This window comes from Helicobacter sp. T3_23-1059 (genome assembly GCF_053654515.1).
In genome coordinates this window covers 1-42692 of the sequence record NZ_JBSIUV010000023.1, presented here as the reverse complement: position 1 = coordinate 42692, position 42692 = coordinate 1, and the positions used below count along the sequence as shown (strand labels likewise).

Annotated in this window: 36 protein-coding genes, 4 tRNA genes and 3 pseudogenes; 25 read left to right on the top strand and 18 right to left on the bottom strand. The window is 38.8% G+C overall.

The window, feature by feature from the left end; translation table 11 throughout:
* Window positions 1-80: 80 nt before the first annotated feature.
* The 5 genes and pseudogenes from ACWIX0_RS07870 to ACWIX0_RS07850 all read right to left on the bottom strand — a co-directional run.
* Window positions 81-1064: a hypothetical protein gene (locus ACWIX0_RS07870; RefSeq protein WP_454173412.1), complete on the bottom strand. Its 984-nt coding sequence runs from the start codon at window positions 1062-1064 to the stop codon at window positions 81-83.
* A gap of 63 nt (window positions 1065-1127) precedes the next feature.
* Window positions 1128-2045 carry a lysophospholipid acyltransferase family protein gene (locus ACWIX0_RS07865; protein WP_454173410.1) on the bottom strand — a complete coding sequence of 306 codons (918 nt, stop codon included), beginning with the start codon at window positions 2043-2045 and terminating at the stop codon, window positions 1128-1130.
* A 220-nt stretch (window positions 2046-2265) separates the two neighbouring features.
* Window positions 2266-2682 (bottom strand): hypothetical protein, encoded by a 417-nt coding sequence (locus ACWIX0_RS07860; RefSeq protein ID WP_454173408.1) that lies wholly within the window; start codon window positions 2680-2682, stop codon window positions 2266-2268.
* A gap of 29 nt (window positions 2683-2711) precedes the next feature.
* On the bottom strand, window positions 2712-4196 hold the full coding sequence (gene murC, locus ACWIX0_RS07855) for a UDP-N-acetylmuramate--L-alanine ligase (protein ID WP_454173416.1): 1485 nt from the start codon (window positions 4194-4196) through the stop codon (window positions 2712-2714).
* Window positions 4197-4292: 96 nt separating this feature from the next.
* Window positions 4293-5402, bottom strand: a pseudogene (locus tag ACWIX0_RS07850) (succinyldiaminopimelate transaminase); the annotation flags it as partial.
* A 309-nt stretch (window positions 5403-5711) separates the two neighbouring features.
* Between ACWIX0_RS07850 and ACWIX0_RS07845 the strand changes: the two are divergent.
* The 4 genes from ACWIX0_RS07845 (at window position 5712) to ACWIX0_RS07830 (ending at window position 6217) form a co-directional block, all read left to right on the top strand.
* A tRNA-Gly gene (locus ACWIX0_RS07845) sits at window positions 5712-5786 on the top strand.
* Window positions 5787-5850: 64 nt separating this feature from the next.
* Window positions 5851-5937 (top strand) — tRNA-Leu (locus ACWIX0_RS07840).
* A 65-nt stretch (window positions 5938-6002) separates the two neighbouring features.
* A tRNA-Cys gene (locus ACWIX0_RS07835) sits at window positions 6003-6077 on the top strand.
* A gap of 52 nt (window positions 6078-6129) precedes the next feature.
* Window positions 6130-6217, top strand: a tRNA-Ser gene (locus tag ACWIX0_RS07830).
* A gap of 109 nt (window positions 6218-6326) precedes the next feature.
* Here ACWIX0_RS07830 and pyrH read toward each other — a convergent pair.
* Entirely contained in the window at window positions 6327-7070 is a 744-nt protein-coding gene (gene pyrH, locus ACWIX0_RS07825; protein WP_454173407.1) for a UMP kinase, read from the bottom strand.
* Between the two features lie 135 nt (window positions 7071-7205).
* Between pyrH and ACWIX0_RS07820 the strand changes: the two are divergent.
* Both ACWIX0_RS07820 and ACWIX0_RS07815 read left to right on the top strand, forming a co-directional pair.
* Window positions 7206-8093: pseudogene (locus ACWIX0_RS07820) on the top strand (nitrate- and nitrite sensing domain-containing protein); the annotation flags it as partial.
* Window positions 8094-8711: 618 nt separating this feature from the next.
* Window positions 8712-9221: pseudogene (locus tag ACWIX0_RS07815) on the top strand (methyl-accepting chemotaxis protein); the annotation flags it as partial.
* A gap of 199 nt (window positions 9222-9420) precedes the next feature.
* Here the strand turns inward: ACWIX0_RS07815 and ACWIX0_RS07810 are convergent.
* From ACWIX0_RS07810 to ACWIX0_RS07795, 4 genes are all read right to left on the bottom strand, one after another.
* Entirely contained in the window at window positions 9421-9840 is a 420-nt protein-coding gene (locus tag ACWIX0_RS07810; protein WP_454173405.1) for a hypothetical protein, read from the bottom strand.
* A 68-nt stretch (window positions 9841-9908) separates the two neighbouring features.
* Window positions 9909-11270 (bottom strand): conjugal transfer protein TraF, encoded by a 1362-nt coding sequence (traF, locus tag ACWIX0_RS07805; protein WP_454173403.1) that lies wholly within the window; start codon window positions 11268-11270, stop codon window positions 9909-9911.
* A gap of 63 nt (window positions 11271-11333) precedes the next feature.
* Entirely contained in the window at window positions 11334-11750 is a 417-nt protein-coding gene (locus ACWIX0_RS07800; RefSeq protein WP_454173401.1) for a universal stress protein, read from the bottom strand.
* Between the two features lie 116 nt (window positions 11751-11866).
* A complete protein-coding gene (locus tag ACWIX0_RS07795; protein ID WP_454173399.1) occupies window positions 11867-12277 on the bottom strand; it encodes a branched-chain amino acid transporter permease in 411 nt (136 codons plus the stop codon).
* A gap of 212 nt (window positions 12278-12489) precedes the next feature.
* On the opposite strand from ACWIX0_RS07795, the gene ACWIX0_RS07790 reads away from it, so the two are divergent.
* The 4 genes from ACWIX0_RS07790 (at window position 12490) to ACWIX0_RS07775 (ending at window position 17505) form a co-directional block, all read left to right on the top strand.
* Window positions 12490-12954 carry a Dps family protein gene (locus ACWIX0_RS07790; RefSeq protein WP_454173397.1) on the top strand — a complete coding sequence of 155 codons (465 nt, stop codon included), beginning with the start codon at window positions 12490-12492 and terminating at the stop codon, window positions 12952-12954.
* 412 nt (window positions 12955-13366) lie between these two features.
* Window positions 13367-15124 carry an L-lactate permease gene (locus ACWIX0_RS07785; protein WP_454173395.1) on the top strand — a complete coding sequence of 586 codons (1758 nt, stop codon included), beginning with the start codon at window positions 13367-13369 and terminating at the stop codon, window positions 15122-15124.
* 287 nt (window positions 15125-15411) lie between these two features.
* Window positions 15412-16371, top strand: coding sequence for a CNNM domain-containing protein (locus tag ACWIX0_RS07780; RefSeq protein ID WP_454173393.1), 960 nt, complete (start codon window positions 15412-15414; stop codon window positions 16369-16371).
* A 30-nt stretch (window positions 16372-16401) separates the two neighbouring features.
* Entirely contained in the window at window positions 16402-17505 is a 1104-nt protein-coding gene (locus ACWIX0_RS07775) for a CNNM domain-containing protein (protein WP_454173391.1), read from the top strand.
* A gap of 122 nt (window positions 17506-17627) precedes the next feature.
* On the opposite strand, the gene ACWIX0_RS07770 is transcribed toward ACWIX0_RS07775, so the two are convergent.
* Window positions 17628-17972: a c-type cytochrome gene (locus ACWIX0_RS07770; RefSeq protein WP_454173414.1), complete on the bottom strand. Its 345-nt coding sequence runs from the start codon at window positions 17970-17972 to the stop codon at window positions 17628-17630.
* A 418-nt stretch (window positions 17973-18390) separates the two neighbouring features.
* Between ACWIX0_RS07770 and ACWIX0_RS07765 the strand changes: the two genes are divergently transcribed.
* Window positions 18391-19449: a bifunctional 5,10-methylenetetrahydrofolate dehydrogenase/5,10-methenyltetrahydrofolate cyclohydrolase gene (locus ACWIX0_RS07765; protein ID WP_454173389.1), complete on the top strand. Its 1059-nt coding sequence runs from the start codon at window positions 18391-18393 to the stop codon at window positions 19447-19449.
* 21 nt (window positions 19450-19470) lie between these two features.
* On the top strand, window positions 19471-20484 hold the full coding sequence (lepB, locus tag ACWIX0_RS07760; RefSeq protein WP_454173388.1) for a signal peptidase I: 1014 nt from the start codon (window positions 19471-19473) through the stop codon (window positions 20482-20484).
* A 585-nt stretch (window positions 20485-21069) separates the two neighbouring features.
* Here the strand turns inward: lepB and rsmH are convergent.
* From rsmH to ACWIX0_RS07745, 3 genes are read right to left on the bottom strand one after another with little or no spacing between them, the layout of a single operon-like run.
* Window positions 21070-22059, bottom strand: a complete 990-nt coding sequence (rsmH, locus tag ACWIX0_RS07755) for a 16S rRNA (cytosine(1402)-N(4))-methyltransferase RsmH (RefSeq protein ID WP_454173386.1) — start codon at window positions 22057-22059, stop codon at window positions 21070-21072.
* Between the two features lie 14 nt (window positions 22060-22073).
* Complete coding sequence (locus ACWIX0_RS07750) at window positions 22074-24254, bottom strand: dynamin family protein (RefSeq protein ID WP_454173384.1); 2181 nt, start codon at window positions 24252-24254, stop codon at window positions 22074-22076.
* A complete protein-coding gene (locus ACWIX0_RS07745) occupies window positions 24251-26929 on the bottom strand; it encodes a dynamin family protein (RefSeq protein WP_454173382.1) in 2679 nt (892 codons plus the stop codon). Before ACWIX0_RS07745 ends, ACWIX0_RS07750 begins: the two co-directional genes overlap by 4 nt.
* A 282-nt stretch (window positions 26930-27211) precedes the next feature.
* Here ACWIX0_RS07745 and purC point away from each other — a divergent pair, with 282 nt between their 5' ends.
* The 7 genes from purC to ACWIX0_RS07710 all read left to right on the top strand — a co-directional run bounded on the left by purC (window position 27212) and on the right by ACWIX0_RS07710 (window position 32733).
* A complete protein-coding gene (gene purC / locus ACWIX0_RS07740) occupies window positions 27212-27997 on the top strand; it encodes a phosphoribosylaminoimidazolesuccinocarboxamide synthase (protein ID WP_454173380.1) in 786 nt (261 codons plus the stop codon).
* A gap of 39 nt (window positions 27998-28036) precedes the next feature.
* Window positions 28037-28279 (top strand): phosphoribosylformylglycinamidine synthase subunit PurS, encoded by a 243-nt coding sequence (gene purS, locus ACWIX0_RS07735; RefSeq protein ID WP_454173378.1) that lies wholly within the window; start codon window positions 28037-28039, stop codon window positions 28277-28279.
* Window positions 28280-28316: 37 nt separating this feature from the next.
* Window positions 28317-28973: a phosphoribosylformylglycinamidine synthase subunit PurQ gene (gene purQ / locus ACWIX0_RS07730; protein ID WP_454173376.1), complete on the top strand. Its 657-nt coding sequence runs from the start codon at window positions 28317-28319 to the stop codon at window positions 28971-28973.
* An 18-nt stretch (window positions 28974-28991) separates the two neighbouring features.
* Complete coding sequence (locus ACWIX0_RS07725) at window positions 28992-30368, top strand: SH3 domain-containing protein (RefSeq protein ID WP_454173375.1); 1377 nt, start codon at window positions 28992-28994, stop codon at window positions 30366-30368.
* Between the two features lie 58 nt (window positions 30369-30426).
* Window positions 30427-31224, top strand: a complete 798-nt coding sequence (locus ACWIX0_RS07720; RefSeq protein ID WP_454173373.1) for a 1-acylglycerol-3-phosphate O-acyltransferase — start codon at window positions 30427-30429, stop codon at window positions 31222-31224.
* Window positions 31225-31540: 316 nt separating this feature from the next.
* On the top strand, window positions 31541-32287 hold the full coding sequence (locus ACWIX0_RS07715) for an AAA family ATPase (protein ID WP_454173372.1): 747 nt from the start codon (window positions 31541-31543) through the stop codon (window positions 32285-32287).
* Between the two features lie 53 nt (window positions 32288-32340).
* Window positions 32341-32733, top strand: coding sequence for a hypothetical protein (locus ACWIX0_RS07710; RefSeq protein ID WP_454173371.1), 393 nt, complete (start codon window positions 32341-32343; stop codon window positions 32731-32733).
* Between the two features lie 349 nt (window positions 32734-33082).
* On the opposite strand, the gene dcd is transcribed toward ACWIX0_RS07710, so the two are convergent.
* A complete protein-coding gene (gene dcd / locus ACWIX0_RS07705) occupies window positions 33083-33652 on the bottom strand; it encodes a dCTP deaminase (RefSeq protein ID WP_454173369.1) in 570 nt (189 codons plus the stop codon).
* Between the two features lie 143 nt (window positions 33653-33795).
* On the opposite strand from dcd, the gene accB reads away from it, so the two are divergent.
* The 6 genes from accB to kdsB all read left to right on the top strand — a co-directional run bounded on the left by accB (window position 33796) and on the right by kdsB (window position 38739).
* Window positions 33796-34284, top strand: coding sequence for an acetyl-CoA carboxylase biotin carboxyl carrier protein (accB, locus tag ACWIX0_RS07700; protein WP_454173367.1), 489 nt, complete (start codon window positions 33796-33798; stop codon window positions 34282-34284).
* Complete coding sequence (locus ACWIX0_RS07695; RefSeq protein ID WP_454173365.1) at window positions 34285-35799, top strand: acetyl-CoA carboxylase biotin carboxylase subunit; 1515 nt, start codon at window positions 34285-34287, stop codon at window positions 35797-35799.
* Window positions 35800-35904: 105 nt separating this feature from the next.
* The gene (locus ACWIX0_RS07690) at window positions 35905-36648 is read left to right on the top strand and encodes a hypothetical protein (protein ID WP_454173363.1); all 744 of its coding nucleotides are present in this window, start codon (window positions 35905-35907) and stop codon (window positions 36646-36648) included.
* A 250-nt stretch (window positions 36649-36898) separates the two neighbouring features.
* Entirely contained in the window at window positions 36899-37021 is a 123-nt protein-coding gene (locus tag ACWIX0_RS07685) for a hypothetical protein (RefSeq protein ID WP_454173361.1), read from the top strand.
* A 130-nt stretch (window positions 37022-37151) separates the two neighbouring features.
* Complete coding sequence (locus tag ACWIX0_RS07680; protein WP_454173359.1) at window positions 37152-37898, top strand: di-trans,poly-cis-decaprenylcistransferase; 747 nt, start codon at window positions 37152-37154, stop codon at window positions 37896-37898.
* Window positions 37899-37971: 73 nt separating this feature from the next.
* Window positions 37972-38739: a 3-deoxy-manno-octulosonate cytidylyltransferase gene (kdsB, locus tag ACWIX0_RS07675; protein ID WP_454173357.1), complete on the top strand. Its 768-nt coding sequence runs from the start codon at window positions 37972-37974 to the stop codon at window positions 38737-38739.
* Between the two features lie 111 nt (window positions 38740-38850).
* Here kdsB and ACWIX0_RS07670 read toward each other — a convergent pair whose 3' ends face one another.
* The 3 genes from ACWIX0_RS07670 to ACWIX0_RS07660 form a co-directional block, all read right to left on the bottom strand.
* Window positions 38851-38973 (bottom strand): hypothetical protein, encoded by a 123-nt coding sequence (locus ACWIX0_RS07670; RefSeq protein ID WP_454173356.1) that lies wholly within the window; start codon window positions 38971-38973, stop codon window positions 38851-38853.
* A 45-nt stretch (window positions 38974-39018) separates the two neighbouring features.
* Window positions 39019-40266 (bottom strand): outer membrane beta-barrel protein, encoded by a 1248-nt coding sequence (locus ACWIX0_RS07665; RefSeq protein ID WP_454173355.1) that lies wholly within the window; start codon window positions 40264-40266, stop codon window positions 39019-39021.
* An 11-nt stretch (window positions 40267-40277) separates the two neighbouring features.
* Window positions 40278-42692: TonB-dependent receptor (locus ACWIX0_RS07660; RefSeq protein ID WP_454173353.1), on the bottom strand; the 2415-nt coding region annotated here is incomplete at its 5' end.

Below are 42692 nucleotides of genomic sequence, written 5' to 3'. Positions count from 1 at the left end.
ATATATTTTATTTTTGGGCGGACAAAGCTAATCCTCATTGTTTTTCTCCTTATGCTTGCCTGTTTTGGCTTCTTGCCTTGCTATTCTTCTCGGCTAAGCTCTCGAATGGCAAAATTTACCAGCAAAGTTGGCAAGTCAAAATCCCTTTTTACCGATTCTATCATCACTTCTTTGCAGATAAAATCATACGCTTCATCGCTTAGCTTGCAAGCGTCCAAAAATATGATTCTGTCGATAAATTCGCCATTATAAAATGGATTTTGGTAATACTCTTTTATCCCATCAAGCAACACTTTGCTAATCACAATCGCACGGGGCATATCATCATAGTTGATTTTTTTCTCTTCTAAATTGGGGATAAACATATCGGTTTGTAGATTTTCCATAGAGGTTTCGCCCTCCATTTTTTGAAAATTATCAAAATCATCATCAAGCGAAAAATCCTCAAAATTACGCAGATGCAAAGTGGGGCGTTGATTTTCCTCTCGATTTAGCGCGCTGATTTCGCTTTGTGCGAGGAAAAAGCCCGAAAATAAAATCTGCTGACGATTGATAACCATTAGAGCGATATTGCTACGCTGAAGTAGGACATAAAGATTATTTCCAAGTGTGGGATAGCTTAGCGAGTTTGCAGCGATAAGCAAAAATGGCGAAAACACAAAATCCACCCCATTTACAATGTCATATTTACGCAAATAATCCCTAAGCAACGCTTTTTTGGCAAATACGCGACAAGTGCCAACGGTGATTATTTCGCACTCTTGTGGGCGAACATTTGCTAGGAAAAAATCCTTGCCATTTTTTTGGATTACTACACCTTGTGCGAGAGATTTTAAAAGCACGCTTATGTAGGTAAATGGGTATTTTCTACGGTATTTGCGCACGATTTTTACCGCGTCCATTGGGATTTTGTTTTCTCCTGTTTTAAACTCTTTGACAAAAGATTCTATGGTGCGCTCTTTTTTGATGCGCACGACTTTTATCGCGCAAGATAGCGCATCGACATTGATAGAGATAAACACCTTGCTAAAAAAAGGCGAGAGAAGCGAATGTATGATTCCCATTTGGTATCCTTTTGCTTGTATTTTGAGCTTAGATTTTACGCGCTTTACGCGATAGCCTAAGCCCTAAGATAGATTTGGGCGAAATCCTTTCTTTCGTGGATTTTGGCGTGGATTTTGACAATTTTTGTTTGCTTGATTTTTGTTTGTGCTAGCCTCTAAATCGTTATTTTTAGCTGTTTTATTTTGGGCAGGGTTTGTTAATATTTCATCAATTTGTGCGACTTTTTGTTTTAGCACTTGCCTTGCTTCCTCTATGCTTAGGCTAGAATCTATCTTAAAACCCTCAAATCCATAATAGCATATCTCTCCAAAAGGAAGAGGCAAGCAAAATCTGTCCCAAGTTTTAAACTCATAAAATCGGCTAGGCACTATGCGACATAAACTGATTTTTTTGCCACTTTTTTGAGCCATCATTATTAGCCCATCGGCGATATGATGATATGGTCCGCGTGGTCCATCCATCGCTATGCCTATGTCTGCGCCACTTTTTAATGCCTTTATGGATTGCATTAAAGCTAGGACTCCTCCTTTTTTGCCACCCAAATCCGTGCTACCACGAATGGTTTTCATACCAAAAAGCTCGCACATAGACGCGATAAGCCCGCCATCAAAATGGCTAGAGCTAATAATATGGACATTATGTGTGTTTGGCTTTGAGCGCAGTTTGCGATACAAAAATGGCATCATTAGCATTTCACCGTGCCAAAAGCAAATGAGGATATTTTCATTTTCTAAATTTTCGTGCAAAAAAAAGCGATTTTTATTAAAAGCACACAAAATCCAAGTCAGCACAAACCCAAAACGCGGGACAATATATGCAATAAGCCGTTTTTTTATATCCATTTTTAGATTTTCCTTTTTTGTTTTGTTTGTTTTGTTTGCTGTTTTGTCGTATTTTGCGTGGATTTTGACTATTTTGGTTGATTTTGCGCTAGATTTTGTATTAGATTTTGCTTTTTTTGCATTTGATAAAAATGACAAAAATCTTTGCTTCAAAAAAACCTTATTTACAAAATTTTGTCTTAGATTTTTGCGCAAACTAGATTTTGAGCGCAAAATCTAAAAAACACCAAAAATGCCTTAATATTTTTGGTTTATGTGCTGATATTTTATCGCTTTTTATTTAGGATTTGGGGTATAGATTTTCTCAAATGTCTAAAATCACAAAAAATGCAAATCAAAAAATATGCAAAATAAAACCCTAATCCCTTTGTATGTCTTCGATTTTTTGCCCGTCTATGTTTTCTTCGTCATCGTTGGTTTCTGTGGGAATGATGATGTGGCATTTTTCTAGTGAGATTATGATATTGCTAGTAGGAGAGCCATTTTTGCCAATTAGCATAGAGGTTTGCCCGATTAGATTAAAATCACTTTTATTTACCAAAAATCCCTCACAATTTAGCGTCTTGCCCCCTCTAAACGCCCCTTCAAGCTCCAAAAAGAAACTATCTGGCGAGATTTGCTGGTAGTTATACACCGCTGATAGTCCTAGTGCTAAAACCCAAACAAGCCCTATGAAAAATTTTTTCACAAGAGAAATAGTTGCATTATGCAAAATGCTAATGCCAAGCGCGACTAGCAGGACATAAAGCACGCATATTGAGATGATTTCTATCATTATAAATACCTCTTTTTTGCTATTTTTAGCTACTTTACACCGCGAAGTTGGTAGGTAATATCGCCCGCACCAAAGCCTATGACTATGCCTTTTTTGATTTTATCGATAGGATTTGTGCCTTCAAAAATTTCAATCGCGTCATTTGTGCGAGCTATGCGCGTAGCAAGGGTAGGCTTTGCGTGTGCAAAAAGTGATGCAAAATCCACTTCGCGCACTTCCTCGCCCGCCGCCCATACAGGCAAAATCACAAGGCGATATTTTGTGCTAAAGCATTGTTGAAACGCGCTTAGATTGTCAAAAAGGCGCGAATATTTATGCGGCTGCCAAATGATACAAATCTCTTTTATGTTGCGCAATTTTGCATAAATCTCTAGCGAATTTAGCGTGGCTAAAATCTCGGTGGGGTGGTGTGCGTAGTCATCGATAATGGTTAGATTTTCTTTTGTCAAAATGTCAAATCGTTTTTTGATTCCACAAAAATTACTTAGATTTGTTCGTATTTCTTGCAGGATTTTTTCTTTGCACGCAGAATCTAGCATTGTAGAATATTGTATAAAATCCTTATGGCTAGAATCTTTTTGAGTAGATTCTAGTAAATCTCTAGCTTTTGATTCTAGGGCGGTAAGTATGGCTAGAGAGGCATTTAGCGCGATATGCTCCCCAAACCCCCACACTTCAAAACTCCCAAAATCTTTTAGGCAAAATCTCGTATATGGTTCGTCATTTTTAAGCGTGTATGAAATATCGCTAATATCTTTTGATGGATAAAGCGCGATATGGGGCAAGTAGTCTTTGTTGTCGCGTGTTTTGTCGCGCAGATTTTTGCTTGATTTATGGCTAGTATTTTTACTAGAATTTTGGCTAGATTTTGCCTCATTAGAAAACCTAGATAAAAATTCATCTTCTTTATTGATAACGCGCACTTTTGCTTTGCAAAGAAACTCCCTATACGCACTATGAAGCTCATCTACATTGTGGTTGTAAGTCTCTAAATGCTCTGGTTCAGCATTTGGCACGATGGCAAAATATGGATTTGAATTTAGAAAACTTTTGTCTGACTCATCAGCTTCAAAGACGATGCTTTGGCTTGAGACTTCGCGCACATTTGAGTGAAACTCTTTGCTCTCCGCCCCAATAATTGCTCCATATTCATTAAAAATCGCGCTTAGCATAGCACTTGTGGTGGATTTGCCGTGCGCTCCACACACGCTATACACGCGCTTAGAATCTAGTATTAGGCTTAATGCCTGCTTGCGCGATAGCACGGGGATATGTTTTCTTTGTGCGAGCAAAATCTCTGGGTTATCCTGCTTAATGATGGCGGAGTGGATAATAATATTTTGGTCTTTGATGGCTTTTTTGTCGTGCGGGATAGTGATATTTGCACCTAAAGAGCGCAAATAATGCGTGGTGGGCGAGTGTGCTATATCGCTACCGCTTATGGTTGCACCTTGAGCTTTTAGGTATTTGGCAAGCCCTGAAATGCCTATGCCACCGATACCGATAAAATGCACTTTTGCATTTGATAGCGGAGGGAGGGAGGCTAGATTGGCACTTAGCGCGCTTTTTAGGTTGTGTGCGCGGGAATTTGTATATGTCTCATAAAACGCAAGCAAGGATTCTAGCATTTCGCGCATAATGCTAGGCTCATAAACTAATGCCACTCGCACAAATCCCCTGCCTGCCCCCTCTCTGCCTAAAAAACTCCCCGGCAAGACGACAAGCCCGCTTTGTGCATAAAGCTGTTTAGCAAACGCTAAATCATCTCCCACAAAAAGCCACATATAAAAGCTAAAAGACGGGACATTTGCGCTCGGAAAAAGGCTTTGGGCTAGACTTAGATTTTGTGCGTAAGTTTTGCGGATAGATTCTGCTTCTTTCGCGCTTTTTTCGCTCCACGCTATGCTTGCAGCCCTCTGCAAAGGCAGTGGGATAGCTAGCCCCGCATAAGTGCGATAAAGCGCGTAAGGCTCTAAAATCTTTTTATCCCCCGCGATAAATCCGCTACGCAAGCCCGGGGATGAGCAACGCTTAGAAATCGAATTGATTGCTAAGATATTTTTAAAATCGTTGTTGCCGATTTCTAGTGAGGCTTGCAAAATCGAAGCGGGAGGCGTGTGCTGATAGATTTCGCTATAACATTCATCATTTAAAAGCACAAAATCATATTCTAGGGCGTTTTGTGCCCATATTTTTAGCTCTTCTAGGCTTAGGGCTACGCCTGTGGGGTTATTTGGAGAATTTAAAATCACAAGGTTTGCAAGCTGCATTTGCTCCTTGCTAAGAGTGGGTTTAAAGCCATTTTCTGGGGTTAGATTCATATAAATGCTTTTTGCACCGCTTGCTTTAGCCGCTCCCTCATAGATTTGATAGAATGGATTTGGGTGGGCTAGCACAGGGGCTTTTATGTTTGCAAAAAACCATTGAGGGAAATTAAATAGCACTTCGCGTGTGCCAAATGTGGGTAGCATTTGACTAAAATCTAGCTTTGTGCCAAACCTACGCTCCAAAAAACCTAAAATGCTTTTTTTTAGGTAATCCTCGCCCTTTGAAGCAGGATAGTAGCGCAATTCATCGGCAGAATCTATGAGGGCTTTTTGGATAGATTTTGGGGTGGGGAATTGTGGCTCGCCAATGGTTAGCTTTCTTGCAGGTTGTGCGGGGGTTATGCCTTCTAGCAGTTTGTTTAGTTTCTCAAAAGGATAAGGTTCAAATTGCATAACGCGCTCTCCACAATGCTGTTTATCAATGCTTTTATAATGTCATAATGCTTTCTTATAAAATGCTTAAATATCTAGCGGTTTTAATGCTTGCCAAATATATATTTAAGTCGCTAAGAAGCCCAAAAACAAGACACAAATACGGCGTGTAAATGCCATAAAAAATCATCATAAAATCAAAGCGATATTGTAGTCAAAAATCGTAAAAATATGCTTTTAGTCTTGATTTTTTCATAAAGCATTGCTAAAATTACAGCTTTATTTTTGCGATTTTGCAAGTTTTTTAGTTTTTGTGAGGTTTGACATAGTGCGGGAATAGCTCAGTGGTAGAGCACAACCTTGCCAAGGTTGGGGTCGCGGGTTCGATCCCCGTTTCCCGCTCCATTTTTTTATGAAATTTGCAAATTTTTGCATAAAAGTCTTAGCCTTACGCTATTTGATAATAAATGCCCGGGTGGTGGAATGGTAGACACAAGGGACTTAAAATCCCTCGGATATTGCTTCCGTGTCGGTTCAAGTCCGACTCCGGGCACCACCACCCCAAATAAAATCTAAAAATTGTTTTTGACATTTTGGATTTTGCAAAAGATTTCAAAAAATGGCGACATAGCCAAGTGGTAAGGCAGAAGCCTGCAAAGCTTCCATTCCTCGGTTCGACTCCGAGTGTCGCCTCCAAATCTTTATTTGACTTTTTCAATAGATTTTATATTTCGCTTAAATGACACTGCGGGAGATGGCTGAGTGGTTGAAAGCGGCGGTCTTGAAAACCGTTGAGGGTAACACCTCCGGGGGTTCGAATCCCTCTCTCCCGGCCACTCCTTAAAATCACAAAAACTTCAAAAACCCCTTTACAAAATCCCATCACAAAATCCACACATAAAACCTAGCAAAAACTACATTTTTAATCAAAACTTAACCAAAAAACTACCCAACCACCGAGCAGATTCCAGCATTATCACGCACGATAGCAGCTAGATTTCCTTTTTTAAACATATTACACACTACGATTGGCAACTTATTGTCCTTAGCAAGTGCGATAGCCGTATCGTCCATTACTTTGATATTTTCTGCCAACGCCTCATCATAGCTCATTTTATCTAGCTTTTTTGCGTCTTTGTATTTTTTGGGGTCTTTGTCATAGACACCATCGACTTTTGTGGCTTTGATGACATATTCCGCGCCGATTTCTACCGCCCGCAGAGTCGCTGTCGTATCAGTGGTAAAAAATGGATTCCCCGTCCCTGCGGCAAATATCACAACTCGCCCTTTTTCTAAATGCCTAATTGCTCTGCGATAAATGTAAGTCTCGCATACTTCTTGGATTTCTATCGCGCTTTGCACGCGCACATCTAGCCCGCTATGCTCTAGTGCTTCTTGCATCGCCACAGCATTTATCACAGTGGCTAGCATACCCATATAATCCCCGCTTGTGCGCCGTATGATTCCACCTTGTGCGGCGGTAACTCCGCGTATAATATTTCCCCCGCCAATGACTATCCCCACTTCGATACTTGCTTCTAGCAGTTCTTTGATTTCGCCTGCTATGTAGTTTAGGATACTAGGCTCTATGCCAAAGCCACTCTCCCCAGCCAACGCTTCCCCTGAAAACTTTATCAACACTCGCTTTTTTTGCCCACTTTTTGGACAATCGTTTTTTTCTGTCTGCATTGGAGTATCCTTACAATCCTAAAGTTATTGGGCGTAATTGTAGCAAATCTTAAGCAATCAATCAAACAAAAACAAGAATTACAAAAAAAAAAAAAACGCCAAATTATGATATGATTTTACCACTTCGTAATTCAAATGCTAAAGAGGTTAAATATGAACATTCTAAATCGCTTTTCTTTGACAAGCAAAATCTTAAGTCTAGCCCTGCTCCCACTTCTTGCGTGTGTTGTTTTGGTATTTATGTCGCTAAAATCAACCAAAGATTCCTTAAACGCTCATCAATCACTTTTTATGCAAATCAACATTTCTGCCAAAGTTTCAAACCTTATCCACGAGTTGCAAAAAGAGCGCGGGCTTAGTGCGGGGTTTCTCTCAAGCAAAGGAAGCAAATTTTCTAGCGAGCTAAAATCCCAAAGAAAAAGCACGGATTTGGTGCTAGATGAGCTAAAACAAGCATTTGCAAACAATAAAGATTCTCTAAAAGGCTTTGATTTGCAAAGCGGATTTGACACGCTAAATAATCTAGCGACTATTAGGAGCAATGCTGATAATTCGCTAAAAGGCGATTCCCCACTTATTGCGCCAACTATTGGGTATTATACAAAGAGCATAGCCACGCTACTAGAGAGCATCACAAAATCTACAAATTTACTAAAAGATTCTCATATTTTGCGACTAATGTTTAGCTATACAAATTTTTTGTATGCCAAAGAATATGCAGGGCTAGAGAGAGCCACAGGCAATGCTATGCTTAGCGCAAACTCCCCTGCTACACAGGCGCAATTTAATACCTTTATAAGCCTGCTAACCAAGCAAGAAGTGTATGAAAAGTCGTTTTTAGATTTTGGAGATGGCAATGATAGAATGATTTATGATAATGCAACAAAACAAGATAGCTTTAAAAAAGTAGATTCTATGCGAGAAGTGATAAAACAACACCACGCAAGCGGAGACTACGGCATAGAAGCAAAAATATGGTGGGATACTATCACAGCAAAAATCGATAGCTTAAAAGAAGTGGAGGATAAAATCACGCTCAATATAACCAATATCTTGCAATCAAAAATCTCTGCTGGGCAGAGGGGATTTTGGGCGGTATTGTGGATAGATGCGCTTGTTGTCGTTGCAACCGTGCTACTTTGCGTGTTTGTAACCAAAAATATTTTAAACAACCTTGATGCAGTCAATCATAAATTAGTATTTATCACCAATAATAAAGCTCTAAATGAAACTGTGGAGGCAAAAAGTCAAGATTGCATAGGGCAAATGGCAAAATCTGTAAATGTATTTTTGGGCTTTATCCACAAGGTTTTTGTAGGGATACAATCCGCGATAAAATCCAACAAAAATGCCGTGCAGATTTTAGAGGGCGTATCTAATTGCTTAGATTCTAACTCTAAAAGGATAGAATCCATAAGCCAAGAAAATACACAGCTAGGGCAAAAATCTAGCCAAACGCTAGATGAAAATATCAAAGTCTTGCAAGCTACCAAAAAAGAGCTAGAGCTTGCCATAGCAAATGCAAAATCTACCAAAGAAATAATCCACAAAGTATCCACTCAAATCCAAGAATCTATGGAGCAAGAGCGCAACAATGCAAGCAAAATCGAGCAACTAGCCAAAGAAGCCCAAAATATCCAACGAGTGCTATCAATGATAACTGAAATCGCCGAGCAAACAAATTTACTAGCCCTAAATGCTGCGATTGAAGCAGCAAGGGCAGGCGAGCACGGCAGGGGTTTTGCCGTAGTCGCAGATGAGGTGCGAAAGCTAGCAGAGCGCACGCAAACAAGTATCAATGAAACAAGCATATTTACCAAAAGCATACTTCAACAAGTCGATGAGGTAAATACCCAAATAGATGAGAGCTTAGAATCTATGCAAGAGCTAGTGGAGGGTTCGCACAATATGCAAAGCGACATAGATACGCTACAAAAAGCGATAAATACGACTTTAGAAAAATCGCTAGAATCCTCTGCGATGGCAAATCTTGTCAATGAAAATGTATCCGCCCTAATCGGCAATAGTGGCAAAATCGATATGTATGTCAAAGAGCTAGCAAATATCAATACACAAATGCAAAAAGCCTCAAAAGAAATCTCTTTTAAAACAAACGAATTGCACGATGCGATTTTGGATTTTAAAATCTAGTCCGTATAAAATCTAGTTTGTTTTTTAAAATGTAGCTATTTGATTTTGCCATATTTGACTTGCCTTAAGCTTGCTTAGCGTGCCTTTTTGCTTGCAAAATCTAGCAAAATCTTACATTGCTTATAAGATTTAGGCAAAACACAAATGCAAAAAAACACAAATGCAAAGAATGTGAAAACGCATAAGCAAAAAATGCAGATTAAGGCTTTTGTGGCGTTGCTTTTTGTTTAGGATTTTGGTTGTTTTGGTTATTTTGTGCGTTTGCGGGGTTTGGCAAGCCTAGCTCTTTGTAGATTTTATCAATCCTGTTTGCTTCTTCTTTTTTTATCACTTCTTTTTCGGCGCGTTTGCTAGCCGTGATAGCGATTTCATTATCGCGGAGTTTTAGCAATAAGATTTTGCGCTCTATCTCTAGCTCCGAGCGAAAATCACGGATTTTTTGGACTTTGTTTGCTAGCTCTTGTCGCAAATATTTGTTTAATTGAAGTGCGCTTATTTGCTGCTCTAGCCTTGCTTGTGCAAATACTTCTGGAGGGATTCCTTTGATTTGTGCTTCTTTTTGCGCACAAATCCCGCTTGATACAAACCCAAAAAATACCAAACATACCACGCGCTTCATTTATAACTCCTTAAGCCAATTTTCATCATAATCTTTGCAATCTTTTCACGCCACGAACGCCACAGAATCTAAAAAGAAAAATTCCCACCCACTTTTAAGCTAAGATAGCGGGGGAAAGAACCCCATCTTTGCGTCTGTGCTAGCTCTGTGCCACATTGCAAGGCGACATCTAAAAAGCCCAAAATATTTACCCCTGTGGTGATGATAATCCCATCATCTTGACGAATATCTTTCATAAGCCCTGCGCGAATGTCAAACGCACGCAAATCAATCTTTATCCCACCGCCTACCATTTGACTAAAAGGCTTTTGATTGCTATGGCTTATTATTTCATTTTGATTCAAATCCGCATCAATGGCTAGGACTAGATTTTTTTGATTATAGGCTGCACCTAGTCGAAATTGTGGTTTTATCTGCACTTCGCCACCATTTGAGTAGGTAAATTTAGGGCTATTTATGTTTTTTGCCACAAAGCCAAAAGTAAGGTATCGAAAATCTGGCAAATCAATCTCTAGCATAGCCCCCGCGTCAATAGCAAAATTTGCCTTTGTTTCAAAGTTGCCTTTATTAGCAAAGTTTTTTGCTTCGTTGCCTAGATTTGTCGTGCTTGATAAAAATGTAGTTTGCTTATTTAGGCTAGCACTTATTAGCCTACCACTAACGCCTAGATTGATATTTACATACTTGGTATAAAAAGTGTAAGCATAGCCTATGGGAATCTCATTTAGCAAAAATCCTTGTGCGACTATGCTATGAGCATCGCCTTGCTCTAGGGAGTTTTGAAGTGATGAGCTATCATAAGTTGCCTTATCGCTAGGGGTGCAACCACCATTAAAATCCACTTTACAATACGCTTCTTGTCCGCCATTAGAATACTTCAAAATCAGCTCCATTCTATTGGTATCGGCTTTGATAGATGAGCCACCATAAAATGAAGCAAAATACCCTACGCCAAATGTGCCGATACTCCCTCGCAAAAGCGCAGGTGCAAACTGAAAAGTAACGCCATTTTGACTAATGAGATTAAACGCATTTTGACTAAGCGCGCTTTTTAGCGTTTCTAAATTATGTTGGATAGACTTAAAATCCGCTCCTGTGGTGGAGGTAAGATTGCTAGAATTTAATCCAGCTAGATTTATATCTACGATTTTATCTAGGTTTTTTTCACGCACTTCAAGCCCTAGCGAGTATCCAAATCTAACCCGTTTTGTTTCAGCACTTAATAACGCGGGATTATAATAAAGCGCGAAAGGCGAGTTTTTCACCGCCACGCCTGCGCCTCCCATACCCGCAGAGACATTGCCCATCGTGCCAAACTCTAGCCCAAATGCTTGCGTGCTAACAACTCCGCAGACAAACGCGTAAGCAAGCAGATTTCTAACACCAAGTAGATTTCCAAACAATGCTTTAAGTGAAAAAAATGTGTTCATTGCTTTGTTACCATATTTTTATGTTTGCAAAATCTTTTTGCGTTATGGCTACTAAATCATTGCTTATTTTGCCACTAGCACAGGGATAGGCGAAGAATTTACAATGCTATTTTGATGAGAATTAAAGATTCTATGAAGCAGGGAGGACTCGCTAGCACCGATGACTAACAAGTCATATTTATCCGCGATTTCCATCACCACATCGACAGGATTTCCCGTGCGCAAGATTTTGTTGCACGAGATTCCCTCACTTTTAAATGTCAGCTCAAATTCCTCTAAAATCTCATTAGATTTTTCTTTTTCGATATTTTCTATCGTGCCATAATCCACAATCCCGCTCTCCGCATATACAAGCACTTCAGGGGTTACATGAAGCAGTGTTAGCTCCACTTCTTGCCTATGCCCAAACAATCGAATAATCGTCTTTATCGCTCGCCTACATTCCTCTGTATCGCTTACTCCAAATAACAGCTTTGACATTTTGTATCCTTAATTTTTGGTTAGATTTTGGTTAAAAAGTAAAATCTTTTTATTGTAGCAAATCTAGTGTTATTCTTTGTTTGCTTATATCAAAATCGCTAATCTAGCGTAAAAATTTAGCCAAAGATTCTGCTTAGCACATCACTTTGGACTAATGCCATATACCCAGCTGTCCCGCCGATCACGCACAACACACCTAATCTACTAACAATATAAAGTAGCACAACTAAGGCTATGCCAGCTAGCTCATTTGCCCCAAAAGGCGAAGTGCGAAAATCTATGTCTTTAAAGCAATACACAAGTAGCATTCCTATCATTGCAGGAGGCAGGGCATTGCCTAAGCTAAGCAGTTTTTTAGGGACATTTGCTTTAGCAAAAATCACAAAAGGTGCAAACCGACTTGCAATCGTGGCTACAAACACCACAAATAAAATCGCCAAACTATCTAGCACAACGCGCAAATCTTTAGACAACGCAACATCTAAAACCCCAAAAAACGCTAAAAAAGATTCTATAAAATTTGCCATAAAAATCCTTAAAATAAGCTAACTAAGTCAAACTTAAAATACCTAAAAAATATCTTAGAAATGATTTTGCAAAACCACTTTGCTACCACTTTGCAAAAGCGCAAAATTTAAAAAACAAAAGCGGTATTTTATCATAACATTACCTTTTAGGGCTACAATAACCTTGCTTTAAGATTTTCTCTTAACCCAAAATCAACGCAAAAGGAGATACAATGAAAGAAAATACAAGAAGCAAAAAGACTTCAAAAGTCATCGAGCAGCTTAGGATAATGCAAGCAGATAGCATTGTGCTATATATGAAAGTGCATAATTATCATTGGAATGTGCGCGGAAGTGATTTTCCACAAGCGCATAAGGCGTTAGAAGAAATTTATGATGAGTTTGCTGATATGTTTGATGATTTGGCAGAGAGAGTAGCCCAGCTTGGTGGCACACCTGTGGTAACGCTTAGCGAAGCCTTAAAGGTTACTAAAATCAAAGAAGAAACAAAGACTTCTTTCACTTCAAAAGAAACGCTAAAAGAAGTGCTAAAGATTTATGAGCAACTTGAAAAAGATTTTGAAACGCTAGCTAGCCTAGCAGAAAAAGAGGGCGATAGAGTAACCACCGCGTATTGCGATGATAAAATATCAGGGCTACAAAAAGCGATTTGGATGGTAAATGCTCAGCTTTCTTAAAAATGCTTTTTTAGAGAATACAACTTCTTGCGTGGTTATTTTATAATCACGCAATGGCTTAAAATCTTTAGCCACACAAAATCTATTTTGATTTTACCTGCTTTGCGTTATTTAGCATTATTTGACGCTAGATTTTAGGATTTTGTTGTGTCGTTGTTTTTATGACTTTCTTAAATGACTTTCTTAAAAAAAAATCTACTTTTTTATTTTGATTTTTTACAAATGATGCTCTTAACATTTTTTGCGTCTATTGTTGCATTTTAGCGACTTGCACTATTTTTGTGCATTTTTATGACACTTGCTACGATTTTACACATTTGACATATTTTTATACACGAAGTTAATGAGTTATTGACACAAAACAATATACAATAAAAAGGCTTTTTATTTTATCCAACAAAAAGGAGATTTTATGGAGTGGATACAACACTACGACCCTCTAAACAACCTTTGGCTTAGCGCGTTGTTTGCATTTGTGCCAATCGCGTGCTTTTTGCTGTGCTTGCTTGCTTTTAAGCTAAAGGGCTATCAAGCAGGATTTATCACCGTGATTGTGGCGACTTTGGTGGCGTTTTTTGCTTATGATATGCCTTTTTCGCTCATCGGAGCTAGCTTTGTGCAGGGCTTTGCGCAAGGTATGTGGCCTATCGCGTGGATTATCATTGCGGCGATTTTCCTCTATAAGCTCTCCGTAAAATCAGGTAGCTTTGAAGTCATCAAACAAAGTGTGATGAGTATCACGCCAGACCATAGAATCCAAGTGATTTTGATAGGATTTTGCTTTGGCTCATTTTTGGAGGGGGCAATCGGTTTTGGGGGACCTGTGGCGATTACGGCGGCATTGCTTGTGGGGCTAGGGCTAAAGCCACTTTATGCAGCGGGGCTTTGTCTCATTGCAAATACCGCGCCTGTGGCATTTGGTGCGGTTGGGATTCCTATCATTGCGATGACAAACTTAGTAGGCATAGAGCAGCACGCCGTAGCAGCGATGGTGGGGCGAATGCTTGTGCCTCTAAGCCTAACCGTGCCGTTTTTTATCGTCTTTTTGATGGACGGATTTAAGGGGGTAAAAGAGACTTTTCCTGCGATTTTAGTCGCAGCTGTTAGCTTTACAGCGACACAATTTTTAAGCTCAAATTATTTAGGTGCAGAGTTGCCAGACATTGCCTCTGCTATCGTCTCTCTTGCTTGCACCACGCTATTTCTCAAAATGTGGAAACCTAGCAATATTTTCCGCCTTGATGATGAAAAAGATTTCAAAGTCGCAAGCCTAGATTTTAGCAAAGTGTTTAAGGCGTGGTTGCCTTTTATTTTGCTGATTATTTGTATCGTGCTTTGGACACAGCCGTGGTTTCAAGGGCTATTTAAGGTTGGAAATCCCGTGATGTTTGCGGAGGCTGGCGAAGCGTTGCCAAAACCTGATTTTTGGCACAATGTCTTGCCTATCTTTAACGAAGCAAAAGAAATCATCGGTTATAAGCTAGTCGGCGTGCTAAGCTACACGCAAATTACGATTAACTTTAATTCTCTTGGTTGGAGTTTGATTGGCACAAATGGCAAGCCTGTGGGGCTTAGCCTACCTATCAATCTTATCGCTTTGCAAGCAGGGAGTGCGATTTTGCTTGCAGCATTTCTTACTATTTGGTTTCTTAAAATCAAAGCGCAAGATGCTGCAGAGTGCTTTTGGGATACGCTTAAAGAAATGGCGATTCCTTGCATTACCATAGGGCTTGTTGTATCTTTTGCCTTTATTTCTAAAAATTCCGCGATGAGTGAGACGCTAGGCAGGGCTTTTGCCGAGACGGGCGATGCGTTTAATTTCTTTAGCCCTGTGATTGGGTGGATTGGCGTATTTATCACAGGCTCTGATACAAGCTCAAATCTGCTATTTGGGACATTGCAGCAAGCAAGTGCGAGCGTGCTAGGCGTGGGCGAAGCGTTATTTTTAGCGGCAAATTCCGTAGGTGGCGTTGTCGGCAAAATGATAAGCCCACAAAGCATTGCTATTGCGTGTGCGGCGGTAGGATTAGTCGGCAAAGAAGCGGAGTTATTTAAATTCACATTTAAATATTCGCTAGGATTTATTGTTTTGATTGGCATTTGGACACTCATCATTTCGTTATTTTTGAGTAACATTATCCCTGAAGTCGTGCCATTGCCAAAAATATAGCATTTTTAAGGGGGTGGATTTAGGAGGGGGATTTGGATTTTTAAAATGCGTCTTTTAAGGCAATTTTTAAGAATCCAACATTTATTTTAGATTTTGCGCTTTAGTTTTTGTTAAAAGCATATTTGATTTTGGTATAACTTTTCTCCAAATAGTCGATACTTAAAGAGTTGCCAACATAAATTTAACACTTTTTTATCAAACTTCCATTTATCTTAAAATGTATTTTTTTAGATTTTGCAAAAAACCTACACAAAACCTACCAAACACCTAAAAGAAGGCTTTTTATTATGACTTTGCTAGTGATTTATTTTCTTGCTACTGTGTCTATATCTGGTGCTTGCTCGGTGTTTGAAGCGACATTATTTAGCGCGACTACGCCCTTTGTAGAGGCAAGTGCTAAGCTAACCCAAGCAGGCAAAATCCTAAAACACTTAAAAGCAAATATTGACAACTCCGTAGGCGCAGTGCTTGTCATCAATATGTTTGCAAACACCATCGGTGCGGCAGCAGTGGGAGCGCAGTCTGTGGAGGTTTTTGGCGAGGAGTGGGCGGGGGTTGTGGCGATTATTATGACGCTTAGCATTTTGTATGTCGCAGAGATTATCCCAAAAACTCTTGCCGCGCTGTATTGGAAAAAGCTCATTTTACCCTGTTGTTATCCCTTAATAGTAATGTATTATATCGCCTTCCCATTTGTGTATATTTCGCGTGGGATTACATTTTTTTTCCGCAAAAATGGTGTAGAAAAAATCAGCCGAGATGAGATTTTGTCCCTTATGGAGCTTGGCGAAAAAAGTGGCTCATTAGACGCGCTAGAAATGGATATTTTAGAGCATATCATCGGGCAAAAATCTATCCGCGTAAAAAATATAATGACACCAAAAAATCTAGTCTTTACCCTTGATGAAAATCTAACCCTAACACAAGCCCTAGCCCAATCCCAAAAGCGCAAATACTCGCGCATACCGCTAATAGATTCTGCAAAGCAAATCACTTCTATTGCGTATCGCAAGGATATATTGCGCTCAAATCTAAAAAATAAAGATAAAGAGATTCTAAAAAACATTGCAAAGCCTTTTAACACCGTGCAAGAAAACAAACAAGTGCTAATGCTTTTGCGGCTTTTTATCCTGCGACACGCACATTTATTTATCGTGCTAGATAAAAAAGGGGATTACATAGGTATCGTTACGCTAGAAGATGCGCTAAATGCAGTGCTAGGCGTAGGCAATCTATCAAGGCATTAAAATCTAACGAAAATCTAAAAAGGAATAACGATGACGCTACTTATCATTTATTGTTGTGTTGCCATTATTTTTAGTTTTATTTGCTCGATTTTAGAATCTGTATTTCTTAGCACCACGCCATCATTTGTAGATAGTTATGAAAAAACCCACCCAAAAGTAGGTGGCTATATGCGCTATCTAAAATCTAATATCGAGGAGGCGGAGGGCGCGATTTTGGTGCTAAATACCTTTGCGGTAACGGCTTGCTCTACGGGATTTGGGATAGAGGTTACAGAGATTTATGGCGAGGAGTGGCAGTTTATCGCTTCTACGATTTTTGCCATAGCGATGATTTATATCACAGAGATTTTCCCAAAAACTTTAGGCAACACTTATTGGCGTGCGTTTGCGCCAAGCGTGGCTATTTGTGTGCGATATTTGCTAAAAATCACATTTCCTTTTGTCGTGCTAGCAAAGGGAATCACACATTTTCTCACTCACGGAGCAAAAATCCCAACCACAAGAGCCGAAATCCTAGCAGCTAGCGAAATGGGCAACAAAGGTGGCTCACTGGGCGCAAAAGAAACGCATATTGTCAAAAATCTTTTAACACTCAAAAATTATCAAGCTATTGATATACTAACCCCTAGAAGTGTGGTTTTTACGCTAAAAAGCGATGAAACAATCAAAGACGCAGCCAATCACAAGCGTATCACTCATCATTCGTGTGTGCCTGTGGTGCAGGGCGATAGTATAGATGCGATTTTGGGGGTGGTGGATTCTAAAGAGATTTTAGCCCTTAGTTTGCAAGGTGATGGGGATAAAATGGTGGAGGAATTTACAAAGCCTGTGGATATTGTGCCATATAATATTTCGGTGCTAAAGTTATTGCATTTGTTTGTAAGTCAAAATGATGACAAAAAGCCAAAAGATTCTTACAAACAAGAACAGATTTCAAGGCTTTTTATCGTGCTAGATAGGTATGAGCAATTTATGGGGATTGTAACCTTTGAAGATGTGCTTGAGACATTGATAGGCGATGAGATTGTAGATGAGTTTGATGAAGCAAAAGATATGCAAGAGTTTGCTAAAAAACAAAATCTAATCAAAGAGCGCGCTAAAAAGCACAAAAAACATGCACAAGACAAAATCTAAAAAACAAGAATCCAAAAAAAAAATAGCCACGCAAAATCCACCCACCATAACCAAATCTACAAAATCTAATCCAAAATGGTGGCAAATATGGGGGTAGATTTTGTTATCTACTTAAACAAAATCTACTTGATTCGTGTGGGATTTTTGGAGCTAATGTATAAAAAAATCGCTTGGATTTCCTCATCTGTTAAGTTGTATTTTGGCATTATGCCTTTATCTTGGCTTAGAGCGGTTTTAAAATCCAACAATTCTAAATTATTGATACGAGGGACTAGGAGGGTTTTTTGTTTGCCTTTGTGTTTGTAGGTGGCTAGGAGCGTTTCCTCACCTATGCTTCCGTGGCATTTGATACAGCCGATTCCGCGAGGGTATTGATATAGGCTTGCGCCGTATTCTTGCGGGGTTATGAAGCTTTCATCATTGCGAAGTTCATTTGCTAGGCTATGATTTTCTTTGGCAGAATCTATGTTTGATTTGGTTTCGCCTTGATTAGACTCTTTAGAATCTTTAGTAGAAGTTTTTGCAGATTTTGTGTCTTTTTGGGGTTGGGCTAGCTTAGGTTCTTTAGTGTTTTTTTTGTCTGCTTTTTCGCTAGATTCTTTATTAGATTCTTGCGTGGGATTGTTATTAGTGTCATTAGATTGTTTTGTGGCGTCTTGCTCTTTTTGTGGCTCTTGTGTGTTTATAACCAAATCTAGTGTGCTAGATTCCTGTGTGCTAGATTCTAGCGCGGATTGTGGGATATATTCTAGCGTGGTGTTAGGCTGTGTTGTTGGTTCTGCGCTAGCTATTTGCCACATACCAAAAACGGCACAAAAAGCACCAAAAATCGCTATTTTTTTAGATACTTTTTTGGCTAGTTTGCCAAAAGTTTTGTCAAAAGATATGCACTTCATAGTCAAAGCCTTAATATTTTTTTATTATAATAGCACCTTTTATCTAACCCCACAAAGATTCACAAAATCTACTAAACACCTAAAAAGGCATTTGATGACTATCTTAGATGGCAAATCTCTCTCTTTAAAAATCCAAGATTCCCTCAAACTCCAAGTATCAACCCTTAGCCAAAAACCAAAGCTAGTGGTTATCCTAGTAGGAGCGGACGCCCCAAGTCTAGCCTATGTCAATATGAAAGCAAAAGCGTGTGAAAATATCGGCATCATAGGCGAAGTGTTGCGTTTTGGCGAGGAAGTAGAGGAGGGGAAAATCCTACAAGAAATAGCTAGGCTAAATGCTGATAAAAGCGTAAATGGCATTTTAGTGCAGTTGCCACTTCCAAAGCATTTTGACACCGATAAGATTTTAGAATCCATATCCCCGCATAAAGATGTCGATGGATTTCACCCCATAAATGTAGGCAGGGTGCAATGTGGATTTGATGACGGGTTTGATGAGGGGGTTTATGATGATTTTGCAAGCGGGTTTGATTGCGAAAATATCGCGCTACAAAACCAAGAAAAAGAAACAATCAATATACAAAATTTGTCGCAAAAAGTGAGTTTTTCGCCCGCTACGCCACTAGGCATTATGAAACTACTAAAAGCCTATAATATCGAGCTAAAAGGCAAAAATGTCGCTATCATCGGTGCTAGCAATATCGTAGGCAAGCCACTAGCCCAGCTTATGCTAAATGCGGGTGCGACTATTAGTATTTGTCATATTCTTACGCGTGATATTAGCATTTTTACGCGCACAGCGGATATTGTGTGCGTGGGGGTTGGCAAAGTAAATCTAATCACAAAAGAGCATATAAAAGAAGGCGCAATCATCATAGACATAGGCATAAATCGCTTGGATAATGGCTTATTGTGCGGAGATGTGGATTTCGCAGAAGTAAGCAAAAAGGCTAGCTTTATCACACCTGTGCCGGGGGGAGTAGGACCTATGACGATAGCTGCCCTACTACAAAACACCCTAAAAGCATATAAAATCCAACACTTATAACATCAAACAAAAAGGACAAAAATGAATACCAACGACAAATCTAATCCAAAATCTACGCAAGACGCTTTAAATCCTGCATTGCCAAAAAAGATTTTGCTAGGGACTTATAACTTTTTTTCTAGTTGGACGGGGACGATATTGCTCGTGCTTTTTGTGATATTTTTTGTCGCGCAAGGCTTTGTGATTCCATCTCGTTCTATGGTTGGCACGCTTTATGAGGGCGATATTTTGTTTGCTAAAAAATATGTCTATGGGATTCCTATACCTAGACTTCCTTGGGTAAATACGCCGATTTTGCCAGATTTTTTTGACAATGGACATCTAATCAAAGCTGAAGGACCAAAAAGAGGCGATATAGTGATTTTTATCCCTCCGCATTTAGAAAAACTTGGCATAAAAACCGACCACTACATAAAAAGAGCATTTGCCAAAGGTGGCGATGAGGTGCTTTTCACACCGCGAGGAATGTATCTGCACCCAAGCGAGGGAAATGACTATATCAAAAAACACTACAATGGCTATGAAATGGTGCAAAGAGGGGATAAACTCTTTGTGCTAGAGCCTTATTCTAAAGAGCATTTTGGTATAAACTATGATGAGGGGCTATCCTCTTTCTATCAAATGGCAAGCATTTACAATGAAGCAAGACAAGATGGACGCTCGCCATATAGCTTTAGCGCACAATATCGTGGAATCTCTATGGAAGCAGTCATTGATAATGGGCGAGTGGAGTATTTCTACAAAAAAATCGATGAAAACGAATACTTTATGGTAGGGGATAATCGCAATAATAGCGAGGATTCGCGCTTTTGGGGGAGTGTGCCATACTCAAATATCATAGGAACTCCGTGGTTTATCTACCTAAGCATAAACCTAACCCAAAGCGTAGAATCAAACGCATACTTTGAGCCAAAGCAGAGATATTCGCTACGATGGGAGAGAATGTTTAAAACAATGGAGGGAATCGAACATCTAGCCGCACAAAAGGCACAACAAAAATCAAACATTATCCCAAATGAAGTTGCTAGCAAATAATACTTGTGCTTAGATTTTGCTTGCAAGATTTTGTTGTTTTGTTTGCTGTAAAAGATGGCAAACAATCAGCTAGTGTGATGCGCTAAATAAAAGCCATCTTGTAATGCTTTTGTCATATTTTTGTTATGCTTTTATTATGCTTAGGGGCTTTAAAAGCTAGAGTGTCAAAATGATTTTGTCATATAAATGTAGCGAACTATCTTTATTTGTGTTTGTAGATTTTCTAAAAAAGCTGTGCTTTGAGATACTTCGGTTTTTTGCAAAACCTTAGTATGACAAGGGTTAGGATTTTGGTTACTTTGCTTACGCTCATTAGGATAAGAAACCCACCCCCTTAATCCCCTTAGAAAAGGATTGGAAATCCGTCATTGCGAGCGGTTAGAATCTGCTTTTTACGCAGATTCTAACGCGTGGCAATCTATGTTAAGATACTTCAGGCTTAAAAGCCATTAGTATGACAAGAAGCATTTGCCACACTTGCCCCGCTTTTTTCATAAATGACTGCGTAATAATGACTTGCGCATTTATCAAATAAGCACGATAAGGCAACCATTTATTGCCGCATTATTAGCACAATTTTTTATTTTATTTTTTGCATTCAAATGCGCGGAGTTTGGCACTGCGAGCGCGTGGATTTTGCTTAGTTTCTTGTGGGCTTGGGATTATGGGTTTTTTGGTTAAAATTCTGCCTTTTGCATTGTTTCCACCACATTGACATTTCATCGCGTTTGTATCGCACACGCAAGTCCTAGCCCACCGCTTAAATGTCTCTTTTATCATTCTATCTTCAAGCGAATGAAAGCTAATAATCGCCACTCTTGCCCTATCTATGAGGCTATGGCTAAATGCGTCTTGTATCGTATTTAGCAGGGATTCTAGCTCGCCTAGCTCGTTATTTACTTCCATTCGCACTGCTTGAAATGCTAAAGTCGCGGGGTGGATTTTGCTCGGCTTTGGGAAATGCACTCGCAAAAATTCGCTAAAATCTTTGCCACTACAAAATCCGCCACTAGATTTTGTATGCCCTCTGATAAGTCGTGCCATTTTTTTATACTCTTTTATCTCGCCATACTCGCGTAGCACGCGTCCTAACTCAAACTCGCTATATTGATTTAACACATATTTTGCATCTTTATGCTGTGATAAATCCATACGCATATCTAGCGTGCCACTACCAAAAGAAAATCCACGACCATCATCACTAAGCTGCATAGAGCTTACCCCGATATCTGCTAAAATCCCTACTATGCGTTTATCTAGCGTTTTTGCTAGCATAAAAGCCTCTGCTACTCCACGCGAAAAAGGTGCTTGCAAAATGTGGATTTTTTTGTGAAATCCTGCTTTTTTGAATCTGTCTTTGGCTATGTTTATGGCATTTATGTCTTTGTCTATGGCGATTATTTCTAGCTCGCTAAATCGCTCTAAAAGCTCGAGAGAATGCCCCCCTAGCCCTAAAGTGCAATCAATTATCACAGGAGATTTGCCACCATTTTTTGTCATACCGATACACTCATCAATGCTAGGGGAAAAAATATCAACTACTTCTTGTAGCAAGACAGGGATATGATTTTGCATTGTCAGTCTTTATGTCATAAATCTTTATTTTTTAATCTATGTCGCTCATCTAAAAGTCGTTTTTTGGATTCTTTAAGCGCGTTTATTTGAGATAGCAAAGTAGGATATTTTGCTTCATAAATGCCATTTATTTTTTCACTTAAACTAAAAATAGAGGTTTTATATAGCGCATTTATTAGCAATAATTTATCTTGGAAAAGCAAAAAATGCAAGCCTTGATTTAGGCATTCGCGCACATTTTCAAGGCTTAGGCTAAAAGGCTCAAAATCGCTTGGATTTTCTAAATGTTTTTTAAGCGCGTAAGTCATTTTATTATCAAGGCTTTCTAGCGTTAGCTCTATGGTATTTTGGTATTGAAGTGTTAGGATATTTTTTAGGTTTGATAGCTCTATTTGTAGATGTTGGCATACTTCTTCTTGCAGTAGCAAGTATTCTTTTGAAAGAGAATCAATAAACGATGACAAAGACATTTTTGCAAAATCTACATTTTTTGATTTGCTATCTTTTTGGTTTTTGTCAAATATCTCTTTTTTGTCTTGTGCGGATAAAAAATCTAGCTTTTCAAAATCTTGTGTAGCAAAATCTTGCCTAATATATATATTTTCATACGCGCTGATTTTATGTCGCCACGCATCTAGCATAGATTCAAATTCGCGTTGTTGAGCGTGCAAAAAATCCCTAAAATATTTTCCAAAATCATTTATCATAAACCCGATTTTGATGAAATCTCTAAAAAATAGATTTTCACTTTTGGTTAGCTCGCTTTTTAGAGTGTCTTTTTCTAGCATCATTATAGATTTTTGTCTCAAAACGATTTTGCTTAGTCCTAGCGCGTTTTTTTGCGTGGTTTTATATGGGATTTGCTTTAGCACTTGGGAGTTAAAAATATATTGTGCTAGGCTATCGATCTTGGAATTTAGCTGTGGAAAAAGTGTGTCAAATCTAGCTTGCAAATCACTTTGATTTGCACAAAATCTCATTAGGGCTGCTTTTGTTTGCAAATGTTGGCTTAAGCGGATTCTAGCTTGGGTGGCTCTATGCACTCTAAAAGCCTCTTTGATAAGCAAAGATTCTAAAGAGCGCAACACTTTTTTTGTCTTTATCGCCGTTGTTTTTGTTTGCAATTCTTGGTGGATAAAATCTAGCACAGATTGCATATTTGAGCTAGCCCATAAGTGTTGTTTTTCTTTGGGATTTTTTTGGCTGTGAGAGTCAATAGCTTCTTTGGCAGAAATAGGGATAATATCAGCAAAAAATCCACTAAACGCGCTTTTTGAATATGCTAGGCTTGTGGCGATTTCGCTGTCATTTTTGAGCCTATCTTTTTGATTTAGGATACATAGGCTTTTGGCGGCGTATTTTTTGATATGAGATTCTAAAATATCTTTTTCGCTTTGCTTGCCTACATTATCAATTAGCGATAGCCATATAATCCCATCGACTTCCTCTAAAATCGCATTTGTGGTATCGGTATCGATTTGATTTTGCGAGTTAAACCCCGGGGTATCTAAAAAGGTAATATTTTTTAGCAAATCTAGCGGGGCAAGTAGCTTAAAATGCGATATGGTGGCGTTTTCTATGCTATCGATTTGGTGCAAATATGATAATGGCTTTAAGCCTATGCTAAAATCTTTGTAATGCACTTCTATCAAAAGATTTTGAAGCAAATTTTGAGGTGGATTTTGCGGTTTTTGCGGTTTTTGCGATAAGTTTTGTGTTTGTTGCGACATTGTTTGCAAAGAAGTTTGGGGTAGATTTTGATTAAAATCCATATTTTCTCCATAAGCGATTTCACACACTTTTGCCGTAACAGGTATCACCCCACTAGGCAAAATCTCCGCTCCCAAAAGCGCGTTTAAAAAGCTACTTTTGCCGCTTGAAAACTGCCCGATAATTGCGATTTTTAGATGGGATAGTCGCTCTTTTTGTATGGATTTTTCTAATCGTTGCAAAAATATTTCTTGGGCAGATTGTGAAAAATCACGCGCAATATTTTGTCTAAAATCCTGCGTGTTTGCATTATTTTTACCCGCAAAATCGCTTGGAAATCCTGCCAAAAGCTGACTTTGATTTAGCGCGTATCTTGTGGCATTTATCTCTTTTTGTAGTGGATTATTTGTCCCTAAATTTAGGCATTCTTGTATGAAAGATTCTAAGATATTTTCATTATTTGTTGTGAAATCACTATTACTCATTGCAATGCCTTTGTGATAATCTCTAATTCATTATAAATATCTTTTAATGCTTTATCTTTTGTCTTGCATTGTTCTTTTAGATTTTCTAAATCCGTGTTTTTTATCATTTCTAGGCTTTGGTTTATGGTGGATTGTATGGTGGCGATTTTAGATTTTATGATTTGTAGATTTGCTTGCAAAATCGTTTCAAACTCGCCTAAAAGCATAGATTTTATACTTGCATTGTTTTGTAAAATAGCCTCTTTAAGCAGGCTAAATCCCTCGCTAATCACGCCATCTAGCTTATCTCTAAATTCCACCTCTAGCGTGGATTTAGACGCATTTTTGTATTTGTTTATAAGGGTGTTAGTTTTATCCACGAGCACAGATTTTATCTCACCCAAAACCTCATCTTTTAGACTTGCTCCCATATATGATAAATTATTTGTAGATAAATCACTTGCGTTGTTATTTGTCGCTAAATCCGCAGAATCTATCTCGCTAGATTCTAATAAATCCATTTTTGCGCCTGCTATGTTTGCTTGCAAGCTAGCGATTTTTTGCGCGCTTTTGTAGCGATATTCGCGGGATAAATCAGAGCTTATATCCTCCACTTGCACACCTAATATTTGGTTTATGCGCTCTTTTGTGGGGGCATTGCCACGCGAAGTTTCATATAACATATCATCATATATTAGGCTATTTAGTCGCGCTTTGTTAGTATGTAGGCTTGTGGTGATGATTTTTTCTAGTCCTAAAAGATAAGACTCTAGCTCATCGCTAAGTATCCCAAAATCTTTTTTTTGCATTTCAAAAGAGCGCATTAGATGCTCTTGTTTTTCTTTTGTGGATTGCAGTATGGATTCTAGCTCATCTTTTGATGCGCTACTAAGCGATAGCCTAATGCCTACTTCCTCCATCTCTGCGCTAACTATCGCGCTAATGCCCCTATACGCACGATACAAAATATCCCTTTGTTTTTGACTATTTTCTCCTAGCAGGGCATTATCTAGGTAATCTTGCAATTTTGTGATACCTGTTTTTTCTTTGTCATAGCCTTTTGCGCTAGCTTGGGCGATGATTTGGGCGTTATTACTTGTATAGCCTAGCGCAAAATAGCTAGCTAGAGGGATAAAATCTATGCGCGATAAAAGCGCGTCTATATCGCCATCAAACCGTGCTTTTGTAAGCTCTTTTGCCAACGAATTACGCGTATAAGCAAGGCTAGATTCTAGCTCTTTTTGACTAAGTAAGTCTGCGCGACTAAGCACGACTAAAAGTCGGCTAACTTGAGATCTAAAAAGCGACTCTAAAATAAAATCCATATCCACTTGCGTAGCCGCACAGCTAGCATTCATAATATGTATCAGCAAATCACAATGAGAGATAAACTCACGCGTGATTTTTTCTCTAGCCCTTATTGGATCATCAAGTCCGGGTGTATCTACAATCTCTACGCTATGATTGCTTGTGTGAATATCGCTACTTGCATTGTTTGTGGCAAACTCTTTGCTTGCGTGCTGATTTTGCAAAAAAGGCAATGCCATAAAAAGCTCCACTTTTTTGATTAAGTTGCAATATTTTGTAGGGCTATTTGCCGAAGTATAATCACGCAATTCACTTATCTCTATCTCTTTTTGCCCCTGTGCTAAAAGAGTCTCTAGCCTATCTCCAAACGCCTCCTTTGTAGCGCGGACAAACTCGCCCATATTGCTTGATATATGATTTTGGCTAGTTTGATTATCGCAAGTTTCAAACTCTGCCCACTCTTGCTTGCTCCAAAAATGCACCCTTGCAAAATCTTTTTTTTCCATTTTGCTTGTCGCATTATCTGTCATAATAGGTCGCAAAATACTAAGATTTGCCGTCTCTGGTATCGTGCTAGTGCCTAAAATCTCCCTCCCCAAAAGCGCGTTTAAAAAAGTGCTTTTCCCCGCGCTTAGCACGCCTGTGATACCGATAGAAAATGATTGATTGGCATTTTTTTGCAAAATATTTTCTAGGGCTTGTGAATGTGCTTTAGAAATACCGATAGTTTCTAGCTGCTTTATGAGTGAGTGTAGCTCGCTTTGCAAGGATTTTAGGTTTAGGGATTTTTTGCTTGGATTTTGGTGTGATTTATGCTTTTTTGCATAGCTTTCAAATAGTCCTAAAAGTGCGCGAGTATAAGCCACACTCAAAAGATTTGCGCTATTTAGTCGCAAGATATAGGGGCTAAGTGCGACTAAACGCAGGGGGCTTAAATGCGATAAGATATACTTTTGGATAGATTTAAGTATGGCAAGATTTGGTGTGAAATCGTTGTTTTGTGTAAAATCTTGTTTAAAATCTTTGCTAATATTTTGCGCAAAATCTTGCAAAAAGCTAGCAAAGATTTTGCTTTTTGCAAAGGTATCAAAATTTTGCGTATTTGTGCTTAGGATAATGGCTAGTTGTTGTGGATTTTGTAAAATCTTTTGTGTTTTTTTTGAGTCTTTTAAGTCTTGGGAATCTTTTAAATCCTGTGGATTTTGTGTCAAATGCGTAGAATTTATGTCTGTTTTATCATCAGCTTTTATATTTGGGTAGATTATCTCACAAAAATCCCTCCATAAGCTAAATTGACTAGAATCTATCTCATAATCTAGCTTGCTAGATTGATTAAGCATATTTGTAGATATAGCAAAATCTTTATGTGTAGAATGCAGAGTTGGCATATTGCCTCGCTTTTTGATGAGTTTGTGTGGTTTTGCATTGTTGCGATTTAGCTTAAAATTGCGTTTAAAGCCGTGCTTAAAAATTTAAGATTGTAGCACAAAACTTTGCATAAGTATTTTAGATAAATTGCCTTTTAAAGCAAAACAAGATGAAAAAATGCTAAAATCTCGTTTTTGTTTTTGTGTAAAATTGCACCCACAAGATACAGCGTAATCAAAAGCAAACAGCGATTTACAAAACAAAAATCCCACCAAAACCACACAAACCACAAAGGACAATCTATGTCAAGCAATGATTTATCCCCCACTACAAATCCTGCTACAAATCATTTTGCAAATCCACCAACCAAACAAAATCTACTCTATGAGGGCAAAGGCAAAAAACTCTACGCTACGGAAAATCCACACCATATCATCGCAGAATTTAAAGATGACTTAACCGCATTTAACGCGCTTAAAAAAAGTAGTGAATCTGGCAAAGGCTCTCTAAATTGTCTTATTAGTTCAGCACTTTTTGAGATTTTGGCACAAAGGGGTGTGGCTAGCCATTTTATCGCTAGGCTTGATGAAAATAATATGCTATGCAAAAAAGTATCGATTATCCCGCTTGAAGTAGTCGTGCGAAATATCGCCACAGGCTCTTTGTCTAAACGACTTGGTATAGAAGATGGCAAGGTTTTGCCTTTTTCGCTTGTGGAGTTTTATTATAAAGATGATGCGCTAAATGACCCGCTTGTAAATGATGAGCATTGCGAGATTTTGGGCATCATAAATGACAAAAATGACTTAGCGATTTTGCGAGAAAAAGCCCTCAAGGTAAATGAGATTTTGTATGATTTTTTTGATAAACGCGGAGTAAAGTTGGTGGATTTTAAGCTAGAGTTTGGGCGAGAGATAAAAGATGGGCATAGCACAAAAGAGATTTTGCTAGCTGATGAAATCTCGCCTGATAGCTGCAGGCTGTGGGATAAAGCGACAAACAAAAAACTAGATAAAGATAGATTTCGTCAAGATTTAGGAAACCTAAAAGAGGCTTATGAGGAAATCTTGCATCGCATTCAAAACTAAGACTTTACCTTTTAAAATTTTAAAAATAAGGAAATATCAATGAGGGCAAAAGTAATTATTTCGCTAAAAGAAGGCGTGCTAGACCCGCAGGCAAAGGCTATTGCTAATGCTATAAAATCATTTAATATCGATGAAATACAAAGCGTGAGTATGGCAAAGCAAATCACGCTAGATTTTGGCAAATGTGATGAAAAAAAAGCACAAAATCTAGCCACACAAATTGCCAAAGATTTGCTAGCAAATCCTGTGATAGAGGACTATAAAGTCGAATTGCTAGATTAAGATTTGTCATAACTTATTAAAACAAAAAAGGATAAAAATGGTAGCCATAGCGCGATTTGCGGGGACAAACTGCGAATTTGATATGCAATATGTGTATGAAAAGATTTTAGGATTTCCTTGCAAGATAATCTGGCACAAAGACAAAGTACTACCCAAAGATACGCGCTTAGTCGTGCTAGCGGGGGGATTTAGCTATGGGGATTATCTGCGTAGTGGGGCGATAGCGCGATTTGCACCCATAATGGAAGCGATAAAAGATTTTGCCCAAAAAGGCGGGAGGGTGCTAGGAATCTGCAATGGATTTCAAATCCTAACAGAAGCAAAACTTTTGCAAGGCGCGCTAAAACGCAATAAAGACTTGCATTTTATCTCACAAAACCAAAATCTAATCATTTCAAACACAGATAATGCTTTTTTGCGACATTACAAAAAAGGCGAGGTTATCACTCTCCCCATAGCGCACGCAGATGGCAATTATTACTGCAAGCCAAGCGAGCTAGAAAATATGGAAAAAAATGGGCAGATTTTGCTAAAGTATGAGAGTGATATAAACGGCTCTGTGGCACAAATCGCAGGAATATGCAATGAGAAAAAAAATATCTTTGGGCTTATGCCTCACCCAGAGAGGGCGTGCGAAAAGCTACTAGGCAATGCAATCGGGCTAAAAATGCTAGAATCTATTTATCAGCATTAACAACATATAGGGGTAAAAATGACAAAACACAACAACTCATCTAGCAAATCATCTAATAAATTGATATGCAAAATCGCATTTTTGATATTTGCAAATATGGTAGGTATGGCACATATAGCAATCGCGCAAAATGAGTCAAACTCACAAAATCCGCAAAATCCACCAAGCCAAAATGAGCTAACTTTGGAGCAAATTTTAGAGCAAGATATACCAAATCAACCAAATGTTGATGAATTGCAAATGCCACAAGATTCTTATGATGATGAGGGTGTGGGAGGGTTTGGAAGCGAGAGTGAAAACATAAATGCCCCGCAAAATCCGCTAAACTCATCTGCGATTTATGCAAACCCTGATGAAAAACTACTATTTGTCAAAAACGCGACAAATGGGGAACTTTCAGGCAGGACTATCTATGTGGGGCAAAAAATCCATATCACTTATAATGCGTTGTTTTTTAATGGTGCGACTTTGAGCCAAAGCGCGTTTCAAGACAAAACCTCCACGGATAAAATCACTTTGCAAAATCCACTTGAAGTGTGGCAAAAAAGCCTAGAATCAGCCCAAAAGGGCGAGGATATGTATAGCATTACTTATGTGTTTAAGATAAAATCCTCAAATGCGATAATCCCCGCGTTTGAAGTAAATGCTATTAGCCAAGATGGCGGGGTGATTGATTCGTTTTTGGTAGAATCTATTGCGATAAATGCGCTTGATTTGCACCAAAACAAACGATATGTAGGCGTAGTAGCAGATAGATTAGAACTAGGGGCATACAAGGCTAGAAGCTATGATGAAGAGCATAATCTTGTGGCATTTGAGATAAATGCAAAAAATGCAAATTTAGAGGATTTCAAACTCCCAAGTGTCGAAAAACAGGGGATTGAGCGATCAAACTTTACAAATGCAGAATCTAGCGCAATTTTTTATGCCCTTATCCCCAAAAATATCCAATCAGTCAGCTTTGAGTATTTTTCTCTAAATAGCAATCGTTTTGAGGAGATTAGATTTCCTGCGATTCCAAATGGGCAAAATGCGGAGTTTCAAGAAGACTTAAAACCAAAAAATACTTACTTGCTATACACTGCGCTTGGCATAGCGGTGCTAGGGCTTTTGTGCGTGGGTGTGGGGTTTATCTCTAAAGCACCGCTTAGGTATGTTTTTTGGGTGTTGGCAGTGGGGATTTTTGCGTATTTGTTGCATTATATGCTATATAGCAAAAGTGGCGTTGTAAGCCCAAATAAGCATATTTGGATTTTGCCAACGCATAATTCTACTCTGCTAGAAACTACCACAAAGCCCATAGAAGTCAAAATCATAGGCGAATATAGCGGATATTATAAAATCATTACCCCTGAAGAAAAAGTCGGCTGGGTAAAACAAGATGATGTCGAATAATCTTTACAAAATCTTAAAGCTTGCTAAATCAACATATTTTTTCAAAAAAAGGGGATAAATGCAGCTAATAAAAGAAATATTTTATAAAGCAAAAGGGGTGTATGAAACGCTCGTAATTGCCGTTGGGCTAGCGTGCATTATGGTTGGGATTTTTTTCACTACTCACAAGGACAATGCCTTTAGTGCGCGCAGGACTTGCAAAATCTTTTTTTGGCTATCTCGCATAAACTTGCAAAAAATCGGCGAATTTGATGAGAGTGCCACGCTTATCATTATGAATCATCAAAGTGTCGCAGATATACTTTGCCTTGAAGCATATCACCCCAAAAATATTTGCTGGGTGGCAAAAAAGGAGCTAGGCGAGATTCCGCTTTATGGCTATGCGTTGCGCGCTCCACAGATGATTTTGCTAGATAGGGAGGATAAAAAAGGCTTAGCGTGGCTACTCAAAATCGCAAAAGAAAAAATCGATGAAAAACGCCCTATTGTGATATTCCCTGAGGGGACTAGGGGGAGAGGAGGGGAGAAGTTTTTGCCATTTAAAGCAGGTGCAAAAATGCTAGCTGAAAGATTTAACCTAAAAATCCAACCAATCGTGCTAATCAACACTCGCAAAGTCTATAATACTTCCCCGCTTGAAGCACGAAGCAATATCGCTAGAATGGTGCTTTTAGAATCTTTTTATGCAAATGAAATACCAAGCAAAAAGATATATTTTGGTAATGAAACGACAAAAAATACAAGCCCAAAAGATAGCGCAGATGAAGCCATAGACAATACGCAAGATTGGTATAAGGCATTAGAGCAAACAATGCAAGAAGTGTATTTAGAGCATTATAAGGAGTTAAATCCATAGTTAGATTTTTTAAAATGGCTTATTGCAAAAAAAATATTAGTTTTTTTGACAAAGGGTTTTGTGGTTGTTTTGTGATTTTTGTATATAAAAATCGCGTGTATTTTGACACTAAATTTCAAGCTACCAAAATCTTTTATTTTTAGTTTTTATCAACTTTTATAAATATTTGCATTTGTTACTTATGGTTACTACGCTATGTAATTTTTTATGTTTTTGTAGTTTAAATATTGCTTTTTTAAATGAAAAAAGATATATTACTTCTCAAATTAAAGTTTGCTCTAAAGTTGGAGTTTGAAATTTAAGGAGGCAAACAAAAATGGCTAAAAAAAGTGATACTCATCAAGCCAATATCATAACCGTAGCCAACCAAAAAGGTGGCTCTGGAAAAAGCACGATAGCCATAAATTTAGCGGTAAAATTGCTAGAATTTTCTAGCAAAGTGCTTGTTATGGATACTGACCCTCAAAAAAGCATTGAGACTTTTACCAATATCCGTGAGAGCGAATCAAATGTAAGCAAAAATCTAAAATATTTTACCCTATCAAATCGCACAGGCAATATCGCAGAATCCCTAAAACAATTCCTTGAGCTATATGAGTATATCATCATCGACACAGGTGGTATCGATAGTCAAGAGTCTCGCAAAGCAATGCTATATGCAGATTCTATCATTTTACCTACCACTCCTTCTCAACTTGATGTAGATGTATTGCAAACAATGCTACAAACACTAACCGAAATCAAAGACATAAATGATGAAGTGAAAATCTTAATTTTGATGAATAAAATTAGCACAAATGTATTTCTAGGCAAAGATTTGCTTGAATACAAAAAAACCATCGAAAAAATTCAAAAAAATCTTGGGGTAAAAGATGGTTTTTATCTTTTAGGGAGTGTGCTAAAAGATCGCATTGCATACAAAAGAGCTATTAGCGAGGGGCTTGGTATCTCTGAATACAGCGATGCGAAAGCTAAGGCTGAATTTGAGGAAGTATTTGCAGAGTTTGTAAAAATCGGGGATTTGCCGACTTTGAAATCCTCAAATTCTAAGAAAAAGAAATAGCACAAAGCTATTTCTATCCCCAACCTAAAACCACCAAGACACAAGGAGACACAATGGCAAACACAAGAAGCAAAATCAACAAGATTAACAAAATCGAGGGTAGCCCAAAAGCTCAAAAAATCATCTCAAAAGCACAAACAAGCTCTAGCAGAACAGCTAGCAAAAAACCAGCCTCTAGGACTACAAAAGCGAGCGCAAAAAAACCGCGCACTTTATCAAAAGCAAAAGCAGGTGCAAAAAAAGTCGTAGCAAAAGTCGCTAAGAGAATCAAAAAAGATTTGTCTTTTAGAGTAAATGATAAATCCCTTGCAAAAATCGAAGCGTTTTTCAAAGAATTTGCTAAAAATGCAGAGGCTAAAAGCGCGTTTATCGAAGAAGCGGTTTTGAAGCATATCAAAAAGGTTTCCAAAAAGGGCAAATCTAAGCTTAAAAAACTTAAGAAATAATAGGCTTAAAAAGTCTTTGTATCACTATTTATAAGCTAGAATCCAAGTCGCAGTTCTTTAAGATTTTATCTTAGCGTTGTGGTTTGGATTTTGGCAAAAACTAGCAAGATTAGTAGAAATTAGTAGAATTTGTAAAATCTAAATTTTGCTAAGTTTTTAAAGTATTAAATAGCAAAGCTAATGTATCTTTGCATTTCACACAATTTTTAAGCATAGCTAGATTCAAAAATCAAAATAGGCTTTTTGCTTAAACATTTGATTGCAACTTGCGTTGTTATTTAACGCTATTTTGACTTACTTACTCCCCCAAACATTACTATAAACCACCCGCAAATTTACCTCTTTTTGATTATTTCTCTAAGATTCTAGGGAGTGTGATGCCCCTTTGTCCTTGATATTTGCCACCTCTATCTTTGTAGCTTACCTCACACATTTCATCACCTTGAAAAAACAGCACTTGAGCGATACCCTCATTTGCGTAGATTTTGGCAGGCAGTGGCGTAGTGTTGCTAATCTCAATAGTGATATGCCCCTCAAATTCTGGCTCAAAAGGCGTTACATTGACAATGATTCCACACCGCGCATAAGTGCTTTTGCCTAGACAGATTGCAAGCGTATCGCGTGGCATTTTAAAATACTCCACCGTATGTGCGAGCGCAAAGGAGTTTGGCGGGACTATGCAAAATCCGTCTTTTGCCTCTTTGGTGATGACATTATTTTCGTGGAAATTTTTTGGATCCACCACCATAGAATCCACATTGCTAAATATCATAAATTTGCTTCCCACGCGAATATCATAGCCATAGCTTGAAAGCCCAAAAGATACGATATTTTTGCCTACTTGCTTTTCGCAAAATGGCTGTATCATATCGTGCTCTAGGCTCATTTGTCGTATCCATTTATCAGATTTTAGCCCCATTTTTATCCTTTATTTTGGTAGTTTTAGTTGTGTTTTTGTATTGCTATTTCGCGGTTTAAATCGTTTAAAATATTGTTTTAGCCATTTTATTTTTGTAAATATGCTATTATACAAGATTTACTTTGCTTCATAAAGGATTTTTGATGAATTTAGCAGACATCAAACGACTGATTGAGATTTTTAACAATAGTCAAATAGCAAAACTAAGCCTTAGAGAAGATAATTTTGAGCTAAAACTAGACAAAAGCTACACTCCATCTACTCCCACCACGCAAGCACCCATAGCTCCGCTAGCCCCACTCTCTACCCAAGTAGCTCAACCCACACAAACCTTGCCCCAAGAACCTATCGATAGCACACCACCTCCTTCAAGCCAGTCAAATTCTAAAAGTGGTGATTTTATCACCTCGCCTATGGTTGGGACATTTTATCACCGCCCTAGCCCAGAGGCAGCCCCCTATGTCGCTGTGGGCGATACGATTAAAAAAGGGCAGACTATCGGTATCATCGAAGCGATGAAAATAATGAATGAAATCGAAGCAGAATTTGACTGCAAAATCCTAAGCATAGAAACAGATGATGGGCAACCTGTGGAGTATGGAAGCCATCTAATCAAAGTGGAAAAACTATAAATGAAACAAACTAAGCAAAACAAAGCCAGCACATTGGCACATAACCAAACTTCCACAAAATCTAGCACGGCAAAATCTATGACAAACAAATCTATACCAAGCACAAAATCTAGCACCACAAAAACTAGTGCGCAAGATCAATCCACCACACAAACAAAACAAGCAACTAAGCCCAAAAAGCTAGAGCGCATTCTCATAGCTAATCGTGGCGAAATCGCGCTTCGTGCCATACGCACGATTCAAGAAATGGGCAAGCAAGCCATTGCGATTTATTCTACGGCGGATAAAGACACGCATTACCTTGATGTCGCTGATGTCAAAATCTGCATAGGTGGGGCAAAATCTAGTGAAAGCTATCTAAATATCCCTGCGATTATGAGCACGGCGGCATTAGTCGATGCAGACGCGATTTTCCCGGGATATGGATTTTTGAGCGAAAATCAACATTTTGTCGAAATCTGCGATCATCACGGAGTGGAGTTTATAGGACCAAGTAGCGATGTGATGGTGCTAATGAGTGATAAATCTAAAGCAAAAGATGTGATGAAAGACGCAGGCGTGCCTGTGATAGAGGGGAGCGATGGCGCACTAAAAGATTATAATCAAGCCTACGAAGTCGCCCAAAAAATCGGCTACCCTGTAATCCTAAAAGCCGCCTCAGGTGGTGGCGGACGCGGAATGCGTATCGTGGAGAATGAAAGCCTGCTAAAAAACCTATATCTTGCCGCTGAAAGTGAAGCTCTAAGCGCGTTTGGCGATGGCACGATATATATGGAAAAATTTATCAATAAACCAAAACATATCGAAGTGCAGATTCTAGCCGATAAGCACGGCAATGTTTTGCACATTGGCGAGCGTGATTGTTCAGCACAGCGCAGACAACAAAAACTCATTGAAGAAACCCCCGCTGTGGTGCTAGCCCCTGAAGTGCGCGAAAATCTACTAAAAACCGCCGTAAAAGCCGCCAAACATATCGGTTATGTGGGGGCTGGGACATTTGAATTTTTACTAGATTCTAATAATAAAGATTTTTTCTTTATGGAGATGAATACTCGCTTGCAAGTAGAACACACGGTAAGCGAAATGGTAAGCGGGCTTGATTTGGTAGAATGGATGATACGCATAGCAGAGGGCGAAAAACTCCCTAGCCAAGAAGAAATCACATTTCGCGGGCATAGCATAGAATGCAGAATCACCGCTGAAGACCCTGTGAAATTTTACCCAAGTGCTGGCAAAATCACCCAATGGATAACGCCCGGTGGAGCAAATGTGAGGCTTGATAGCCACGCTTATGCGGGCTATGTCGTCCCTATGTTTTATGACTCGATGATAGGCAAGCTAATCGTATGGGGCGAGGATAGAAACAAAGCTATTGCAAAAATGAAACGCGCATTGAAGGAATTTAAGATAGAGGGCATCAAAAGCACGATTCCATTTCATATCAAAATGATGGGAAATGCAGATTTTTTAAAATCCAAAATCCACACCAAATACCTTGAGCAAGATATGGAATAGACTTTGCAACAAGTCGCTATGATAAATGCGCTTTTGTGCGGATTTTGTGAGGGGATTTTGACTTAGCACAAAGCCATTTAGAATAAAAATCTATTTGGAGAACAAATGCAAATCAAAGCAGATTCTAAGCCATTACGCATAAGTGAGCCAAACAACAGTCCCAACACAAATAATGCAAATAACCCGCAAGATAGCAATAAAGTCGCGCAAAAGCAAACACTATCCGCAGAATCTTTCAAAACAAAACCTACTTCATTAGAAAATGTAGATTCTCTACAAAAATCTTACCATACAAAAAGCCATAACCTAAACGCGATAAATATCGCGCTAGGCGAGCTAGAGCTAATGACAAAGACGCTAAATAGCCTACAAAAATATCAAAAAAACTATGAAAAACTAGCCCTAAAGCTAGAAGAAGCACAGGAAAATGAAAATGATGAATCTATGCAGGCTATCGAGCAAGAATCTCAAAAAATCTATGAAAAAATGCAAAATCTATATGAAGGCGCAAACTTTAATGGCAAAAATGTGTTTAGCCAAGACTATACAAATATCCTTCCAGAAGTCGCCCTAGATGGCAAAAAAGCAAATCCAAACACCCTAGAAATCAAAAATACTCAAAGCGTGCGTGAGTATGCAAATATGCTAAAAGAGCAAAAACTGCACGCAAAAACTGCACGCAAAATCCTCTACAAACGCGCACAAAGCGAAATGGACGAGCTAGCAAAAACCGATAAAAGCTATGAAAAAATCAATAGAGATATGCTACTAAGCGAGGAGTTTAAGGCTGCACAAGGTGGGAGGGGGATTCGCGCTGAGAGAGTGTGGCAACTGCTAAACCTACACTAATATGAGATTTTGCTTCGCTAAAAATGACAATGTCGATATGTTAGTCTTTGTCATCAGTATGATAAAAATGTCGTAATTGTGAGATTTTAGGTTTGTGTCAAACAAGCAAAGCGAAGTTTCTTTAGAAAAAGCATAAAATCGTGGAAATCTATGCTTTTTGTCATACTAAGCTTTTTTTAAAAAGAAAAATATCTCTATATTTCAATACGATAAGAGCAATATTTCGCTCACTTCGTTAGACAAGGTTTCGTTGGCTAAGTATGACAAAAATTTGAAAAAATCATTGCTACACTTAGCAATGACAAAAACAATAAGTTACCACAAAAATGACGCGGATTTTAGCGATGATGATATTTTCTTTATCATCGCTTAGCAAAGTAATGTTTGCGTGTCAAATGTTTGTGCGTGGTTTTTGCAGGAAAAGTGTTTTTTTATTAAGGATATAATACGCATTTGCAAATGCTAAACACGCAAAAAGCCCACAATTCTAGCAAAGGCACAAAATGTCAAAATCTAAAATCCTCTTAGATTCTAGTCCAAATCTATCTCATCTAGCTATCATAATGGATGGCAATGGCAGGTGGGCGCAAAATCGTGGCAAAAGTCGCAAAGCTGGGCATAAAGAGGGGGCAAAAAGAGTGCGCGAAATCACTACTTGGTGTGCCAAAAACCATATCGCTTATCTTACGCTTTATGCGTTTTCCACAGAGAATTGGAATCGTCCAAAACAAGAAGTAGATTTTTTGCTAAAACTGCTTGCTAAATACCTAAAAGATGAGGCAAAAACATACCACAAACACCAAATAAGATTCCGTGCTATCGGCGATATAAGCGCGTTTAGCAAGGAACTACAAAACCTAATCAAACACCTAGAATCTAGCACCAAAAGCTACACAAACCTAACCCAAACCCTAGCCCTAAACTATGGCTCAAAAGATGAGCTAGCGCGCACATTTGCTAAAATCCAACAAAATCTAAACCAAAATCCACAAAAAAAGCTAAATCAAAATCTAAATTCCGCCAAAATCCAATCACTTATCGAGCAACATTTGGATACTTGTGGATTGCCTAGTGTGGATTTGCTTATCCGCACAGGCGGGGAGCAGCGATTATCAAACTTCCTTTTGTGGCAGGCTAGCTATGCAGAGCTATTTTTTAGCAAGAGTTTTTTTCCTGATTTTGACACCGATGAGCTAGAAAAAATCATCATTGATTTTAGCAAGAGGACTAGGCGATTTGGCGGGCTATGATATGGCAAACTCCAAATGCTTAAAAACCTCAACATAAAATCTACCAACCATAAAAAATACTAAGGAGCAACAAATGATAATTATCCCAGCTAGACTTGCCTCCACGCGCTTTGCTAATAAAATCTTAGCCGACATACAGGGCGAACCTATGCTAATAAAAACCGCAAAAAACGCTAGCAAAGTCGATGAAGTCTGCATAGCCTGCGATGATGAAATGGTGCTAAATATCTGCAAACAAGCAGGGCTAAAATCTGTGCTAACCTCAAAGCACCACCAAAGCGGGACAGATAGGTGCAATGAAGCTGCACAAAAACTAGGGCTAAAAAGCGATGAAATCATCATAAATATCCAAGCTGATGAGCCGTTTTTAGAACCTACCGTGATACATACTTTGCAAAATCTAATGCAACATAAAGCACGCAAAAATCCACCATTTATGGCAAGCTGTGCCAAAAAAATAAGCGAACAAGAAGCACATAATCCAAACCTTGTCAAAGTCGTGCTAAACGCCAAAAATGAGGCAATTTATTTTTCGCGCTCTATGATTCCGTTTTGGCGAGATAAAGACACTGCCAAAGCTAAACATCTGCAAAATAGCGCAATGCCAACATATTATGGACATTTAGGAGTGTATGGGTATAGTGTGGAGTCTTTGCGTGAGTTTTGCGCCCTGCCAAATGACATAGATTCTAGCCCGCTAGAGCATATCGAAAAGCTAGAGCAACTCCGCGCAATCTATCAGGGCAAGACTATCCAAATGGCAATCGTGCAAAGTCAAAGCATAGGCATAGACACCAAAGAGGATTTAGAGAGGGCATTAGCGATATTTAGTGGCAATTAGCAAGAAAATGGATATTTTGCAGCATTAAAATCAGTAAAATCTATGCGGGGGGTTTTTGGTAAAATCTGTGCGTAGTTTTTGGAATTTTAGGTTTTTATCGTTTTTTAGATTCTAAAGTTTTTGGTTAGGTTTGAGGGTTTTTTCATCGTTTTTGTTGAAGTTGTTGATTTTATCGATTTGGTTTATGTTGGTGGATTTGATAGCCTCCCAAATCATACCCCATAAACACTTCATAAACCACCAAAAGCCACCATAAAACCTCTAATGCAAAATCAAACTTTACTTTAAGATTTCAAATGTGTAAATATATCTCACCCCCACACTCCATAGCTCTGCAAATCCACCGCTTAACCTCGTTGTAGTAGTTTTGTCATTTACGACATTTTCGCTACTTGCCTTATAGCTTAGTTGATACATAGGCAGGGCAAAAGCTAGCTCCACACTATTATTTCTAGCGATATTTGCTTTCACTCCAACATTTAGGGCAAAATCAAATCCGCCTTTTGGGAAACTACCATTATTTAGCGCATTTAGTCGCCTATTTATCGCATCTATATCATCGCTAAAATACGAAGTCCCGCCGATTCGCACCCCTGCAAATAGCCCAAGCACAAGCGGAAATCTTTGTTTGTTGGTTTTGTGTGTCTTGGTGGCTTTTTGTTGTAGTTTGATAGATTTGTGATATTTTTGTGCCTTATTTACATTAGTGTAGGTGTTATTAGCGTAGGTATTTGAGATGATAAAATTTAGCAACAAATCAACACTTAGCCCATAGCGCAATAAAGTAGATTTTAGTCCCCTTTCATTGCTTGCAAAATCAATATGGCTAGCACTTATATCTGCATAGGAGCGCATTCCTAACTGCACGATTTTAAAAGGCTCTAAAAATCCAGCATAGCCAAACAAAAGCGAATATATTACCCCATCGCCTTTTGCATTTATGGGGGATTCTAGTTGTGTTGTAGTGGTAGTCATAGCCCTTGCCTCTGCGCCTATCACACCTGTTATGACTTTGATTTGACTTATTATTTGTTCATAATTTTGCGTGAATCTAAAAGGACTATAATGTATCCCAAGACCTAAAATAATGCCACTTGATTCGCCTATTTTGGTATTGAGAGATTTGCTCACTTTATCATTGTGAGATTCGACAGATTCGCCCTCCATTGCGTGAGATTCACTTACTTTGTCATTACGATTCGCCAAATCTACATTGTAATTGTGAGATTCGCCCTTTTGTTCCCCCTCCCTTGCGGAGGGGGTTAGGGGGTGGGTAGAATCCACGCTATCAAATTCAGTATTTTTAGAATCTTTGGCGTTTTTATACCCACCCCCTGTGTCCCCCTCCGCAAGGGAGGGGGAAATTTTTGGAGATTCTGCCTCCGCAAGAGAGGGGGAAGATTCAGATTCGCCACTTGTCAAATTATCATCAATGGAGGTGGAAATTTTTGATTCACGCAAATCTGCAAATCCCACTTGCGACAATGCCACAAAGCCCAAAAATATCCCAAACATTACTTTTTTCATAACTTCTCCCCTTAAAATTTATATCCCACTTGAAACCAAAATTGTCGTCCTGTCTCATACACCGCAAAATCCGTTAGCCCCGTGCTTCCCGTTACGCTAGAGATTCCCGGCGTTACGCCATTTGTTACAAGCGCGCCTTGCATCGTGGTTTTATTCCGCGCATTTAGCACATTAAAAATATCCATATTCACATACAGCGTATGGCGCATTTTCTCACCACGATAAATATCCACTTCAAAGCCCACGCGCATATCCCAATTAAACGCACCATTAAAAGGGATTTTGTCATAGCGCGGATAGTTTTCGCCATTTATGTTAATCCCGCCATTTGCTAGCATTCGCTCATATTTTGCACGAAATCGAAAAAAGTTATTTAGCATCCACCTTGTGCGCCCGACATTAAATCTATGCGTGGTGTTAAATCGCAAAGTCCAAGGACGCAAGAAATTTTCCACAGGTCTATCGCGGTAGTGCATTAGTTTGCCATCATAGTAAATCATTCCATTGTTTGTGTATTCGCTATCATCTCTATCCGTGCCATTATGCGTGTTAAACCACACATTATATCCGCGTTTTGTATGCGTCCAATCTAGCGCGAAAAGATAGTGATGAGATACTCCAAAAGTTTGGATAGGCTTTATATTTTGAATGATAAATGCCACTATGTCGCTTTCCGAGCTACCATTATTATTCCAATAATAATCCGCGCGACTTTGCACATTTCCCGTATCTTGTCGCATTATCTCATCGCGTCCAAATCTATGAATATATTTTATCCCCATTTCAAAAATGTCTAATTGCTGTGTGATTCCGCCCATTAGCTCATCATCATAGGGGACTTTTAGCTTATCAAAGTGAAAAAAGCTAGATAGATTGTAATCATTTTGCTCTGCCCACGCAGTAGGTGTATTTACTTCGATACAATTTGCCTGTCCTTCCCTTGTGCACATACTTCTACGATACACTTTCCACGAGCTAACACCTTGCGCATAGAGCCAATATGTAAAGAGATTGCGCCCGTAGTAGCGATTTGCCCCAAAGGTTAGCTTTGTGCGCCATTGCTTTGGTGCGGGTGTGGTGTAGTTTATCGCAAATCGCGGGGCGATACTATGTTTCCCCATATAGCTATCGCCATCATAGCGGATTCCCGGGCGCATATTTAAATATCCGCCATCGCCTAAATCCACACTAATATCATCTTCTAAATACGCATTAAAATTTTTGCCCCAATATTCGTATTTACCTTTGGGGCGTAGGCGAATCGTGCTTTGAAATTGTCCGTAGTTATTTGGATTTGGCTGTCCCGTAGTTGTATTTAGCGTTTTAGATTCCGAGCAAGAATCCGCAAATCCCATCGAATCTACCCCACAATGTTGCGCCGCATTAGAAATCATTGTAGGCGCACCTTGATTCCAATACACATCATTTAGATAATCTCTTACAATTTGAAAGCTATCCAAACCCACGCCGAATCGAATCGTATTTGTCATTAGCGAAAAAGTTATGGGATTTGATTCAAATTCACTTTTTAACTCTGCCTTATTTTGTAGCTGATCTACATTTCCCCACCCACCTTCATAGATTAGCATTCGCATTCCCGCCCAATCTTTATCCACGCTACGATACCAAAAATAAAAATGATCGCTATCGCCCCGCCGTGAGTTTTCTAGGTTTGAGTAGCCAAATGTATTTGTCCAAAGTCCCACAGGCGTTTGCCATATCACTTTTGCGCCACTTTGGATTCCGCCACTATCCATCGCATAGTAGCTATCTTTTGCGGCGTCATTGTAGTAGGTATTATACTGCGGTGCATAGCCGATATTTGCCTCTAGCCTAATATAATCGCTAGCATCATAATGCAATTTTAAGTAGTAATTATAGCTTTGTCGTTTTTGCTCTCTCTTATCATCTTGCCCCGGTCCATAATCATAAGTGCCTGTGTCTGTTTTGCGTATATTGCGAAGCGGGATAAAGCTCTGCGTAGTGGTAAAACTCGCCACAAATCCTAGCTTTTGGGTAATATAGCCCTCCAAACTTGACTTTATCAAATGCTTTGTAAATTGTGGTTGATAAGTCTCACTATAGCTACTCCAAAGCCTTTGCCACGCGCTAATTTGCTGCCCATTCATTGTGTTTGTTTGCACGGTGTCATCGATATGATATTGTGTAAGCGAAAATTTGCTTACATCTGCGTTGCCCTGTGTGAATTGATAGCTTACATTTGCGCCATATTTTTTGCTAGGACGCCGTGTGTTTGCATCCACTACGCCACCTGTAAATCCTCCATAGCTTGCAGAAATATTAGAATCTTGCACGGTGATAGATTCTAGTAAAGAAGTGTCGATATTTAGTCCTTGAGATTGTCCCTTTGCCCCGCCATAATAGCCCGTAGTTCCCATAGGATTTATATCATTATTCATATTCAT

Coding starts and splice junctions, on each gene's coding strand:
- ACWIX0_RS07870 (WP_454173412.1), bottom strand. CDS start 1,064: ATGGGAATCATACATTCGCTTCTCTCGCCTTTTTTTAGCAAGGTGTTT.
- ACWIX0_RS07860 (WP_454173408.1), bottom strand. CDS start 2,682: ATGATAGAAATCATCTCAATATGCGTGCTTTATGTCCTGCTAGTCGCG.
- pyrH (WP_454173407.1), bottom strand. CDS start 7,070: ATGCAGACAGAAAAAAACGATTGTCCAAAAAGTGGGCAAAAAAAGCGA.
- ACWIX0_RS07810 (WP_454173405.1), bottom strand. CDS start 9,840: ATGAAGCGCGTGGTATGTTTGGTATTTTTTGGGTTTGTATCAAGCGGG.
- traF (WP_454173403.1), bottom strand. CDS start 11,270: ATGAACACATTTTTTTCACTTAAAGCATTGTTTGGAAATCTACTTGGT.
- ACWIX0_RS07800 (WP_454173401.1), bottom strand. CDS start 11,750: ATGTCAAAGCTGTTATTTGGAGTAAGCGATACAGAGGAATGTAGGCGA.
- ACWIX0_RS07795 (WP_454173399.1), bottom strand. CDS start 12,277: ATGGCAAATTTTATAGAATCTTTTTTAGCGTTTTTTGGGGTTTTAGAT.
- ACWIX0_RS07790 (WP_454173397.1), top strand. CDS start 12,490: ATGAAAGAAAATACAAGAAGCAAAAAGACTTCAAAAGTCATCGAGCAG.
- ACWIX0_RS07785 (WP_454173395.1), top strand. CDS start 13,367: ATGGAGTGGATACAACACTACGACCCTCTAAACAACCTTTGGCTTAGC.
- ACWIX0_RS07780 (WP_454173393.1), top strand. CDS start 15,412: ATGACTTTGCTAGTGATTTATTTTCTTGCTACTGTGTCTATATCTGGT.
- ACWIX0_RS07775 (WP_454173391.1), top strand. CDS start 16,402: ATGACGCTACTTATCATTTATTGTTGTGTTGCCATTATTTTTAGTTTT.
- ACWIX0_RS07765 (WP_454173389.1), top strand. CDS start 18,391: ATGCACTTCATAGTCAAAGCCTTAATATTTTTTTATTATAATAGCACC.
- lepB (WP_454173388.1), top strand. CDS start 19,471: ATGAATACCAACGACAAATCTAATCCAAAATCTACGCAAGACGCTTTA.
- rsmH (WP_454173386.1), bottom strand. CDS start 22,059: ATGCAAAATCATATCCCTGTCTTGCTACAAGAAGTAGTTGATATTTTT.
- ACWIX0_RS07750 (WP_454173384.1), bottom strand. CDS start 24,254: ATGAGTAATAGTGATTTCACAACAAATAATGAAAATATCTTAGAATCT.
- ACWIX0_RS07745 (WP_454173382.1), bottom strand. CDS start 26,929: ATGCCAACTCTGCATTCTACACATAAAGATTTTGCTATATCTACAAAT.
- purC (WP_454173380.1), top strand. CDS start 27,212: ATGTCAAGCAATGATTTATCCCCCACTACAAATCCTGCTACAAATCAT.
- purS (WP_454173378.1), top strand. CDS start 28,037: ATGAGGGCAAAAGTAATTATTTCGCTAAAAGAAGGCGTGCTAGACCCG.
- purQ (WP_454173376.1), top strand. CDS start 28,317: ATGGTAGCCATAGCGCGATTTGCGGGGACAAACTGCGAATTTGATATG.
- ACWIX0_RS07725 (WP_454173375.1), top strand. CDS start 28,992: ATGACAAAACACAACAACTCATCTAGCAAATCATCTAATAAATTGATA.
- ACWIX0_RS07720 (WP_454173373.1), top strand. CDS start 30,427: ATGCAGCTAATAAAAGAAATATTTTATAAAGCAAAAGGGGTGTATGAA.
- ACWIX0_RS07715 (WP_454173372.1), top strand. CDS start 31,541: ATGGCTAAAAAAAGTGATACTCATCAAGCCAATATCATAACCGTAGCC.
- ACWIX0_RS07710 (WP_454173371.1), top strand. CDS start 32,341: ATGGCAAACACAAGAAGCAAAATCAACAAGATTAACAAAATCGAGGGT.
- dcd (WP_454173369.1), bottom strand. CDS start 33,652: ATGGGGCTAAAATCTGATAAATGGATACGACAAATGAGCCTAGAGCAC.
- accB (WP_454173367.1), top strand. CDS start 33,796: ATGAATTTAGCAGACATCAAACGACTGATTGAGATTTTTAACAATAGT.
- ACWIX0_RS07695 (WP_454173365.1), top strand. CDS start 34,285: ATGAAACAAACTAAGCAAAACAAAGCCAGCACATTGGCACATAACCAA.
- ACWIX0_RS07690 (WP_454173363.1), top strand. CDS start 35,905: ATGCAAATCAAAGCAGATTCTAAGCCATTACGCATAAGTGAGCCAAAC.
- ACWIX0_RS07680 (WP_454173359.1), top strand. CDS start 37,152: ATGTCAAAATCTAAAATCCTCTTAGATTCTAGTCCAAATCTATCTCAT.
- kdsB (WP_454173357.1), top strand. CDS start 37,972: ATGATAATTATCCCAGCTAGACTTGCCTCCACGCGCTTTGCTAATAAA.
- ACWIX0_RS07670 (WP_454173356.1), bottom strand. CDS start 38,973: ATGAAGTGTTTATGGGGTATGATTTGGGAGGCTATCAAATCCACCAAC.
- ACWIX0_RS07665 (WP_454173355.1), bottom strand. CDS start 40,266: ATGAAAAAAGTAATGTTTGGGATATTTTTGGGCTTTGTGGCATTGTCG.